Source organism: Polyangium sp. 15x6 (assembly GCF_029960785.1).
Lineage (GTDB): Bacteria > Myxococcota_A > Polyangia > Polyangiales > Polyangiaceae > Polyangium.
This window is the reverse complement of sequence record NZ_JASBQE010000011.1, coordinates 1-57,671: the sequence shown is the minus strand read 5'-3', so window position 1 is coordinate 57,671 and position 57,671 is coordinate 1. Positions and strand designations below refer to the sequence as shown.

The 57,671-nt window shown below is 69.3% G+C and carries 44 protein-coding genes (1 of these 44 running past the window's edge); 31 read left to right on the top strand and 13 right to left on the bottom strand.

Annotated features, from left to right (window positions below):
* The 3 genes in view from QHF83_RS10950 to QHF83_RS10940 are tightly spaced (at most 52 nt apart) and all read left to right on the top strand, a layout consistent with a single transcriptional unit that may run on beyond the window.
* Window positions 1–1,075, top strand: the 3' portion of a protein-coding gene (locus QHF83_RS10950; RefSeq protein ID WP_282417727.1) for an ATP-binding protein. It extends 38 nt beyond the left edge of the window; the window shows 1,075 of its 1,113 coding nt (coding positions 39–1,113); the start codon falls outside the window, past its left edge; its stop codon occupies window positions 1,073–1,075.
* Entirely contained in the window at window positions 1,072–1,719 is a 648-nt protein-coding gene (locus QHF83_RS10945; RefSeq protein ID WP_282417726.1) for a hypothetical protein, read from the top strand. Before QHF83_RS10950 ends, QHF83_RS10945 begins: the two co-directional genes overlap by 4 nt.
* Before the next feature lie 52 nt (window positions 1,720–1,771).
* Complete coding sequence (locus QHF83_RS10940; protein WP_282417725.1) at window positions 1,772–4,252, top strand: CehA/McbA family metallohydrolase; 2,481 nt, start codon at window positions 1,772–1,774, stop codon at window positions 4,250–4,252.
* A 6-nt stretch (window positions 4,253–4,258) separates the two neighbouring features.
* Here the strand turns inward: QHF83_RS10940 and QHF83_RS10935 are convergent, their stop codons facing one another.
* On the bottom strand, window positions 4,259–5,545 hold the full coding sequence (locus QHF83_RS10935; protein WP_282417724.1) for a hypothetical protein: 1,287 nt from the start codon (window positions 5,543–5,545) through the stop codon (window positions 4,259–4,261).
* Window positions 5,546–5,589: 44 nt separating this feature from the next.
* Complete coding sequence (locus QHF83_RS10930) at window positions 5,590–6,027, bottom strand: hypothetical protein (protein WP_282417723.1); 438 nt, start codon at window positions 6,025–6,027, stop codon at window positions 5,590–5,592.
* Between the two features lie 158 nt (window positions 6,028–6,185).
* Between QHF83_RS10930 and QHF83_RS10925 the strand changes: the two genes are divergently transcribed.
* The 3 genes from QHF83_RS10925 (at window position 6,186) to QHF83_RS10915 (ending at window position 7,350) form a co-directional block, all read left to right on the top strand.
* Window positions 6,186–6,326, top strand: a complete 141-nt coding sequence (locus tag QHF83_RS10925) for a hypothetical protein (protein ID WP_282417722.1) — start codon at window positions 6,186–6,188, stop codon at window positions 6,324–6,326.
* A 9-nt stretch (window positions 6,327–6,335) separates the two neighbouring features.
* A complete protein-coding gene (locus tag QHF83_RS10920; protein WP_282417721.1) occupies window positions 6,336–6,869 on the top strand; it encodes a hypothetical protein in 534 nt (177 codons plus the stop codon).
* A gap of 70 nt (window positions 6,870–6,939) precedes the next feature.
* Window positions 6,940–7,350 carry a CBS domain-containing protein gene (locus QHF83_RS10915; protein ID WP_272459380.1) on the top strand — a complete coding sequence of 137 codons (411 nt, stop codon included), beginning with the start codon at window positions 6,940–6,942 and terminating at the stop codon, window positions 7,348–7,350.
* Window positions 7,351–7,357: 7 nt separating this feature from the next.
* On the opposite strand, the gene QHF83_RS10910 is transcribed toward QHF83_RS10915, so the two are convergent.
* Together QHF83_RS10910 and QHF83_RS10905 are read right to left on the bottom strand one after the other, a co-directional pair.
* Window positions 7,358–8,512, bottom strand: coding sequence for a hypothetical protein (locus QHF83_RS10910; protein ID WP_282417720.1), 1,155 nt, complete (start codon window positions 8,510–8,512; stop codon window positions 7,358–7,360).
* A 66-nt stretch (window positions 8,513–8,578) separates the two neighbouring features.
* Window positions 8,579–9,436, bottom strand: a complete 858-nt coding sequence (locus QHF83_RS10905; protein WP_282417719.1) for a hypothetical protein — start codon at window positions 9,434–9,436, stop codon at window positions 8,579–8,581.
* A gap of 110 nt (window positions 9,437–9,546) precedes the next feature.
* Between QHF83_RS10905 and QHF83_RS10900 the strand changes: the two genes are divergently transcribed.
* Window positions 9,547–11,151 carry a L,D-transpeptidase gene (locus tag QHF83_RS10900; protein WP_282417718.1) on the top strand — a complete coding sequence of 535 codons (1,605 nt, stop codon included), beginning with the start codon at window positions 9,547–9,549 and terminating at the stop codon, window positions 11,149–11,151.
* Between the two features lie 122 nt (window positions 11,152–11,273).
* Window positions 11,274–14,516 (top strand): beta-propeller domain-containing protein, encoded by a 3,243-nt coding sequence (locus QHF83_RS10895; RefSeq protein ID WP_282417717.1) that lies wholly within the window; start codon window positions 11,274–11,276, stop codon window positions 14,514–14,516.
* An 87-nt stretch (window positions 14,517–14,603) separates the two neighbouring features.
* On the opposite strand, the gene QHF83_RS10890 is transcribed toward QHF83_RS10895, so the two are convergent.
* Window positions 14,604–17,894, bottom strand: coding sequence for a DUF2135 domain-containing protein (locus QHF83_RS10890; protein WP_282417716.1), 3,291 nt, complete (start codon window positions 17,892–17,894; stop codon window positions 14,604–14,606).
* Between the two features lie 109 nt (window positions 17,895–18,003).
* On the opposite strand from QHF83_RS10890, the gene QHF83_RS10885 reads away from it, so the two are divergent.
* From QHF83_RS10885 to QHF83_RS10855, 7 genes are all read left to right on the top strand, one after another.
* Window positions 18,004–18,828, top strand: coding sequence for a TIGR02452 family protein (locus QHF83_RS10885; RefSeq protein ID WP_282417715.1), 825 nt, complete (start codon window positions 18,004–18,006; stop codon window positions 18,826–18,828).
* A gap of 50 nt (window positions 18,829–18,878) precedes the next feature.
* On the top strand, window positions 18,879–21,188 hold the full coding sequence (locus tag QHF83_RS10880; RefSeq protein WP_282417714.1) for a MopE-related protein: 2,310 nt from the start codon (window positions 18,879–18,881) through the stop codon (window positions 21,186–21,188).
* A 42-nt stretch (window positions 21,189–21,230) separates the two neighbouring features.
* Window positions 21,231–22,628 (top strand): 3' terminal RNA ribose 2'-O-methyltransferase Hen1, encoded by a 1,398-nt coding sequence (locus tag QHF83_RS10875; RefSeq protein ID WP_282417713.1) that lies wholly within the window; start codon window positions 21,231–21,233, stop codon window positions 22,626–22,628.
* Entirely contained in the window at window positions 22,625–25,231 is a 2,607-nt protein-coding gene (locus QHF83_RS10870; RefSeq protein ID WP_282417712.1) for a polynucleotide kinase-phosphatase, read from the top strand. The genes QHF83_RS10875 and QHF83_RS10870 overlap by 4 nt, the downstream gene beginning before the upstream one ends.
* Window positions 25,232–25,307: 76 nt before the next feature.
* The gene (locus QHF83_RS10865; RefSeq protein ID WP_282417711.1) at window positions 25,308–26,741 is read left to right on the top strand and encodes a peptidoglycan-binding domain-containing protein; all 1,434 of its coding nucleotides are present in this window, start codon (window positions 25,308–25,310) and stop codon (window positions 26,739–26,741) included.
* 334 nt (window positions 26,742–27,075) lie between these two features.
* A complete protein-coding gene (locus tag QHF83_RS10860; protein WP_282417710.1) occupies window positions 27,076–28,623 on the top strand; it encodes a sigma 54-interacting transcriptional regulator in 1,548 nt (515 codons plus the stop codon).
* Between the two features lie 33 nt (window positions 28,624–28,656).
* Window positions 28,657–29,724, top strand: a complete 1,068-nt coding sequence (locus QHF83_RS10855; RefSeq protein ID WP_282417709.1) for a LuxR C-terminal-related transcriptional regulator — start codon at window positions 28,657–28,659, stop codon at window positions 29,722–29,724.
* Here the strand turns inward: QHF83_RS10855 and QHF83_RS10850 are convergent.
* Window positions 29,696–30,376 carry an iron-containing redox enzyme family protein gene (locus QHF83_RS10850; RefSeq protein ID WP_282417708.1) on the bottom strand — a complete coding sequence of 227 codons (681 nt, stop codon included), beginning with the start codon at window positions 30,374–30,376 and terminating at the stop codon, window positions 29,696–29,698. The genes QHF83_RS10855 and QHF83_RS10850 overlap by 29 nt on opposite strands.
* A 31-nt stretch (window positions 30,377–30,407) precedes the next feature.
* Entirely contained in the window at window positions 30,408–31,211 is an 804-nt protein-coding gene (locus QHF83_RS10845) for a GNAT family N-acetyltransferase (protein WP_282417707.1), read from the bottom strand.
* 794 nt (window positions 31,212–32,005) lie between these two features.
* Between QHF83_RS10845 and QHF83_RS10840 the strand changes: the two genes are divergently transcribed.
* Window positions 32,006–33,541 carry a cytochrome c peroxidase gene (locus tag QHF83_RS10840; protein ID WP_282417706.1) on the top strand — a complete coding sequence of 512 codons (1,536 nt, stop codon included), beginning with the start codon at window positions 32,006–32,008 and terminating at the stop codon, window positions 33,539–33,541.
* A 33-nt stretch (window positions 33,542–33,574) separates the two neighbouring features.
* On the opposite strand, the gene QHF83_RS10835 is transcribed toward QHF83_RS10840, so the two are convergent.
* Both QHF83_RS10835 and QHF83_RS10830 read right to left on the bottom strand, forming a co-directional pair.
* Entirely contained in the window at window positions 33,575–33,958 is a 384-nt protein-coding gene (locus tag QHF83_RS10835) for a DUF6438 domain-containing protein (RefSeq protein WP_282417705.1), read from the bottom strand.
* 164 nt (window positions 33,959–34,122) lie between these two features.
* Complete coding sequence (locus tag QHF83_RS10830) at window positions 34,123–34,914, bottom strand: hypothetical protein (protein WP_282417704.1); 792 nt, start codon at window positions 34,912–34,914, stop codon at window positions 34,123–34,125.
* A 1,309-nt stretch (window positions 34,915–36,223) separates the two neighbouring features.
* Here QHF83_RS10830 and QHF83_RS10825 point away from each other — a divergent pair.
* Window positions 36,224–36,607, top strand: a complete 384-nt coding sequence (locus QHF83_RS10825; RefSeq protein WP_282417703.1) for a hypothetical protein — start codon at window positions 36,224–36,226, stop codon at window positions 36,605–36,607.
* A gap of 14 nt (window positions 36,608–36,621) precedes the next feature.
* On the opposite strand, the gene QHF83_RS10820 is transcribed toward QHF83_RS10825, so the two are convergent.
* The gene (locus QHF83_RS10820; RefSeq protein WP_282417702.1) at window positions 36,622–37,566 is read right to left on the bottom strand and encodes an alpha/beta fold hydrolase; all 945 of its coding nucleotides are present in this window, start codon (window positions 37,564–37,566) and stop codon (window positions 36,622–36,624) included.
* Here QHF83_RS10820 and QHF83_RS10815 point away from each other — a divergent pair.
* From QHF83_RS10815 to QHF83_RS10800, 4 genes are read left to right on the top strand one after another with little or no spacing between them, the layout of a single operon-like run.
* Window positions 37,565–41,086, top strand: coding sequence for a CHAT domain-containing tetratricopeptide repeat protein (locus QHF83_RS10815; protein WP_282417701.1), 3,522 nt, complete (start codon window positions 37,565–37,567; stop codon window positions 41,084–41,086). The genes QHF83_RS10820 and QHF83_RS10815 overlap by 2 nt on opposite strands.
* Window positions 41,087–41,099: 13 nt before the next feature.
* The gene (locus QHF83_RS10810; protein ID WP_282417700.1) at window positions 41,100–42,029 is read left to right on the top strand and encodes an ABC transporter ATP-binding protein; all 930 of its coding nucleotides are present in this window, start codon (window positions 41,100–41,102) and stop codon (window positions 42,027–42,029) included.
* Window positions 42,026–42,859, top strand: a complete 834-nt coding sequence (locus QHF83_RS10805) for a hypothetical protein (protein ID WP_282417699.1) — start codon at window positions 42,026–42,028, stop codon at window positions 42,857–42,859. The genes QHF83_RS10810 and QHF83_RS10805 overlap by 4 nt, the downstream gene beginning before the upstream one ends.
* Entirely contained in the window at window positions 42,859–43,938 is a 1,080-nt protein-coding gene (locus QHF83_RS10800) for a hypothetical protein (protein WP_282417698.1), read from the top strand. The genes QHF83_RS10805 and QHF83_RS10800 overlap by 1 nt, the downstream gene beginning before the upstream one ends.
* Here the strand turns inward: QHF83_RS10800 and QHF83_RS10795 are convergent.
* Window positions 43,918–45,558 carry a HEAT repeat domain-containing protein gene (locus QHF83_RS10795; RefSeq protein WP_282417697.1) on the bottom strand — a complete coding sequence of 547 codons (1,641 nt, stop codon included), beginning with the start codon at window positions 45,556–45,558 and terminating at the stop codon, window positions 43,918–43,920. The genes QHF83_RS10800 and QHF83_RS10795 overlap by 21 nt on opposite strands.
* 171 nt (window positions 45,559–45,729) lie before the next feature.
* Here QHF83_RS10795 and QHF83_RS10790 point away from each other — a divergent pair, with 171 nt between their 5' ends.
* Window positions 45,730–47,268, top strand: a complete 1,539-nt coding sequence (locus tag QHF83_RS10790; RefSeq protein WP_282417696.1) for an ATP-binding protein — start codon at window positions 45,730–45,732, stop codon at window positions 47,266–47,268.
* A gap of 21 nt (window positions 47,269–47,289) precedes the next feature.
* On the opposite strand, the gene QHF83_RS10785 is transcribed toward QHF83_RS10790, so the two are convergent.
* The gene (locus tag QHF83_RS10785) at window positions 47,290–48,081 is read right to left on the bottom strand and encodes an alpha/beta hydrolase (protein WP_282417695.1); all 792 of its coding nucleotides are present in this window, start codon (window positions 48,079–48,081) and stop codon (window positions 47,290–47,292) included.
* A 301-nt stretch (window positions 48,082–48,382) separates the two neighbouring features.
* Between QHF83_RS10785 and QHF83_RS10780 the strand changes: the two genes are divergently transcribed.
* From QHF83_RS10780 to QHF83_RS10740, 9 genes are all read left to right on the top strand, one after another.
* Complete coding sequence (locus QHF83_RS10780; protein WP_282417694.1) at window positions 48,383–48,817, top strand: helix-turn-helix transcriptional regulator; 435 nt, start codon at window positions 48,383–48,385, stop codon at window positions 48,815–48,817.
* Window positions 48,818–49,071: 254 nt separating this feature from the next.
* Window positions 49,072–49,899, top strand: coding sequence for a CDP-diacylglycerol--serine O-phosphatidyltransferase (gene pssA, locus QHF83_RS10775; RefSeq protein WP_282417693.1), 828 nt, complete (start codon window positions 49,072–49,074; stop codon window positions 49,897–49,899).
* Window positions 49,900–49,965: 66 nt separating this feature from the next.
* Window positions 49,966–50,361: a hypothetical protein gene (locus tag QHF83_RS10770; RefSeq protein WP_282417692.1), complete on the top strand. Its 396-nt coding sequence runs from the start codon at window positions 49,966–49,968 to the stop codon at window positions 50,359–50,361.
* A gap of 66 nt (window positions 50,362–50,427) precedes the next feature.
* A complete protein-coding gene (gene ccsA, locus QHF83_RS10765) occupies window positions 50,428–51,300 on the top strand; it encodes a cytochrome c biogenesis protein CcsA (RefSeq protein ID WP_282417691.1) in 873 nt (290 codons plus the stop codon).
* 7 nt (window positions 51,301–51,307) lie between these two features.
* Window positions 51,308–52,759, top strand: coding sequence for a glutamyl-tRNA reductase (gene hemA / locus QHF83_RS10760; protein WP_282417690.1), 1,452 nt, complete (start codon window positions 51,308–51,310; stop codon window positions 52,757–52,759).
* Window positions 52,756–53,655, top strand: coding sequence for a hydroxymethylbilane synthase (hemC, locus tag QHF83_RS10755; RefSeq protein ID WP_282417689.1), 900 nt, complete (start codon window positions 52,756–52,758; stop codon window positions 53,653–53,655). Before hemA ends, hemC begins: the two co-directional genes overlap by 4 nt.
* A 24-nt stretch (window positions 53,656–53,679) precedes the next feature.
* Window positions 53,680–55,305: a 1,4-alpha-glucan branching protein domain-containing protein gene (locus tag QHF83_RS10750; protein ID WP_282417688.1), complete on the top strand. Its 1,626-nt coding sequence runs from the start codon at window positions 53,680–53,682 to the stop codon at window positions 55,303–55,305.
* Window positions 55,306–55,362: 57 nt separating this feature from the next.
* The gene (locus tag QHF83_RS10745; protein WP_282417687.1) at window positions 55,363–55,851 is read left to right on the top strand and encodes a hypothetical protein; all 489 of its coding nucleotides are present in this window, start codon (window positions 55,363–55,365) and stop codon (window positions 55,849–55,851) included.
* Between the two features lie 46 nt (window positions 55,852–55,897).
* Complete coding sequence (locus tag QHF83_RS10740; RefSeq protein ID WP_282417686.1) at window positions 55,898–56,938, top strand: hypothetical protein; 1,041 nt, start codon at window positions 55,898–55,900, stop codon at window positions 56,936–56,938.
* A 19-nt stretch (window positions 56,939–56,957) separates the two neighbouring features.
* Here the strand turns inward: QHF83_RS10740 and QHF83_RS10735 are convergent.
* Window positions 56,958–57,671 (bottom strand): hypothetical protein (locus QHF83_RS10735; protein ID WP_282417685.1); only part of this gene is annotated, 714 nt, incomplete at its 5' end.

The window sequence follows — 57,671 nt, the reverse complement described above, 5'->3', positions numbered from 1 at the left end:
CAAGGATGTGACCGTCGGGCTCACACCTCTTCACGCATTTATCGGGCCGAATGACAGCGGGAAGAGCACCATTTTGAGAGGAATCCGGACGGTCGTGCAGTTTGCGGGTGGGAAGTTCGAGCGACGAGAAGACAAGTGGTTGCCATTCGACCCGATGTTGCCATCCGAATTCGTGAAGGCCGAGGCGATGGGTAAAGCGGCGCGGGCGACCCTCGCGTGCGACGTAGAGGGTGGACACTATAGAGTCAGATCTATGGATCCAGAGTCTGGCACACCTCATGTGAACGAGCGGGGTAGTCAGTTGTTTTTTGAGCTGGATCGTGGACTCGGTCAGGAGCGATCGTGGGATGCCTCCAGCGTTTATTGGGATAACGTTTTCGAAGACCAACGCAAGATTCTCGACCAACTGAGGACCGCGCGGCTGATTCACTTTGGGGCGAGCGCACTCCGCGAGCCGAGCGGATTGATACCGTTTGGCACGAGTGCCGGTTTTCTCGACGAGAGAGGGTACGGTTTGCCTGGTGTCTACCAGGCGATCATTGGGCGGGGCGACGACGCATGGGCAAACATTCGTGCGTCGGTTGAGAAGCTTTTTCCTACGATCAAGCGCATTGGCGTGCTGCCCATATCACCGACGAGGCTGGAGCTTGAGGTCGAGCTGAAATCCGGAATGAAGCTGCGAGCCAACCAGATCAGCGAAGGTCTCCTCTACTACCTTGCGTTCGCGGCCATTCCCTACCTTGAGCCCGTTTCCGTAATTCTCGTCGAGGAGCCCGAGAACGGCCTCCATCCCGCACGCATCGCGGAGATCGTCCGCATCCTTAGGGCGATCGTCGATGAATCCGGCGTTCAGGTCCTCATGGCGACGCACAGCCCCCTCGTGATTAATGAGCTGAACCCCGACGAGGTCTCCGTCGTCACGCGCCCATCGCTAGAAGAAGGCACCAAGGTCACCCCGATCAAAGACACGCCCAACTTCGAGAAGCGTTCGAGCGTCTACGCGCTCGGCGAACTCTGGCTCGCGTACGCTGATGGGAACGTGGAGGCCCCGCTCTTCGAGGCAGCCGCTCGATGAAGCTGCTCATCGCCGGCGAGGGCAAGGACGAACTCGGCCGATGGGCCATCGAAGAGCCCCATCGGTCTCGCCAAAACGACATAGGAGACGGCTTGATCGAAGCCTTTCTCCGTCGTATTCGACCGGATGGATGGTCGGTTGTGGACGCGAGGTTCTGGAAGAGAATCCCCAAGTACGTCGCCAGGCGGGGAAGTCAGGACAATCGTCCAACGCTCAGCGACACGCGGGGCAAGCACCTCGGCGCCGAGGGCCACACCGTCCTCGGTCTCGCGCTCCTCGCCGAGGAAAAAGGGTATGACGCGCTCGTGTTCGTCCGGGATCGTGATCGAGATGAAGGGCGAGCCGACGACATCGAGACAGCGCTGACGCTGGCTCGTGAGCGTTTCGCCCCAAGGATCGCCGGCGGTGTCGCGATCGAGGAGGTCGAATCTTGGGTGCTCTCTCTCCTGAATCACAAGGACGCGGAGAGGCACGGGAGCGCCAAGGAGGTCCTCGAGGAAAGGCACCATATCACCACGCTGGATGGGAAGCGCGCCGTCGTCGCTTCCTCCGATCTCGCCCGGGTACGCGAGGACGCCCGATCGTTGCGGCTCTGGCTCGACCGAGTTCGCGAGGCGCTCGACGTGCGCGACGAGCCAGGATGATCGGCTGGGGGCTCGCACGGTAGAGCCCCGTCGGTTATCCTCGCGCCCCTCGATGCGCCTCTCCTCCCCGTTCGTCCTCGCGCTCGCCGCCGTCGCCGTCTCCTGCGCCGCCTCACCCAGCCCCACGGGCGCGCCTGCCTCCGATCCCCCCGAGGAACCGCCTGCGCCTGTCGTCCCGCGCGAGGTCCCGGTCGATCCTCCGAGCGGCGCCCTCGGCACCGCCGCGCCCGTCGAGTCGCGCGAAAAAGTCCCGCTCACAGGCTTGCGCGTCGATGCTCGCCCGGGGGATTTCGTCCTCTCGCACGCGGGCCGCGTCGCCGTCGTCTCCGCGCGTGGCCACCTCGTCGATTATGGCTCCGAGGGCGGCGCGGATGGAATGGTCTCCCTGCAATCCGTCGTCCAGATGGGCCTCGGCGTCGCGGCCACCGACGTCGTCCGGGTGGAGCTCGTCGGCGAAAAGAAAAACATCATCCGCGTCGATCGCGCCGTGCGTGGCCAGCCCCTCACGCACGTGAGCTTTTATTTCTTCGGCCCCGGCGATGCGCTCTGGATCGAGAGCCTCGCCGTCACCTCGCCCGAGATCGAGCCCGTCGATCCCGGCCCCCTCGGCGCGGCCAAGCGCCTCCCCGCGCTCGCCGTCACCCTCGGCGAGAACATCCACTGGGGCAACGTGCCCACGTGGATCGAGGGCGCGGGGCCCATCACCCGGGCTTTTCAGCTCCGGACCGAATTCGTCGCCCGCCAGAGCCTCGGCACCTCATACGCGCTCTGCTCCGAGGAAGGCCCGCTCTTCGCCCGCTTCGGCTCGCCCGAATATGGGTTTTTCGAGGCCGCCCTCACCGGCGAGCGCGTCGTCCCCGTCGTCCACGCCGGCGCCTCCGAGCGACGCCGCGTCGCCGTCACCCTGAGCGACCGCTCCTCCGGCGACGCCGCGCTCGCCTTGCCCTGCCGCGCCCCCGCCAATCGCCGCCGCGTCACTCTCCCCACGCTCCCCGTCCGCGGCGCCCGCGTCGAGCTCGCCCGCTGCGACGGCGCCGGCCGTCGCCGCATCTACGTCGAGCTCGCCGCCGACGAGCGCATGTTTGGCAAGACAGACCGCACGATCGACTTGCCCGAGGGCTGCTTCGACGCCCGCCTCGTCGCGCCGGGCCACGCCCCGGGCCCCTGGATCCGCGTCGAATCTCTCGCCGCCGAGATCGCCCGTGCCAAACCCTCCGCCGGGCGCCTGCGTGTCGCCGTCACCGACGGCGGAAAACCCCTTCCCGCGCGGCTCCTCGTGCGTGGCAAGGACGGCACGTCCGATCCCGACTGGGGTGACGAACCCCTCCTCGGCGCGGCCCTCAACGTCGTTTACCTCGACCGCGGCGAGCGCGAGCTCTTCCTCCCGCCCGGCAAATACCACGTCGCCCTCACGCGCGGCTTTTCGTACACGGCCCACGAGGAGGACATCGAGGTGGCCGCGGGCCGCGAGGTCACCGTCCGCGCGAAGCTCGAACGTGTCGTCGACACGAAAGGGTTCGTCTCGGCCGACCTGCACCTCCACGCCGAACCTTCCCCCGACGCCCCCGCGCCGCTCGCCGAGCGCGTGCGTAGCCTCGTCTCCGTGGGCGTCGACGTCGCGGTCGCCACCGACCACAACGCCGTCACCGATTACGGCCCCACGATCCGCGAAATGGGCCTCGCCTCCGATCTCGTGAGCATCGTCGGCGACGAGGTCACCTCGCCTGCCTGGGGCCATTTCAACGTCTTCCCGCTCCTCCCCGCGTCCGCGGCGCTCCCCTGGATCGGGGTCCTGCCGGCCGAGATCTTCGCCGCCGCGCGCGCGCAGAAGCCTTACGGCACGAGCACGATCCTCCAGGTGAACCACCCGCGCTGGGGCGGCATCGGTTATTTCGAGCTCCTCCGCCTCGACACGGACGACCTCAAAGGTTGGCTCGACCGCTCCCCGATCGCCGACATGGGCTTCGATCTGCTCGAGGTCTACAACGGCGACCATTCCCGTTACATCGCCGGGGTCGAGCCGGTCATGCGCGACTGGTATGCGCTGCTCGACGCCGGCTTCCGCGTCGTCGGCACGGGCAACTCCGACTCGCACAAGCTCGTCTACCACGAGGCGGGTTTGCCCCGGAACATGGTGTTCGTCGGGAGCGACGTGAAGGGCGTGGTCTCCGAGGCGGCCTTCGTGGACGCGCTGCGCAAGGGAAATGTGAGCGTCTCGGGAGGGCCGTTCGTCCGGATCGAGGTCGCCGGCAAAACCATGGGCGAGACGATCCCGCCGGGCGAGGCCGAGGTCGTCGTCCGCGTCGACGCGCCGCCCTGGATCGACGTCGATCGCATCGAGCTCGTCAAGCGCGGAAAAACCCTGCGGACCTTCCCGGTCACCGGCCGCAAGGGCCCCGTCGAGCAGCGCAGCCGCGAGACGTTCGAGAAGGGCGACTGGATCCTCGCGATCGCCCGCGGCACGAAGACGATGGACGCCTACGTGCCCGGCGTCCCGCCGCTCTCCTTCACGAACCCGGTGTTCGTGCGCTGAGAAGCGTCACGGACCGAGCATGAGGTAGCGGACGGGGTTATCGAAAGACGCGTTGTACTCGTAAAGCGCGGCGTGGATGCGCCCGGACCCGTCGCGGGCGAACGTGGCGCCGAACGGGGAGAACCCCGACGCCACGACGGCGCTCGAGACCCCGCCTTCCGCGTTCGGCCAGGCGACGACGAACTCGCCGAGGGACGGCATGGCGCCGCTCGATCGAGCATAAAAGAGCCGCACGGAGCCCGCCTCGTCGGTCACGATCCCGAGCGGGTAGAGCTGCCTCTCCGAGGGCGTCGGCTCGATGGGCGTGACGGACCATGCATTCTTGCCTTCGCGGGTCACGTACACGAGCTCGTGCCCTCCGGCCTGGTGCAGGCGCAACGCGAGGATGTGGGGTTTGCCCTGGGGGTTTGGCCCGTCTTGCGCCGTCACCGCGAGCGCGGCGAGCCTCGCGTCCACGTCGATGCCCGTCGAGCCATACAGCAAGGCGACCTCGGGCGCGCTTGGCGGTGCATGCCAGGTGAGCTCCCATGGTCCGTTCACGTTGGTCCACGCTGCGATGTGGGGCGCGCCCTCTGGCGAGGCGGCGACAGGGCCGGCGGTCGAGGTCGACCCGAGCGTCTCGATGGACCAGGCCGAGTCGTACCGCGCAAAGAGGAGCGTGTTCCCGTCGCGAAGCGCGGCGAAAAGCTCGCCGGTTTTGCTGATCGTGAAGCCCCGCGCCGACATGTTCGTTTCCCCGGGGATGCTGGCGATGTGTTCCCACCCCCCGGCGGTGAACGACCACAACGAGGACGTCGACGTCTTGATCGGCCCGTCGTTCACGAGCGCGAGCGGCACCCCCGCGCTCGTCGACACCAGCCCGACGAAATGCGCGTCGAACGGCGCGAGGTTGACCGTCCAATTGCCCTGCGCATTGCGCACGGCGAGATAACCATCTCTGAAGTTCGCATTCGCAAAGAGGATTTGGGGCTGGCAGAGGGGATCGAGCGCGAGGCCGGGAGCGTCGATCCGGAAGGCGGCTGGGGTGGGGACAAACTCCTTCGCGAGGATCTTGCAAGGCGCGTTCGCGGGGCCGCAGAGCGGCACGGGAGGCACATCGGGCGGGCATGACACGGGCGCTCCACCGCCGGAGCCGCCGCTGCCGCCGGAGCCGCCAGCGGCCCCCGCGCCGCCGGAGCCCCCGGAGCCGCCGCTGCCTCCCGTGCCCGTCCCGGCGGTCGTGTTCGTCTCGACGGAGGTGTCGCACCCCGCGAGCCATGATGCGAGAACCAAGAAGGAAAGAACGTACCTCATGGGCGCATCCTACCAACGCCCAGCAATGTCGCGCGCGGGCGACTTCAGCGCGGCGCGGAGCTCGTGCACGCGAGCGCGGCCTTGGCTTGCCGCGCGTAACGCTCTTCCACGGCGCGCTTCAGGATGGGTTCGTCGACGAACGGCAGCTCGCCGTCCTTGCGCCACCCTTCGAGCGCGCGCGTCGTCGCCGCCTGGCAGGGCGTCTCCTGCCGGATCGCCCGGCAGATCAGCGCCTCCAGGCTCCGCGCGTCGCGCACCGTGCAGGTCTTCGCGTCCTCGCAGTCCTTCGCCGCCTCCTCACCGCAGGGCCGGCAGTTGAAGGCGTCGAGGTGTTCCTTGGAGGTCAAAGGACACGCCGAGAGGTCCTCGCAAGCCTCCGTGGTGCACGCGGGCAGCTCGGCCACGGCGGGCGTCTTCGGTGCCTCGCTCGTGGTGCTCGCTCCGCCGCCCCCGCACGAGGCCGCGAGCCCCGCGAGAGCCAAAAAAATGACACCCCACGCACCCCTTTGCCCGAACGCTCGTTTGCCGCCGCGCCGCATCGCCGCGAGGCTATCGCAGGGCCGGGCTCGAAGGGAAGGGGAAGGCTCGGCTCGTGCTTGTCGTCTTGTCGTCCGGCCGCGATCGTTTTATGCGGAGTCGCGTGGACCTGGAACGACAGGGCTCGACCTCGACGGACGTGGCGCGAGCAGTTTTGTCTGTGGCTTCTCCGGCGATGTCGGGGCACCTCGCGGGCGAGGTGCGCCTCGTCGCGGGCGAAATGGAGGGGCGCGTGCTCTGGTGAGCCCGGCGCGTGCCGATGCACCACCTCGTCCAGACCTTCCACGACCGGTTCGGCATCCTCCCGCCGGAGGGCATGCTCCCCACGGATCCGCTGCGACCTTTCGACGCGTCGGCCATGCTCGTCGGCTCCGAGGTCGCGCACGCGCACGGCGTCGCCCTCGCCCAGGCCGAGATCGGCCCGTTTCTCCGGACCGCCCCCGAGGGATACCTGCTCGTTGGTTTCTGGGGCCACGGCGTGCAGAGCCACGCATTTTATTACGTCCGCGTCGACGCCCAGAGCCGCGTCTATTTCCGCCTCCCGCACGGCGGCGTGTACATGGACAACGAGCGCGCGGCGCAGCGCATTCGGCTCTTTTTGACCCGGTATTTCGCGATCGAGCCGGTCCTCCGCACCCGGACGACCTCGTTCGTCGCGGTCGACGCCATGGGCGAAGCGCGATATCGGCTCGTTGGCAAGGACGGAACGACCGTCGAGCTCGATCGCAGCTTGCTCGTGGACGCTTCGTTCGAGGAGCGATTCGCGCCCGTCCTGCCGACCCTCTGACGTCGAGACATCACGCGGCAGGTTGCTCGGCGCTTGCGGAGCGCGTCGCGTCGCGGTACCGCGTTACCGCATGGGAACGCGCCGCATCGTCCGCACGTACATGACCCGGAGCCCGCTCACCGTCCCGCGCACGACCACGATGGCGCGCGCGATGAAGCTGCTCGACGAGCACGGCTTCCGGCACCTGCCCATCGTCGACGAGGCTGGCAAGCTCATCGGCCTGCTCTCGGAGCGCGAGCTCAAGATCGTGGAGAACATGCGCGTCGTCGACGCGGGCATGGCCTGCGTCGAGGACTTCATCCTGGGCCCGCCCTACAGCGTCTCGCCCGAGTGTCCGCTCGCCGAGGTCACGCGCACCATGGCCGAGAAGAAATACGGCTCGGCCGTGGTCGTCGAGGGCGACACCGTCGTCGGTCTCTTCACGACCGTGGACGCGCTCCGGGCCCTGACCACGATGCTCGACGAGGTCGAGGGCGGCTGAATCCCGCTCATCGCACCACGCCGGGCAAGGTGCCCGGGCCATACCGCGCGACGACTCCCTTGCGCCGCACCCCCGCGGCCTTCGGCGCATAAAAATCGCCCCCCACGGCCCAGAACGAGCCTTCGCCGTCCGACCATGCCGCGTGCAGATCGTCGTAGGGCTCGAGGACGAACTCGTCGATCCACGCCCCGTTCACGAGCCGCTGCTTTTGCCCGCCGTCGCCGACGAGCAGCGCGGAGCCCGAGGGGCCGCACGCGACGCCGTTGACGAGGTTCGTCAGGGAAACGTTCACTTCGGAAAAACCATCTCCGTCCGAGCGGAGCACCGCGGAGCCGCCGACGGCATATACTTCCTTCGCGCCGCAGCCGGACACGGTGAACAGCTTGGCCGACGTGGGGGCGGGCTCGACGAGGGACCACACCGCGCCTTTCTTGCGCCAGATCGTGCCTTTCTCGCCCACGGCATACAGGTCGTCGGGCGCGCTGCCCCAGATCTTGTAAAGCGTGCGGCCGAGGGGCGCGCCGGGCAGCGGCTCGGGCTTCCACGTCGCGCCGTCCCAGTGAAGGACGATGTCGTTTGGCGCGCCAATCCCCCCGCCGGGCGTGCCGCCCACGGCGAAGGCCTCGGTCTTCGAGAAGGCCATCACGCCCCAGAGCGTCGCCTCCACGCCGGACGCGTGCTCGGTGAACAACGCGCCGTCCCAGTGCGTGATGCGCCCTTTTTCCCCGACGAACCACACGTCGTCGGGGGCGGTGCCGTGCACCCACCAGTACGTCTCGGTGCCGCCCGGCGCGAGCCGCTTCCACGTGGCGCCGTCGAAGCGCACCACGAGCGTCTCGAATCCCTCGTTTCCGAGCGGCCCGCCGACGGCGAATACATGCGACGAGCTCGCGCCCCAGATCGAGAGCACCGCGCCGTCGAGGTCCTGCGCATCGAGCACGGTTTGCCAGGCCGAGGGCCCCGCCTCTCCGCCGCTGCCGCCCGCGCCGCCGCCCCCGGCGCTGCCGCCCGCGCCGCCGCTCCCCGCATCGCCGCCTGCGCCGCCGCTTTGCTGCGATCCGCTCGATGCCGCGCCGCCGCTGCCCGAGGATTCGGACGGGCCGCAGGCGGATAGGACGAACAGCGTCGCGAGGGTCAGGGGCAAGGCGAAGGCGCGAGGCATGGGGAGCCATCGTGCCTCATGGACGTCACGAGCGTAAAGAGCCGCGCCCGCCTGTGGAACACCCTCTCAGGGCTCTGCGAGGACCTCGTCGATCGTCTTCGCATCGAGCAAGCGCAGGATCCACGCGTCGAGCATGGTGCACGTGGCTCCGGCGATCCGGGCCTCGGCGTCCGCCGAGATCTCGCCGAAGCGCGCCCGGAGCAGGGGGCGGAGCGCCTCGCGGCGGCCTTCTTCACGGCCTTCGTCGCGTGCGCCATCCTTCAGCTTTTCGAGCTCCGCGTTCCCTTTTCGTTCGAGCGCGCGCACCACCTCGCGCTCCGCGTTCTGCACGTCGAGCAGCGCGCGCACCGCAATGGGACGCACGAAGCACGGATCCTCGAGCATGCCGTCCAGGAGGAGCGGCAAGAACGCGCGTTTCTCCGTCGACCACTCGCAGACCTCGCGGCGCTTGACGAAGATCGCGAACACCCGGCGAACGCCGCGCTCCGCGAGCTCCTCGGCCTTCTCGACCACGTCGCGCACGCTCTGCTCGTTCACGATCTCGAACGAGATCTCCTCCAGGAACCGACGCCCGGTGGCCGGGTCCTGTCCTTCTCGCCGGATCGACAGGTCGGTCGCGAAGTTCGACCCCTCGGAGACGCGGGTGAGCAGCTCCGTCGAGGGCCGGTAGCCCGGACGGACGTGCGGGAGGATCAAAAAATCCAGGCTCGTCTGCAGGTCCGCGTGGGGCTCGAGCGCCGGCTGCGCGACGACCTTGCGGCCGCGGATCATCTCGTCCCGCGTCGTCTCGGGCACGACGATGTGCTCGTCGACCGGCGGAAAACGTCCCGGGCGAGAGCCTGACGGCGGGAACGACAGCACCGCGCCGCCGCCGCCGCGAGGCGGGGCGAGGAGGACCATCGACCGATCAGGCTTGGGATCCATGTTCCACATCCTAGCAGACGGAAACCCCCTCCGGGAGCCCAAAAATGCCCTCTTCCCGCTCCGCGGGCAAACCTCACGCGTTCCGCGAGGATCGGCTATAGTCCCCCGCCGTGGACGCGCGCCGAACGCCCCCGAACGTGGTGCCGCGAGCGCGCTTGGCCGCGCTCGTGCTGGCGCTCGTCGTGTTCGTCGCGTGCGGCGCGCCCGACGAGCCGCCGGGCCGCACCGTCGAGGGGCCGGATCCGGCCGTGCCCGCGGCGCCTTTCGCCTCGGGCGGCGCGCTCCCGCTCCCACCCGAGCCCTCGGCCGTGAGCGAGCCCGAGCCCGAAGGCCCCGCGCCGGCGGACCTCGAGCCAGGCCAGGGCCACGAGCTCGCCAGCATCGCGATGCGCAACTTCGTGTACATCGCGCCCGATTATCAGTCCACGCGGCTCGGCTACCTGCGCGCCGGCGCCATCGTCCCGCGCGCCGCCGAGCCCGCGGGCTTCAAGCGGTGCAAGGGCGGTTTTTATCGGATCCACCCGCGCGGCTACGTTTGCGTGGGCACGGGCGCGACGCTCGACACGAAGCACCCCGTCGCCCTCGCGGCCGTCCGCGGCCCGCGCCGGGGCGAACCTTTTCCCTACCATTACGTCGTTTCGCGCAGCCCCCCGCCGCACCTCTACGTCCACCTCCCCACGCCCGAGGAGCAACGCACCGTCGAGGGCCGCCCCCTCGGCGCTCGCGGCATGAACGACTGGATCGTGCAGGAGATTGGCAGGACGATCGGCGACGCCGACCCGATCTCCCCCTTCCTCGAATCCGGCCGCGATTTGCCGAAGCCCGCGGGCGCCGAGGAGAAGGTCCGCTTCCACGCGCACCGCGGCCGTGCCAAGGCGCGCTCGGCGTTCGGGTTGATGGCCTCTTTCGACTGGACGGGCCGAAGATTCGGCCTCACGACCGAGCTCGATCTCGTGCCGATCGATCGCACGCGGCCCGCGCACCTTTCCGAGCTGCGCGGGGTCGTCTTCAAGGCGCCGGGCATGCCGGCGTTCGTCATGCACCAGGGCCTGCGCGCGCTGCGGCCCGACGAAGAGGGCAAGCTTCGGCCCGCGGAGTACGTCCCTTTCCGGAGCGGCTGGGTGCTCACGGGGCGCGCGTCGAGCGGCGGCACGCACCGCGTCGAGGGAAAACCGGGCGAGGCGCCGGCGGCCTACCTCGAGACCACCGAGGGTGTATGGCTCGCGGCGAGCAGCTTGCGGATCGGCCGGCTCGGGCAGGATCTCTGGGGGCACGCCAAGCGCGGCAAGCGCTGGATCGACATCTCGATCGAGCTCCAGATGCTCGTCGCCTACGAGGGCACGAACCCCGTGTTCGCCACGCTCGTCTCCACGGGCCGCGGCGGGCTCTCGGACCCGGAGACCACGGGCGCCACGGTCCAGGGGACGTTTTTCGTCCAATCGAAGCACGTCACGGCGACGATGGACGGCGATCCGGCGAGCGAGGCCGCGTTCGAGCTCCACGACGTGCCTTACGTCCAGTACTTCCACCAGAATTACGCCATTCACGGCGCGTACTGGCACGACGAATTCGGCAAGGCGCGCAGCAATGGCTGCGTGAACGTCTCGCCCGCGGACGCGGCCTGGCTCTTCGAATTCACCGATCCGCCCGTCCCGGCCGCGTGGCACGGCGCCATGACCCCCGCCGGCGGCACGCTCGTGTACGTCCACCCCTGAACGAGCTCTCTCCCAGAGAGCACGATTTGTACCAGAGCTTTCCTCTTGCTACCACTTCCGGGCTTGGGTTAGATCTACGAGATTTCGTGTCTCGTTCGATGCTCACGGAAAGGATGAAGGTCATGCGGGCTCTCCGGGCCGGATTCTCCATGTCGCGTGCCGGGCTTTGCGGTTCCCTCCTCGTGGTGCTCTTGGCCGGCTGCACGGCCACGCCGACCGGCGGACCGCTCGGGGGGGGCAGCGGGATCGACCTCGATCCGGTGCCCCCGGAGGTCGACGATCTGCCCAACGTCGGTCAGCTCCCGCCCCTGCCGACGGGCCCCGAGGCGCGCCCCACGCCGCCGCCGCTGCCCCAGCAGGGCGCTACCTCGTTCCTCTCCGCCGACGAACCCTGGCTCCAGTGGGGCTATGCAGGGGAAGAAGAGGAAGAGGAAGAAGAGGAGGAGGAAGAGGAAGAGCGCGAGCTCGAGGAGGGCGATATCTATCGTGTCCTCAGCGACGGCGTGCTCCTCAACCTGAACCTCTATCGCGGGCTCCAGGTCATCGACATCGGCGACCTCTCGAACACCGAGATCATCGGCCGTTTGCCCATTCAGGGCACGCCCGTCGAGATGTACGTCGACGGCGATCGCGCCGTCGTCCTGCTGAACGATTGGTCCGGCTACGAGGGGCACCCCGAGAAGTTCATCGTGAGAGACCGCACGGGCGGGACGATCCTGCTCGTCGATATCGCCGATCGGCAGCACCCGAAGCTCCTCTCGCAGCGGTACATCCCGGGCTACATCCAGACGAGCCGGTACGCGAACGGCCAGAACAAGGACTCGCTGTACGTCGCCGCCAGCGAATGGGAGTACAAGAAGGTCGGCGACAGCTGGGATTACGTGCTCACGAGCACCGTGAAGAGCTTCGACGTGGCGCCCACGAAGCTCATCTCGAAATCGGAGATCACGCTCGGCGGCGACGTGACGGACGTGCACGCCGAGGGCGACGTCCTGCTCGTGGCCCGCGGCAACTCCGCCTGGTCGAACGAGAGCAGCAACGTCGCGGTCGTGGACATCTCGAGCATCGACGGCGCGATGACCCTGCGCGACGAGGTCACCGTCCCGGGCTACGTGCGCTCGCAGTTCCACATGGATATGCGCGGCGACGTCCTGCGCGTCTTCTCCGGCCCGCGGTGGGGCGTCGGCAAGCAGAGCCACCTCACCACGTTCGACACGTCGAACCTCGACACGCTCGTCCCCATCGACCACGTCGCCTTCGGCACGGACCAGGCCATGTTCGGCGCGATCTTCCTCGATGATCGGGCGTTTGCCGTGACGTACCTGCAGACGGATCCGTTCCACGCCTTCTCGGTCGGCGCGGACGGGAGCGTCGAGGAGAAGAGCGAGTTCATCGTCTCCGGTTGGAACGATTTCTTCCGGCCCGCCTTCTCGGCGACGCGCCTCATCGGCATTGGCGTGAACGACGAGGGTGGCTCGCGCAGGCTCGCGGTGAGCCTCTACGACATCACGAACCTCGAAAACCCGAACCCGCTCGTGACGCGGGCGGAGGTCGACGGGCAGAATGGCGGATGGAACTGGTCCGAGGCGAACTGGGATCACCGCGCGTTCACCGTGTCGGACAATGCGGTGAACGTGCAGGCTCCGACCGGCGAGACGGAGACGGGCCTCGTGCTCCTGCCGTTCTACGGATATCAATACGGGGCCGACGGGTCGTGGACGGCGAAATCGGCGGTCCAGATCTTCACGTTCTCGGACCACACGGTGACGCGGCGCGGGGTCATGTTGCATTCGGATCCGGTGCGCCGCGCCTTCCGCCTGCCGAATCAGAACGGCGCGAACCTCTCGGAGCGGGAGCTGCGCGTCTACGACCAGACGAACCCGGACAACCCCGTCCTGCGCGACCAGATCGACCTCGCGCCGGAGTACAGCGGGGTGTATCCGATCGGCAATTCCCACCTCGCCCGGGTGAAGGAGCCGAACTGGTATTACTGGTGGACGGAGCCGAACAGCCCGAAGGTCGTGGAGATCGTCCCCAAGGTCCAGGGCCAGGACGTCGAGCTCACCGAGCCCGTCGCGAGCTTCGAGGTGCCCCAGCAGGCGTCGCTCTTCCAGGTCGGCGACAAATTCGTCTCGGTGACGTCCAATGCCGATAACTGGCCGACCTACACGACCACGGTGCAGGTCTTCGACGTCTCCGACCCCGCGAATCCCGCGGAGGTCGGCTCGCTCGTCACGAACGAGCTGCCCTGGTCGTCGGTCCGCGTGGTCGGTGATTCGCTCGTCTTCTCCCGCACGGAGAGCGTGTCGCAAGAGCAGATCTACGTGAACCAGTGCTGGGAGTACGTCTTCGCGAACGTCGATTGCTTCGGCCAGGAAGGCTGCAATTACGTCGCGGGCCAGCGTGATTGTTACGAGGTCGATGGCAAGCCCGGATATTGTGTCGGCGGGTTTGCCTCCTGCACGGACCACGAGGACGCCGAGCCGTCGTGCGTGCCGCTCTCGGAGGACGAGACGCCGGAGCAGCTCTCCGGCTACTGCTACGGCGGCGAGCGGTCCCTCGTGACCTCACGATATTGGTTCAGGGGGCTCGACCTCTCGGATCCCACGGCGCCGACGCTCGGCAGCGTCATCCAGACGCCCGTCGGGGAGGACGCGGTTCGCGTGCTCGAGGGCGGCGATGGGCTCTACGTCACCGTCAAGAAGCCCGTCGAGGTGCCGCTGGATCCGCGGCCGTATGCGCAATACTTCGTTCGCCGCGTCGATTTCGCGAACCCCGCGTCGCCCGTGGTCGGCCCGGCGATCAACGTTCCGGGTGAGCTCGTCGCCAAGAAGGGCTCGGTCCTCTTCACGCAGGACGAGGTGTGGGGCCAGCAGTTCGTGGATTCGGCGTTCGCGAAGCTCGATCTCTCGGGCAACCTCGCGTCCCTGCAGAACTACCAGCACCTGCCGTTCCGCCGGGTGCAGTCCTTCGGCGTGGACGAGGGGGGCCTGCCCGTCGCCGTGCACAATCTGCAATGGCAGACGTACGGGGGCTATTACGGGAGCGACCATCCCTCGTTCTCGGTCTTCGCGCCTCGCCCGGACGGTGAGGATTTCGTCGCGCTCTCGACCACGAGCGTCCCGGCCTATCTCTGGCTCCAGCATGTCGACCGCAAGCGCGCGTTCCTCTCGACGTACGGCGGCGTACTGATGGTAAACCTCGACGCGCCGGAGACGCCGCTCGTCCAGGCCTTCTTCAAGACCTGGTACTACTATGGCGCGAGCGGCCCGCGGATCATCGACGACGAGGTCTACCTCCCCGCGGGGCCGAGCGGCATTCAGCAGCTCGGGATCGACGAGTCGAACCTGCTGCAATCTCCCTGATTCAGGGCACCTCGAGGGCGCCGATGTCCACCGGCGCCCTCATGCACTTCCCCGCATCCTCACGCACGAAAGGGGCTTGGCGAAAGGTCAGGGCCCCGCCATTTCCAGCGTCGGCTTGGGCTTCTGGCCCGGCTTCGCCTTCCGCACGATCTCCAGGAGGTCGTGCTTCTGCTTGCCGTATTCGAGCGTGATGACCTTCTCGGTCGCCTTCTGCGCGCTCGTGCCGAAGTCCTCGAACACGATCACCTGCACCTTCGTGCGCGTCGAGGTGCGGTTCCGGTCCGACGCGAAGTAATGGGCCTGCATTTTGTACTTGCCGTCCGTCGCGTTTTTCAGGACGTACATCTCCGGGCCATAACCCTGCGTGACGTCCATCGTGAGCTGACCGCCGATCTGCGTCTGGCGGTTGCCGAAGTAGCAGACGTCGCCGTTTGGCTCGGTCACGTGCAGGTCGATGTCGGTCGCGTCCGTGTTCCAGGTGATCATCACGACGAGATCGGCGCTCTGGAGCTGGGTCTCGCGGGCCACCTGGGGCAGGCGGCTCTTGACGTACTCCGGTACACTCGTCTTGATGTCGCCGCGCGCCGCGCGCTGGAGCAGATCGAAGTATTCGAGCGCGAGGATCTTGCGGAACTCGCCGAACCGCGCTTCCCACCGCCCCGCGAGCCCGACCTCGAAATACGCCATCGCGAGGTCCGCGCGGCCGAGCCGCGCGAGGGTCTGCGCCATGGCGCGGTAGGTCTGCGGCTCGTAGGGGCGCGCGACGGCGACGCGGCGGAAGAGGTGGAATGCGTCCGCGGGCAGGCCGAAGCTCATCGCGGTGACGCCCACGTCGCGCGCGAGCACGGCGTCGCCCGGGTTCTCCTCGACGAGCGAGCTCAGTGCTTTGAGGGCGTCCGCGGGCCCGAGCGAGGCGCGCCGGCGCTCGGCTTCGTTCGTCATGCGATCGTAATCGAGCTTGTGCGCGGCGAGGTCGGCGAGCACGGGGGCGGGGAGCGATTTCTTGTCGCGCGATTTCACGGCGAGCGGGGCCGCGTCGACGCGGAAGCTCTCCTCGGGCATTTGATTGAGCGCCTGGCGGAACGAAGGCGGCACGGTGAGGGCCACGCCGGGCGTCGTGGGCAGACCGTCGATCCAGCGCAGGAACGTGGCCTTGGGGTTGCCGAGCGCGGACGCCGAGAGGGCCAGCGTGTCCTCGACGACGCGCGAGGCCGCCGCCGATTTGATGGCGCGGGCGAAGTCCTCGGGCACGATGCCGAAGCGCTGGTAATCGGCCTCGGACTCCAGCATGAGCAGCGACGAGGTCTTGCCGGGGACGCGGAAGTGGATCGAGTACGCCTTCGCCATGGTCTCGGTGGCCGGGGCGAGCTCTTCGATCTGCGCGACCGCGATCTGACCATATCCGCGAATCGCGAGCGGGGAGGGGATTGCCTGGCCGAGCGGGGCTTTCACGACCTGCGTGCCGCTGCCGGATTCGAGCGTGAGCTCGACGGCGGCGTCCTTGTCGGGCGTGCCGCGGCCGGCGACGCGGAGGGTTTGGCCGGGGAATACGAAGCGAGGACGGCCGGCGAAGAGGACGTCGCTGCCGCCGGAGACGCGCGCCGAGACCAGGCGGAAGGGGCGGCTCTTGTGCGCCGTCGAGGCCTTCTGGACCTCGGCGTCGCCGGTGACCGAGAAGAGCGCGCCGCCGGTCTCGCGGGTGAGCAGCGTGAGCGCGTCCACGTCCGTGCCCGCGAGGCCCGTCTGGTATGCGTAAATCGAGCGGACCGGGGTCTTCTGCAGGCGCTTCGTGATCATCTGCGCGTCGGGCTCGCCCCAGGTCGCGGCGCCGTCGCTGAGGAGGAAGACGTCGAACTGCGCGGCGCCGGGGGCCGTCGCGGCCCGGCCGAGCGCGGCGCCGAGATCGGTCGCGCCTTCGAGCGCGAGGCCTTCGGCGAACGTCCGGAGCTCGCGGCGCGAGGCGGCGTCGTTCGTGACGAAGCGCGGCTTCCAGAAGCTCTGCTCGATGTTGAAGAAGAGGACGTTGTACTGCTTGATCGTGTCCTCGTTGTTCGCGAGGATCGCGTCGAGGAGCTTGAGCCAGACGTTGAAGCGATCGGGGTTCGACGAGAGCGAGGTGTCGACGAGGAACAGCACGTTCTCCTCGCCCTTCGCCGCCGACGACGCGGGGAACTGCGGCGCGATGTCGGCCGCGAAATAAGGCCCCGTCGCGGCGTCCGTCGCGACGACGTGCGCTGCGCCCGGCTTCTTGATGCGGACCGTGACGGTTTTTCCGGACGGATCGTCGAAGCGATAGAAACGTTTGTCCGGGCCGGAGAAGGCCGGCACGGCCGGCGTGACGTCCACGGACGCGCCCTGCGGCGCCGCGACGGCGAAATCGATCGCCTTGCTGCCGACGTTCTCCGGCAGATCGAAGCTGTATTCGAGATCCTCGCCGATCCGCGTGAGCGGCACGTCGTAGCCGAGGACGATGCGGTGGGATTTGCCCCCGACGAGCGGGAAGACGCGGGTGTTGAAGACGTTCGGCCCGGCCCATTCGAGCAGCGCCGGATCCACGTTGCGGCGCACGGTCTGCGTGTAGGCGAGCGCGGCCTTCTCCTTCGGCACCATGCGCGCCTCCTTCACGCCCTGCCACGCGGATTGCCGCGCGCTCCGGATCTCGGCCGGCTCGCCGCCCATGCCGCGCGCTCGTTCCGCCGGGAAAAACGCCGGCACGGCGTCGCCCGCGATGGCCATCGCGTCCTGCCCGAACGCGAAATAATACGGCGACGCGCCCACGGGCAGGCGCAGCTTGAGCGTGCCTTCGTACGTCTCCGGGCGGTTGTTCTTCACCACGATGTCGAGCACGACACGGGCCATGAAGCCGTCGATCGCGACCTTGGCCTGCACGCTGCGCACGGGCAGCGCGTCACGATCGCCGATCTCCACGCGCACCGAGTGTGCCCCGCTCTGCGCGCGTTTCCACGTCGTCGCCTCGTCGGATCCCGCGACGGACTTGGGCTTCGCCGCGGCGGCCCCTTTCTCGTCCGCCTTCGCCTCGGCCGCTGCGCGCGGCGCTCCCCCTCCCGGGGAGACGGGCGCTCGCGGCGGCGCGGAGGTGGGCGCGGGCATCGGCGCCGCGTCGCCGGCCGCCATCGGGGCCGGCGCCGCCGGTGGCGGAGGCGGCTCCGCGGGTTTGGCGTCGTCGACGTCGTATCGAGGCGCCGGCGCGGACTCCGATCCCATCGATTCGACGGCCGCGGGAGCGGCCTCGCCGTCGGTCGCGGGCGCCTCCGCCATCGAGGCAGGGGCCGAGCTGCCGCCGCAGCCGCCCGCGCTCGTGGAGAGCGTCGTGAACAGCGCGAGGAGGACCAGGAAGGCACGCGCACGTGAGGTCATGGCCCGAGCATAACGGAGGCGAGCGCCGGGACTTACACGAAGATCGACCGATCGCGCCGCGCGTGGCATATCCTGGCGGCATGACTTGGTTTTGCGTTTCGGAGGGGACATGAAGCTCGCGAGCATCGCGAAGGAAACCCTCGACATCGTGTCCCGCGGCGAATACGAGAGCGCCGGGGGACAGCGCGTCGAGATCGGCCGTCTCGTCGAGGCGGCCGCGGCGGGGACCGTGCTGTACGAGCCGGGCGATCTCGCGAACGCCGAGCCGCGCGAGCGGCGATCCGGATCGATCCGTGTCGAGGTGACGGACGAGACGACCGCGGCCGCGGGTCGGAGGCTCTGCCGCGAGGGCGAGGCGCGTGTCGCCGCGCTGAATTTCGCCTCTGCGAAGAACCCGGGCGGCGGATTTCTCGGCGGCGCGAAGGCCCAGGAGGAAGACCTCGCGCGGTGCTCGGCGCTTTACACCTGCCTCGTCCGGCAGCCGAAGTATTACGAGGCAAACCGGGCGACGGCGTCGATGATCTACACCGATCACCTGATCTACTCGCCCGACGTGCCGTTTTTCCGGGACGATCGGCTCGCGCTCCTCGACGAGCCGTTCACGCTCTCGATCGTGACCGCGCCGGCGCCGAACGCGGGCGAGGCGCTCCGCCGCGACAAGAAGGCGGGCCCCGCGATCCGCGAGGCCCTCGAGCGGCGCGCGGCGTACGTGCTCGCGGCCATGGCCCTTCACGGCCACCGCACGCTCGTGCTCGGCGCGTGGGGCTGCGGCGTGTTCCGCAACGACCCACGCGAGGTCGCGGACGTGCTCGCGCGCTGGCTTTCGCATCCGCGCTTCGCGGGCGCCTTCGATCGTGTGGTCTTCGGGATCTACGATCGCAGCGCGGCACGCGCGACGCTGCGCGCGTTCGAGGAGCGGATGGCGAACCCGTGATCGGCCTCTTGTGCCGCGGCGCGCTTCCCGGCACGATCGGACGGACGCCCATGGCTTCGACCTTTCGCCCTCGTCGGACCGCTCGGTCCGCGCTCCTCGCCGCGGCGCTCGGGCTCGCCTCGTTCATGGCGCTCGGGTCCGCCGGCGCGCAGACGTTCCCCGCGGATGCTGCGTGGAAACCGCTCGTCCGGGGTGGCGTGCGGGTTGCGGATCCACCGGGGGATGCGGGGTCTGGGCGCGACGTCGTCAGCGACCCCGCGCAGGGCGGCGCCGCGGCCTACTTCGCGGGAGACGCCAATTTCCTCTACGTCCGGCTGCGGATCGACGACGCGGTGCTCCAGGCGTCGCCCGCGGATTTCAAGGCGTTCGGCTGGGTTTGTCTCATCGATACCGATGGCGACTTCGGGGCCCACGAGCTCTCCATCGGGGTCACCGGGAGCTCGGACGTCGTCGAGCTCCGGCGAAACACGAGTCCGCAGAACGCTGGATCGCCCGCGGACATCTCGGAGCTCCTCGTGAAGAGTTACCCGGCGTCGACGCACGCGCGTTCCGTCGCGGCCTCCTCGATGGTGAGCGGAGACGCCGACTTCTTCATCGACTGGGCCGTCGCGCGCGTGGATCTGGGCATCGCCAACCAGACGCCGTTCCGGCTCGCGTGCGGCTCGTCGAACGACGCGCAGAGCCTCACGGGCGACCTGATCTCGGACAAGGGCGCCCTCACGCTCGCCGGGCTCGTGGCCGATCCGATCGCCCTTTATGGCGCGACTTGCCTGTACGACTGCCTCGACTCCGGAGTGCCCTGCGACGTCGGCGTCGGGGCCTGCGTTGCCACGGGCTCGATTGTGTGCGACGGGCTCACGAGGTTCTGCGACGGGTTCCCCGACGAACCCGGCATCGAGACGTGCAACGCGATCGACGACGATTGCGACGGTGGGACGGACGAGGATTTCGGGCTCGGCGTGGCTTGCAACGTGGGAATCGGCGCGTGCGCGGCGTCGGGCGTCATCGTGTGCACCGGCGACGAGCTCTCGAGCGAGTGCAGCGCCACGCCAGGCGCTCCCGTGGTGGAGACGTGCAACGGGATCGACGATGATTGCAACGGCGCCGTGGACGAGGATTTCGGGCTGGGCATGGATTGCGACGTGGGAATCGGCGCGTGTGCGGCCTCGGGCGTCGTCGTGTGCGCCGATGACGAGCTCTCGAGCGAGTGCAGCGTCACGCCCGGCGCGCCCGCGGCGGAGACGTGCAATGGCATCGACGATGATTGCGACGGCGCTGCGGACGAAGATTTCGGGCTCGGCATGAATTGCGATGTGGGCGTCGGCGCGTGCCTCGCGTCGGGCGTGATCGTCTGCGACGTGCTCTTCAACGCGACGTGCAGCGCCATGCCGGGTTTGCCCTCGACCGAGACGTGCAACGGCGTGGACGACGACTGCAACGGCGTGACGGACGAGGGCTGCGCGGATACGGACGGCGATGGGCTGACCGACGCGGAGGAGGGATTGCTCGGCACGGATCCGAATGACGCCGACACGGACGACGACGGCGTGCCCGACGGCGCCGAGCCGTCGATGGCCGAGGACTCGGACGGCGACGGGCTCATCAACGCGCTCGATCCGGACAGCGACGACGACGGCCTCTTCGACGGCACCGAGATGGGCTACGGCTGCGACGATCCCGCGACGAACCCCGCGCCTTCGACCTGCGTGCCCGACGGCGATCTCGGCGCCACGACGACGGATCCGACGAAGGCCGACACCGACGGCGGCGGCAAACCGGACGGGCTCGAAGATGCGGATCACGACGGCGTCGTCGATGCGGGCGAGACGAACCCGAACGATCCGGCGGACGATGCGTTCACCTGTTTCACGGACGAAGATTGCGGCAATCCCGTGAGCGGCTCCGTCTGCGAGGCGGGCATGTGCGTGCCCGGCTGCCGCGGCGTCGGGGGCAATGGTTGTCCTCATGGCGAGGTGTGCTCGTCCGCGGATGCCTCGCGCGGTGTTTGCGAGCCCGGACCGAACGAGTGCGCGAAGGACGCCGATTGCGGCGCACCGGGCAGCGGGCGCGTCTGCGACATCCCGGCGCGTGTCTGCCAGGCGGGCTGCCGCGGCGCGGCGGGCAACGGTTGTCCCGCGGGATCGTTCTGCACCTCCGAGACCTCGCAGCTCGGCGTCTGCGAGCCCGTGCCCACCGTGGGTTTCGAGGGCAACGGCGTGTTCTGCGAAGCGGCGGGCGCGGGCCGGGGACGCAGGACGAGCGGCGGCGTGCCGTTTGCGCTGGTGCTCGGGCTCTCCGCGTTCGTCGTGAGGCGCCTCTCCCGCGAAAAACGGAGCGCATGCGGCAAGATCCAGGGGTGACCCCGGCGCCGGGCTTTGATAGCCTCGGCCGACGGTCTTCGCATGCTCTTCACCCTCCGCGCCACGGGTCCGCACGCGTCGGGGCTCGGGTTCTTGCTACACAAGCACCCCGACAAACTCCAGACGTTCCCCCTCGCGTTCGGCCGCGCGCACGTCTTCTATCCCGAAGCCGCGGCCGAGGCCGTGACGGCCGCGCTGCTCGTCGACCTCGATCCGGTCGCCCTCGTGCGGGGTCGGCCCGGATCGTCCGAGGGCGGGCTCGTGGATCAGTACGTGAACGACAGGCCGTACGCCGCGTCGTCGTTCCTCAGCGTCGCCATCGCGCAGGTGCTCGGCTCGGCGCTCGCGGGGCGCTGCAAGGATCGGCCGGAGCTCGCGCAGGCGTCGATCCCGCTCGAAGCGACGCTCTCGGCGGTGCCGTGCCGCGGCGGCGCGACGCTGCTCCGCGCGCTGTTCGAGCCGCTCGGATACGAGGTCACCGCGACCCGTTTGCCGCTCGACGAGCGTTTCCCCGCGTGGGGCGAGGGCGCGCACCACGACGTCCGCCTGCGCAAGGCGTGCCCGCTCTCGGAGCTGCTCTCGCACGTGTACGTGCTCGTGCCCGTGCTCGACGACGACAAGCATTACTGGGTCGGCGACGACGAGGTGGAGAAGCTCGTCTACCACGGCGAGGGGTGGCTCGCGACGCACCCGGAAAAGGAGCTCATCGCGCGGCGGTACCTGAAGCATCGGGGCCGCCTCGCGCGCGCGGCGCTCGATCGGCTCGTCTCGGGCGAGGCCAAGGATCCCGACGCGGAGGCCGAGGCGCACGCCGAGGAGGAGGCCGCGATCGAGGCGCCCGTACGCCTCGACGAGGCCCGGATCGAGGCCGTGGCCCGGGCGCTCTCGGACGAAGGCGCGACGTCGGTGGTCGATCTCGGCTGCGGAGAAGGCAAGCTCCTCGCGAAGCTCGTGCGAAACCGGGCGATCACGCGGCTCGTGGGGCTCGACGTCTCGCAACGCGTGCTCGACGTGGCCTCGGAGCGGTTGAAGCTCGATCGGCACGGCGGCCGGAAATCCGAGCGGATCGAGCTCCTGCACGGATCGCTCCTCTACCGCGACGCGCGCCTCTCGGGCTTCGACGCGGCCGCGCTCGTGGAGGTCATCGAGCACCTCGAGCTTCCACGCCTCGGCGCGCTCGAGCGCTCGGTCTTCGAGCACGCTCGCCCCCGCGTCGTCGTCGTGACCACGCCGAACGTCGAATACAACGTCGTCTTCCCCTCGCTCCCCGCGGGCCACATGCGCCACAAAGATCACCGATTCGAATGGACGCGCGCCGAATTCGAGGCGTGGGCGCGCGGCGTCGCGGAGCGAAATGGCTATGCCGTCCGGTTCGCCCCGATCGGACCGGTCGATGAAACCCTGGGATCTCCCACGCAAATGGCGGTGTTCTCCCGATGAGCACGGAAGCCCCGGCGGAGGCGGCCCCCGCGAACGGCCGCACGATCTCCCTGCCGACGCCGAGCCTCGTCCTGCTCCTCGGCGCGTCGGGATCGGGGAAGAGCACCTTCGCGCGGAAGCATTTCGCGCCGACCGAGGTCGTCTCGTCCGACATGTTCCGCGCGATGGTCTCGGACGACGAGAACGATCAAAGCGCGTCGGCTTCGGCGTTCGAGGTGCTGCACCTCGTCGTGGACAAACGCCTGGAGGCGGGCAAGCTCGTGGTCGTCGACGCGACGAACGTGCGGCCCGAGTTCCGCAAGCCGCTCGTGGCGATCGCGCGCAAGCACCACGTCTTCGCGACGGGGATCGTGCTCGACGTGGGCGAGCGAGTCTGCAACGAGCGGAACGAGTCGCGCACGGATCGCAACGTGGCGGTCCACGTGGTGCGGCGGCAGTCGCAGGATCTACGGGCGTCGCTGCGCGGGATCGAGCGCGAGGGCATCCGCGTGGTGCACGTGCTGCGGAAGGCCGAGGAGATCGAGAACGTCACGATCGAGCGCACGCGCCTCTGGACCGATCGTCGCGACGAGCACGGTCCGTTCGACATCATCGGCGACGTGCACGGCTGCTGCGACGAGCTCGAAGCATTGCTGGAAGATCTCGGGTACACGGTCGAATGGGACCCCGCGGCGGGCCCGCACGGCGTGCGCGTGACGCCGCCGCCGGGCAGGCGCCTCGTTTTCCTCGGGGATCTCGTCGATCGGGGCCCGCGGATCGTGGACGTCCTGCGCCTCGTCATGACGGCCGTGCAGAGCGGCGCCGCGCTCTGCGTGCCGGGCAACCACGAGGTGAAGCTGCTCAAGGTGCTCCGCGGACGGCAGGTCACGATCATGCACGGGCTCGCCGAGACGCTCGCCGAGCTCGCGCGTACGACGGAGGCGTTTCAGGCGGAGCTGGCGCGTTTCATCGACGACCTCGTCAGCCATTACGTGCTCGATGATGGGCGGCTTTGCGTCGCCCACGCGGGCATGAAGGCGTCGATGCAAGGGCGCTCCTCGGGCGGGGTGCGTGAATTCGGGCTGTACGGCGACACGACGGGCGAGACGGACGAGTATGGTTTGCCCGTGCGGCTCAACTGGGCGACCGAATATCGGGGCCGCGCGACGGTCGTGTATGGCCACACGCCGGTCCCGACGGCGGATTGGCTGAACAATACGATCTGCATCGATACGGGTTGCGTTTTCGGCGGCGCGCTGACGGCGCTGCGTTATCCCGAGCGCGAGCTCGTCAGCGTGCCGGCGGCGCGTCAATATTGCGAGCCGAAGAAGCCGCTGATCCCCGTGGCGGCCGAGGACGGGCGCTCGGCGCAGCAGGCGCACGACGACACGCTCGATCTCGACGACGTGACCGGCAAGCGGCCCGTGAGCACGCGCCTCGCGCGGTGGGTCACGGTGCGCGAGGAGAACGCGGCCGCGGCGCTGGAGGCGATGAGCCGGTTCGCGGTCGATCCGCGCTGGCTCGTCTATCTGCCGCCCACGATGTCCCCGACCGAGACGAGCGCGCTTCCGGGCACGCTGGAGCACCCGGCAGAGGCGTTCGCGTATTTCCGACGGAACGAGGTCCCGCGCGTCGTCTGCGAAGAAAAACACATGGGCTCGCGGGCCGTCCTCGTCGTTTGTCGCGACGAGGCGACGGCGACGAAGCGGTTTGGCACGACGGACGGTCGGGCGGGCATCGTGTACACGCGCACGGGCCGGCCGTTCTTCGACGATCGGGCGCTCGAAGAGGCGCTCCTCGCGCGGGTGCGGCGCGCGGCCGAGGCGAGCGGGCTCTTCGACGAGCTCGGCGGCTTTTTCGTGCTCGACGCCGAGATCATGCCGTGGTCGGCGAAGGCGCAGGCGCTCGTCCGGGTGCAATACGCGCCCGTGGGCAGCGCCAGCCGATCCTCGCTTGGGGCCGCGATCGAGGCGCTCGGGCAAGCGAAAGCACGCGGGATCGAAGCGGACGAGCTCTTCACGCGAATGCAGGACCGGGCGCGGGCCGCCTCGCGTTACGTCGAGGCCTATCGACGGTATTGCTGGCCCGTCGCGCGTATCGAGGATTATCGCGTGGCGCCGTTCCACCTGCTCGCGGCCGAGGGGCGCGTGTTCGTCGATCGGGACCATTCTTTTCACCTGGGAATCGCGGCGCGGCTCGCCGAGGCGGATGGAGAGGTGCTCGTCTCGACGCGGCACGTGGAGGTCACGCTCGGGGACGAGGAGAGCGAGCGAAAGGGCGCGGCGTGGTGGGAGGAGCTCACCGCGGGCGGCGGCGAGGGCATGGTCGTCAAGCCCATGACGTTCCTCGCGCGGGGCAAACGCGGCCTCGTGCAGCCGGCCGTGAAATGCCGTGGCCGCGAGTATCTGCGCATCATTTACGGGCCCGAATACGATCTGCCGGAGAACCTCGCGCGGCTCCGCAATCGTGGGCTCGGCGCGAAGCGGTCGCTCGCGCTGCGAGAGCTCGCGCTCGGCGTCGAGGCGCTCGAGCGTTTCGTCCGGGGCGAGCCCTTACGACGGGTGCACGAATGCGTGTTCGCGATCCTCGCGCTGGAAAGCGAGCCGGTCGACCCGAGACTTTGATGCCATTGCCGGGCGGGATGCTCCACGTTTGCTATTCTCTTCGCGCGGCCACACTCGCGCCGGATGGAGGATTGGAATGAACGAGAACGAGTCGAACGCAGGGGACGGGACTCTCGTGTCGCCCGAGCTCGCGGAGGACGCGATGCTCGTGGCCGTGGCCGCGGGGCAAGCGACGCTCGAGCGCGGGGTGAAGAGCGGGACCGTGGTCCTCTTGCAGAAGGCGCTCGTCGAGCTCGGCGCGTCCCTCACCCCGGATGGCTCGTTCGGACCGAAAACCCACACGGCCATCGTGGCCGAGCAAGCCGCGGCGGGGCTGCCCCAGACGGGCGTGCTCGACGCGGCGACGCTCGCGGCCATCGATCGGCGCCTCGCCACGCGGCGGAAGGGCCGGCTGCACGACGCCATGGCGGCGGCGGTCGGGGGCGCGCCCGCGAGGCCCGCGGCCTCGGCGCCGGCGGTGGCGGGCGGGCCTTCGCGGCAGGATCAGGGGTATTTCGACGACGCGGCCGAGCTCCGGGGCCCGGGCGCGGGGCCCGTGGCGGACCCGGATGCCCCGCCGCCGGCCCAGGCTCAGGCCGGCACGAAGGCGAAGGGGCCGCTGCCTTCGGACCGTGTCGGTTCGCTCGACGCCGTTCGGCGCGCGATCGGCGACGACGCGCCCGCGAACGCGGCCCTCGAGCGGCTCCTCGCTGCGGGGCGCCTGCACGAGGGGGCGCTCTTACCGAACCTCGCGACGTTCGCGCAGACGCCGCGCAACCCCGCGCTCTTGCTGGAGGCGGGGATCGAGCCGGAGCTCTTGCTGGGGCAGGTGATCCGGCATGTCGACAACCCGCTCCGGGTGCAGCAGGGGCTGGGGCACGGGACGTGTGGGGCCGGCGTGATGGAGTACGTGCTCTTGCGGCGGGATCCGGCCGAGCTCGTGCGGCTCGTCGACGGCATCACCCGTGAGGCGCGCGCGGTCACGCTCCGGTCCGGCAAGAAGCTCGAGATGCCTCGCAGCGCCATCGCGCGGGACGCCTCGGGGCGGGTGGACCTCGACCGGCTCTTCCAGTCGGCGATCATGAACCACGCCTCGGCGATGAGCTGGCTCTTCGATTACGACAACCCCGAGGACAACGACACGTTCTGGGCGGCTGTGCGGGGCAACAGCCAGATGGCCGTGTATGGCTTCACCAGCCTGTATCAAGCGATCCTCGGCGGGACCTATTCGAGCGTGAGCACGCTCTCCCGGCCGAAGGACGAGGTCGCGGCCCTCGTGGCGACGTCGGCGGCGCGCGGCGTGCCGGTGCCCGTGATCCTGGAGTTCCGGACGTACCACTGGCTCTCGGTCGAGTGGCTCGAAGCGGGCAAGGATGGCAAGCCCGCCTCCATCGTCCTCCGAAATCCGTGGGGCAAGGACGAGGGCGGCGACAAACCGCCCCGCGTGGCGATGCCCGAAGGCGGGGGTCGTGTCCGGATGAAGTTTGCCGATTTTGTCGAAAACGTATTCGGCGCCACGGTCCGCGGCTGAGCGGCGCTCTTCTCGTCGCTTCTCGTCGCTTCTCGTCGCCTCTCGTCGCCCCCTCCCGGCGACTTCGCCCTCTCATCAAGGGATACGGCTCATCGGCGTCGCGACTTCGTACCACTTTGGTAGTAGCCGTCTGGTGATCCGTATTGCCGCCGCCCCGGGCCCGGCCGGTGCGTCGCTTCTCGTCCCCGCCAAACAGGATTACGGCTCGTACGTCCTTCGGCTTCGTACCACTTTTGTCGTAGTGGTTCGGTAATCCAAGTTGCCGTGCAACGAAGACGGACGCCGGATCGCCCTATTCTTGTACACTTTGACGGCCCGGATACAAAATGGCCCCATGAAGGACTTGAATACCTGGACCATGGAAGCCGATCGGGGGCTCGAGCTCCGGACGCACAAGATTCGCGTCGAGGTGAGCCGAGGGCCCATGGCAGGCGTCGTCACCGAGGTGCTCGGGCCGGAGGTGCGGGTCGGGAGCGGGAAGGATTGTGATCTCGTTCTCGAGGATCCGACCGTCAGCCGGCACCACCTGCTTCTCCGGATCGAAGGTGACCTCCTGCGCGTGCTCGACACGAGCAGCCGCAATGGCACGACCGTCGACGGCGTGCGGATCCGCGACGCCTACGCCCGGCCCGACTCGACGATCGGGCTCGGCGCCTCGGCGCTGCGGCTGCAGATGATGCGCGACGTGGTGGCGCTGCCGCTCTCGTCCCGCACCCGCTTCGGCCGCCTCGTCGGCGCGAGCGTGCCGATGCGGGGGCTCTTCGCGCTGCTCGAAAAGATCGCGCGGAGCAACGCGATGACCGTGCTCGTCGAGGGGGAGACCGGGACGGGCAAGGAGCTCGCGGCCGCGGCGATTCACGCCGAGAGCGCGCGGGCGAGTGGCCCGTTCATGGTCTTCGATTGCTCGTCGGTGAGCGCGGGCGTGCTGGAGAGCGAGCTCTTCGGGCACAAGCGCGGCTGCTTCACGGGCGCGACCGAGAACCGCGTGGGGAGGTTCGAGGCGGCGCACGGCGGGACGCTCTTCCTCGACGAGATCGGCGAGCTGCCGCTCGAGCTCCAGCCGAAGCTGCTCCGGGCTCTGGAGACGCGCACGATCACCCGGATCGGAGAGAACGAGCCGCGCCGGGCCGACGTGCGGATCGTGGCCGCGACGAACCGATCGCTGGCGGTCGAGGTCGAGCGAGGCAGGTTCCGCGAGGATCTCTATTACCGGCTGGCCGTCGTGCCCGTGCGGCTGCCGCCGCTGCGGGAGCGGCTCGACGACATCCCGCTGCTCGTGCGGCATTTCGAGAAGGAATGGCAAGGGCGGACGGACGCGCCGCCGCTCCTGCCGAACGAGGTGCTCGAGCGGATGAAGGCGCACCCGCGGCCGTGGCCGGGCAACGTGCGGGAGCTCCGGAACAAGGTGGAGATGATGCTCTCGCTCGGGCTCGACGAGCCGCCCTGGGCCGCCGAGGAGACGGAGGAGCCGCCCTCGGCGGTGCTTCCGGTCGTGAACCTCGAGGTGCCTCTGCACGTGGGGCTCGCGCACCTGGAGAGTGCTTACAAGCGGGCCTATGTGGAGCGCGCGTTGCGGGAGACGGGGTACAACGTGTCCCAGGCGGCCAAGATCGCCGGCGTGGGACGGGCGTTCGTCCAGCGGGTGATGCGAAGGCACGGGCTCCGAACGAGCGACGAGGGAGGCGGATCCGAGGGCGGGGCCGCACCTGCGCCGGTGGCGGGCCCCGCCCCGGCGCAAGGCGAGGCGCCCGCGTCGGGGCAGGGCCTTTATGAATGGTATCGAAAACATCCGCTCGCGTCGCCGGATGCGCGCCAGTGGCCCGAAGGGTTGGTCCCCCGGAACGGTACGGGATCGAAGCGCAGGGGTGCAGGCGGGCGTTGAACCGCGGTCAGTTCGGGTTCATCATGAACGCCCATGAGGGGGCCCTCGGATCTCACGGAGCATGAGCACGGCCTCATGCTGGACCTCGTCGCCGAGCTCGGAGGATCGCTCGATCTGCACGAGGTGCTCGGCCGCGGCTACGGCCTGCTCTCGCAGCTCGTGTCCGCGGATCACGGGGCGCTCTGCGTGAGCCGGCCCGAGGGGCACGCCGTCTACGACTGGGCCGTCGTCGAGATGCCCGAGAGGTTTTTCCAGGGATACGCGGAGATGGTCCCGCACGACTTCGTCCGGATCGCCGTCGCCGAGCGTCCGAACGAGGTCTTGCGCGACACCGAGATGCTCCCGCGCGCGGCGATGGAGCGGAGCTACCTCTACAACCACTGCCGCGACATCGGGATGCGTCTCGAACACGTGATGGCCGTCATGCTCCGCGACGATCCTTCGTGGCACGGGGGGCTCATCCTCTACCGGGACAAGCGGATCCCATTCTCGGATCACGAGCGCATGATCCTGCAGAAGCTCTCCCGGCATTTCACGAACGCGGTGAAGAACTGCCGGCTCTTCGGGGCGATGGCGAAGCGCGCGTCGCTGCTCGACGCGGTGCTCGCCGGGATGGGGCACGAGGCGATCGTGTTCAGCGCGTCGGGCGCGGAGATCGCGCGGACGGCGAGCGCGGAGAAGATGCTCTGCGCCTGGTTCAAGCCGACCGAGCTCGGCCCGGACGGGCTGCCCGAGCTTCTCGCCGCGCGCCTCGCGTCCTTCGTGAAGAACCCCCACATGCTCCCCGAGGCTTACTGGCGGACCGGCGCGCTCGCCGAGCTGAAGGTCTCGATCCAGAAGCTCCCGGGGCTCGACGGCGCGTCCTTCGTGATGCTGCTCGAAGAGGTCCCGAAGCTCGTGCCCATCCCCCTTCCGTGGCTGAAGTCCCTTTCGACCGCGGAGATCAAGGTGGCGGAGCGCGTATGCTGGGACAACGCGCTCATCGCCACCGAGCTCGGCATCACGGAGCTCACGGTGAAGAAGCATTTCTCGCACGTCTTCGACAAGCTCGGCATCCCGAACCGCGCCGCGCTCATTCACACAGCGTGGCGGCAGCGTTGAAGGTCGTCTCTCTCCCCGCGAACATCCCCGGATAAAGCGCCGCGGTCACCGCGGCCGAGAGCGTGACGGCGCGGCGATCCTCGGCGGACTCGATGCGCTCGAAGAGGCCTCGCAGCACCTCGGTGTGCTCTTCGTCGGCGTCGGCGTGCCCGGAGAGGAAGCGGACGGCGCGCTCGATGCCGGGGATCCGTCGCCGCGCGACGAGATGCGCCGCGGTGGTGCCGGCGCGGGCCTGGGAGAGGGCCTCGAGGACGTAGGCCGTGCCGAGGAAGGCGAGGGGCGAGCCGGCCTCGACCTGAAACCGGTTCCAGGCGATGTAGGCATCGACGGCCGGGCAAGGCGAGGGCGGCGCGGCCGGGGTCTCGGGGCGGCCGATCGCGGCGAGGTCCTCGAGAACCCAGAGGTCGTGCCCTTGCTCCTCGTCGGCTTTTTGCAGGAAGAGCCGCGCGAGGTCGGGGGCCTTGCCCGCGCGCGAGAGCCGCTCGCCGGCGCGGCGGAGCAAGGGGCGGGTTTGCTGGACATAAAGATACGTTTGTCGAAGAAAGGCCGCGTATTCGTCGGTGTCGAGGTCGCCGGCGAGCAGGCGGCGGGCCGCGGGGTGTGTGTCGAGGACCGAAAGAAGGTCCGCGACGGTGGTATCGAGAGTTTTCACGAGGGAGTTCATGAGGACGGGCTCCTTTTGTTCAGGCGGCAATCGAGCCCGGATGGGGGAAGACGGGGGGCTTCGCGCGCTGCACGGTGCGCTGCTCGGCGACCGACGCGAGGAGCGGCAGGGCGCACATGCGAAAGCGGGTATCGTAGACCGGAGGGCCCACGAAGCGGGCGCGCATGCGGCGGGCGTACATGTCGAGCGTGCGCGGGAGCCGGGATCGCGCGGGGGAGCGCGTGGCCTCGGAGCGCGCGTGGTCGTCGAAGAACGGGCGCTTCGGCGAGGCGGGGGCGGGCGAAGGGAGGCGCGGGGCGAGGGAAAGGTCGTTTCGGACGAACCCGCGCTCGCGGGCGACCTGCTGAATGAGGCGGGCGTCCTCGATGCCGTCGGTCTCGGTATTCGCGGTCGCAATCCAGTGGCCGACGCCGAGGACGCGGCTCAGGTGGACGGCGGCGGCGTGGAGCTCGGCGACGGCCATGGAGTGTCTATGGGTGGCGAGGACGCAATATCGCGAGGTCTCGGCGAGGCGGAGGCCGGCGGCGGCGAGGGGCGCGAGGTCGAACTGCGATTCGACGGAGAGGCCGAAGGAGGTGCCGTTCGTGGCGGCGACCTCGGGGTTCGGCAGGAGGAGGCGGAGGGTGCCAACGGCGATGTCGCCGTCGTAGGCGATGAGGTGGAGGGTCGTGGCGAGGGTATCGAAACAATCGAGCTCGCGGGGGACGGCGTGCTCTTTCGTATCGAGGTAGCCGAGCTCGCGGGCGAACACCTCGAAACGGACGCGGACGGCGTGGTCGAGGTGTCTCTGGGTTTCGGCGATGATGCAGCGGATGTCCGACATGAGTTCCTCCAGCGGCGCGAGCAGGAAATCGGCTCGGTTGCCGGAGAAGCTCGGATTGCAGGCGACGTGCCCGCGGGGGAGGGGTCGATTTTCGGGGCGAACGCGGGGGAAAACCGGGGCGAGGTGGATCCGGATGGATGCAGGTTCGCGGCGAAATGTGGGCGAGGTGGATCCGGGAGCATGCAGCAGGTGAAGGCCCGAGCCCTCGGGTTCGTTTGCCCGAGGCGTGCATGCCGTGCTGCGCGGATCGCGCAACGAATTGCGCGATCGTCGGAGGGGTCGGCCACGACGGATGCCCGATGCTCGGCGCGCGCGTGGCTCGCAGCTGCGAGCGTCCGTCCGTGGGACATCCTGGCCGGGGCTCGACGCCGGGACGTTCGAGCCGTCGTCCGGGCCTGGGAGCGTCGCACCAGGTGCCCGTGCGCGGCGCGGCCCTCGGCGCGGTTCGTGGTAGTTCATCCGCGAATTGATCCATCTAAACAAACGAATCCCACACGCTCGTTCGATTCGTGGATTCGATTTTGCGTAATGCCTGATCGGCCCCTCGATTCAGCTCCGCCCGTGCGGACAGCATTGCAGCAAGAACGCGCGTGATCGCGCTCGTGGCACCGGCCTTGCTCTGCGGGCCGCGCCGTGCTTCTTCTGCGCGCAGGGGCCATTGACGATAGAGTGAAGGGGGTGCGTCGTGGGCAGGCCCCCCACGCCATTTTCCAGATCGAAGCAAAGGAGTGATCGCGCGGAGAGCGAGACGAGTCGACGGAGACCGACCCTCGAATCCAAGGAGAAAATGCATCGTGATTGTCCTTAACGTGGTGACGAAACGCGTGACGCTTTTCGCGTCCGCAGCGGTGCTGTTGTCGAGCGGGACGGCCCTTGCCCAGGACGTCGCCGCCCTCGAGGAGCTTGGCAAGCGTGTTTTCTTCGACAACATCTCCAGTCCGAAGCGCCAGGGGTGTCATACCTGTCACGATGCCGCGAATGGCTGGACGGGCGCCGTCGCCGGCGTCAACAAGAACGGCGTCGTCGTCCCCGGCGCCAATCCCAAAGCGGCTGGGCGGCGCAAGCCCCCGAGCAACGCGTACGCGAGCTTCAGCCCGGCGTTCGGCGAAACGCCCAAGACCGTCACCGTCACCCTGATTCCCCCCGCCGCCGCGTGCGCTCTCGGCATCACGCGTCTTTGCACCGGAGGCACCTTCTGGGACGGACGCGCCGAGGGCACGGCAACGCCTTTCGTGGCGCTTCCGACCTTCACGGGCGCGGGGGCCACCACGCATGTCGGCACGGAAATCTTCAAAGGGAATGCGGCCCGCGCGGCGGCGTACGGCCTCTACATCGGACCGCTCGCGGATCAGGCGCTCGGGCCTTTTCCGAATGACGCCGAACAGAACGTCCCCGACGGCGACGATCACGGTTTGCCCGGCGCCGAAGCTGTCTGCCTGCACGTCGAGTCGGCGAAATACGCGGAGCTCTTCGCGCTGGCCTGGGGCGAGCCGATCGACTGCGCCGATCCGGCCATCAGCTTCAAGCGCATCGCCCTCGCGCTCTCGGCCTGGCAGCATTCCTCCGAGGTCAACTCGTTCAGCTCTCGGCGCGATCAGGGAAACAAGGTACTGGATTCCCAGGGCAACCAGGTCCTCGCGCTCCCGTTCTCCAACCTGACGCCGGAGGAGAATCTGGGACACGACCTGTTTTACGGGCGCAATGACTCGGGGCTGAACCCCGGCCTGAAGAATGCGAACTGCGGGCGGTGCCACAACAGCCACAATTCGACGGCCTTCGGGCCCGTCCTGGGCTCCAGGGGCGACGAGCCGAACCAGGTCTACACCGACTTCGCTTATCACAACATCGGAGTGCCGGCGAACTTCGACATCGAGAACTTCGATCCGGACAATGGCGACGCCGGGATCCTCGAGCACGCGGATCAGAGCGCCTCGTTCGACCCGGAGAACCCGGCGGCGACGCCCCTCGCCGGACATTTCAAGACCACGACGCTGCGCAACGTCGACAAGCGCCGCGGCAACGGGTTCACCAAGGCCTACATGCACAATGGCTATTTCAAGAGCCTCGAGCAGGTGGTCCACTTCTACAACACGTCGCTCCTGCTCCGGGACGATGTGAACTGCCCGCCGGGGACGACGGCGGACGAGGCGATGGAGAGGGGTTGCTGGCCGGCCGCGGAGTTCGATACGCCGAATCAGGCCGGCTTGCTGGGCCTGCTCGGGAACCTGGGCCTCACCGCGGCGGAAGAGGCGGCGCTCGTGGCGTACATGAAGACGCTCACCGATACGGTGACCCCGACGCAGCCGAAGCCCTACAAGAAGAAGAAGTGAGATTCACGGCTTCGGGCGCGCCCGCGTACCGTTTCAGCGCGATTCCAACCATAGCTGGTTTCTCTCGGCATCCGAGCCCACCCACTCCTCGAGACCGAGCGCTTTTTCGAAGAGATCGTACGTGCTCGTGCCTTCGGGTGTCGTGCTCGCGAGCCAGCGCGTGACGCCCTTCTTCTCGCAGCGGAGGTGCGGCCGCACCTCTCCGATGGCATCGTCGAGCGGGCTTGGCCCATCGGCGACCCGATCGAGCGCTCTCCAGAGCTTCGCGAGCCGATCCGGGTCGAGCACACGTACGTGTCGACCGGGCGCCTTCACGAAGATCATGCCGTCATGAACGGCGGTGCCGTCGCCACATAACGTGGCTCGGTACTGGGGACAATTGCCATGGCACGCGCCCGTCCAGTAGACGATGCGCACGCCGCCCGAACCAAGTGTGCCATCGCAGCGGACTTCCGGGCCTTGGGGCACGAACGTGCGAAACCCTGGCGCACACGAGGCAAGAGCGAGCAACACGCCGAAGCATGACCAGTACCGCGAACGTCGCGGCAGCGATGGCGGGCGTATCGCGACCCTACGAATCCTCACTCGGAAAGCTCGGACAGCAGCGCCGCCTCTTGCGCCGCGAGGTCGGCCTTGAGCTTCTGGAGCGCTTCGAGCTTCGCCTTCTTCTCTTGCTGGGCGGCCTGCGCCCGCTGGGCTGCGATCTTCGCTTCCTGTGCGGCGAGCGCCTCGCGCTGCATCTTCAGCGCGTCGAGCTCCGCCAAGGCCGCCCCGATCTTCTTGTCGAGCTGGCTCAGGGTCAGCTCCTCGGCCGAGTCCTGGAGGAAGAACGACTCCGCCCAGCCGGCGCCGAGCTTGTGCGCGTGCTGAATCTCGCCCAGCTTGCCGTAGAGCGACTTCCGCAATTTGTTGTGGTCCTGGTTCAGCTTCACGCGCGTGCCGATGGTCCGGAAGTTGACCAGGTTTTGCGTCGCGGTCTTCTTTTCCTTCGCCGCTTCCTCGCCTGCCTTTGCACGTGTGGCCACCACGGGCGCGTGGTCTCTCAGCACGGCTTTATCGGCTTCCGCCAGCGCTTCGGGCCAGGTTTGCATGATGTCGAGCTGCCCGCCGAGCGTGGGTCGCTTCAATTCGCTGGGGCGTAGGTCCTTGAAGAGGCGTTGCGCGAGAAGCGAACGCTTGTCCACGTTGGCCGAGACGAAATCGACCGAATCATCGAGATCGTAATCCGCGAACTGGACCACTGCGGTGGCGGAGGCCTCGGCTTCGAGGAGGTTGCGCTCCTCGGCGATGGTGGCCTCGATGCGCGGCTCGAATGCATCCACGTCGGGGACGAGCGCCTGCGTGAGGGGATTGCGCCGGATACGGGCCGCCATGAAGCGGAAATGGACCGCGGCAGTCGCGGTGGTCGCTGTTTCAGGGAGGGTCTTGACTCCAACCATGGCGGCGGATGGTAGAGGGCTCCCGCGCCGGCCGTCAACGACGTGATGCGTCCGGGGACACTGCCGCCTCTCACGGGAAGGGGCTCGAACGCGCCGGAGACGGCTTGCGGGGGCGTTCGAGGGGGCTGAAGTGGCGTTGCAACGCGTCGCGGGGGCGGTTCGGGCGCCCGAAGTGGGGTCGCAACGTCGACGGGGGGGACGGGGGCGCGGGGAACGGGGGCGTGAGCGGTTGCATCGTCGCTCGTGGCGCCGGAGGTGCGTGGTGCGCGCTTTTCGCCGTGCGGCGATCGGCGCTCGAACCTGCGTGCCAACGCGAGCCGGAGCGGTTCATGCGAAAGGAGCGAGGGAGCGACGCGTCGACGTTCGGGTTTCGGCCCGCGACGGGGCCTGCGGAACGATCCCGGTGCTGCATCGCGGGTGGAGGCGGGGGCGGAGCTTCGTGGCGAATGTGGTTCGAACGTTCGAGATGGGTCGTCGAGGCGTCGCGGGGCCACTTGCGGCATGTGGGCACGGTGAATGCCCGGAAAACACCGGGGAAGAGGTTGACGGTGTGGTGATGCCTACCGTAGCCTACCCGACTGCGTCACGGCTCGCGCACCGTGACGGGGGAGGGGGAGCGCGTGGCTTGGGGGGATGGCCGTATCGAGAGCAGCATGCTCGTTTGGCGTGGACGACCTGTGCAGCGTCCTGCCCGGGACGGGTAGGCTCGGGGTCGGGGTCTACAACCAGACGTCCGTCGCCTTCGGGTACGCGTGGAAGGATGGCGACGTCCGGATAGGGCCGTCGTTCTCGGCTTACCGCCATATCGCCGAGCCCTCAAGGCGCTCGCCGCCGACGAGCCTGTTGTTATCTGGATGTCTCCCTCGTGGGACGATCGAGTTGCGCTCTGGGCGCTCTGCTCTTATCGGCTCCAGCGCCGGCCCACGCAGCCCGACCTATCGCTCGTCGTCGTGGGAGAACACAAGGAGCGGGATCCGCCCATCAGCTTTGGTATTGGTTATGTGAGCTTGAAGCCGGCGATGGCGCCTCTCGCGTGGGAGACGATGCGTTCTCTTTCGCTCCGCGAGGTCCGCGAAAAGGCGCGCTTTTGGAAGAAGCTCACGGCGCCTTCGCCGATCCTTTCCGGAAAAACCTCGGGAAGACACCATCACGCAAGGAGCTCCTCGAGCTGGGCGCCTACCAAGCGGGCTTTTTCCCCCGGTTCAGCGAGCGAGGGCTTTCCCTTTCGACCCTGGATACACTCATGCTCGATCTCGTCGACGACACGCCCAGAACTCCCGCAGCAATCTTCATGCGAGAAGGGGCGAAGGGCGATGCGTTTCGCCAATGGTTCGACCTCACCGGAGACGTCATCCTGTTCGATCGCATCGCCGCATGGGCGAAATTCGACGGTCCCGGGGCGCTGATTACCGAGCCCTACCGCACCCCGAACGGCCTATGGACCTCGCGCTACGAGATCACCGACGTCGGCCGCTCCCTCCTGCGCGACGGCCTCACCTCGATCGACCAAGCCCCGCCGCTCCCCATCTGGGGCGTCACGGCCTACGACCCGAAAAATCCCTGGGTCGTCGTGGAAGAAGCCGGAGGGCGACCGCACCTCCGGCGGCTCGGTGAACAGACCCGCTGAAACGGCATCCCCTCTCAAGGCTTCGGATGCGCGAGCAGCCACTCCACGACCTTCGGGGCGAAGTTCGGCCCGAGCCCCGGCACGTGCGTCCCGCCGGCGATCGTCCAGAGCTCGGCCGCGCCGCCCGCCTTGCAGCCCGTCGTGTATTTCGAGACGCTGGTCTCCGCGCCTTCGATCGTCGCCTCGAGGTCGAGCGCTTCGCCTGCGGACGGCGTGAGCGCGCAGCCGTTCTTCTGCGCCCATGATTCGGTCGTCGCCACGGCGCCCGGATAACTCACGCCCAGGATGGAGTCGCCGTCGTAGAGCACGGTGTCGTCCGCCGTTCCGTGGATCTGCAGCATCGCGACGGGTTTCTCCGCCGGGCATTTCGCCGGATCGCTCCACGTCGCGCCCGCGAGGCTCGCGATGCCGGCGACGAGATCCGAGCGGTCGCAGGCCATCCGGTGCGACATGTAGCCGCCGTTCGAGTGGCCCAGGAAATACACGCGCTTCGGGTCGACCTTGTAATGCTGTCCGATCTCGGTGACGAGGCCCGAGAGGTAGGCGACGTCGTCGACGCCCACGCCCCCGAAATCGCAGCAGGCGTCCGTCGCATTCCAGAAGCGCTTCGACTCCGCGTCGAACGTGCCATCCGGGTGCGCATACAAAAAACCGTGTTTGTCGGCCTGGGGCTTCAACTGGAACAAGAGCTCCTGGACGGCGCCGGAGGCGCTGTAGCCGTGGAGCAGGATCACGAGCGGGGAGGGTTTGGCAGGGTCGAGGCCGGGGGGGACGTGGACGGTGACGGGGCGATCACCGCCGACGACGAGCTCGCCCGGCTCTTCGCCGCCGGTGCCCCCCGCGCCGCCGGTGCCTCCGGCGCCGGCGTTGCCGCCCGACCCGGCGGGATTCGAGGCGCAGGCCAGGGCAAAAACGAACGGTATGGATGCGAGGACAAGGGAGGGGTAGAAGCGCGTCATGGCGCGAGCTTACCGCACGTTCCGTCGGATCTCCTCGGTGTTCCTCCTCGCGGGGGTGACGCTCGCCGCGGCGCCGGCCCTCGGCGCGCCGCCGAAGGCCGCCCCGAAAGCCGCGCTCACGAGCGCGGAGCAGGCGGCGCTGAAGGAGTCGCAAGAGCTCGCCGTCGAGGCGCAGCGGCTGCTCGAAAAGAAGCAATACGATCCGGCGCTCGCGCCGGCGCTGAAGGCCCTCGCGATCCGGGAGAAGATCGATCCCGAGAGCGTCTGGACGAAGATGAGCCTGCGTCAGGTGGCGGACATTCACGAGGGGAAGAAGCAGTACGCCCGCGCCGTGCCCTACCGCGAGAAGCTGCTCGCGGTCGTCGAGAAGAAGCCAGACAACGAGGCGGATCTTCGCTATCGCATCCACGAGCTCGCGAGGGCGCTGCAAGCCGGGGGCGAGCACGCGCGCGCCATCAAGCTGCTCGAACGCGAGATCGCGATCAGCGTGAAGTCGAGGCGCGGCGTCGAGGGCGAGGACACGATCGGGCCGTTCGCGGCGATCGCGGAGTCCTTCAAGGCGCTCGGGCGGTACGACGAGGCCGAGGCCATGCTGCGCCGCGCGATCAAGATCTGCGAGGATGTCTCGCGGGATCGAAAACCGTACCCGTATCTGCTCGTGAACCTCGGCCGGTTGTACCACGACACCGGCCGTTACACGCGGGCCGAGCCGATCCGCGCGCAGGCGGTCGAGCGCGTCGCGGACGTGAGCGGGTTTCGGTTCAACGCCACGACGGAGATGGGCGAGCTCGCGGCGACGCGTGTCGCCCTGCAGGACTATGCGGGCGCCGAGGTGGTGCTCGACGAGCTCGTCGCCATCGCCCGGGAACGAGAGGGTGAAGACAGCCTCTATTACGCGAGCCAGCTCGCGCTGCGCGCGGCGCTCGACGTGGAGACGGGGGCGTACGACCGGGCCGAGTCGAGGCTCCTCCGCGCGCAGGCGATCGTCGAGGCGAATGCCCAAAAGGGGAAGGACGCGCCGGAGCTGCGCGTCGCCTTGCAGTGGATCTTCGGGCAGATCGCGACGCAAAAGGGGGATTTTTCTCGCGCCGAGCAGCTGCTTTCGCGCACGCTCGCCCATTACGAGAAGACGAACGGGCCGAAGGACAAGTCCGTGGCCGAGGTGTCGGCGAACCTCGCCGATCTCTACCGGCGCGCGCAGAAGCTCGACAAAGCCGAGGTCCACGCGGCGCGGGCGCTCGCGATCCGCGACGAGCTGCTTCCGGCGATGCACCCGGATCGCGCCGAGTCACGGGCGATCTTCGGGCGTATCCGCGAGATGCGCGGAGACGCGGCGGGCGCGAAGAAGCTCCACGAGGAGGCGCTCGCGGCGCGCGAAAAGACGTTCGGCAAGGAGCATCCGTTCGTCGCGTCGTCGCTGCTCGATCTCGCGGATCTCGCGCGGCGGCAGGGGGGGCTCGGGGCGCAGGGCGCCAAAGGCGACCCGAAGCCCCGAACGTCGGACAACGCGGGTGAGGCCGAGGGGTTTTACAAGCGGGCGGTCGGGATCTTCGAGACGACGTTCGGAGGCGAGCACGAGAAGGTGGCGGCCGGGCTCGAAGGGCTCGCCGCGCTGTACGTGGAGACGGGCAAGCTCGATCTGGCGCTTCGCGCGGCGACGCGGGCGGCGGAGATCCGCGAGCGGCAAGCGGCGCTCGTGATCGCGGGGGGATCCGAGGCGCAAAAGCGCGCGTTCGTGGCGACGATGCGCACCGGGACCGATTTCCTCACGAGCCTGCACGCGCGGACGATGCCCGCGGACGCGGACGCGAGGAAGCTCGCGCTGACCACGATCTTGCAGCGCAAAGGGCGCGTGCTCGACGTGATGGCGAGCTCGCTCGCGGCCCTGCGGCGCAAGCTCGGGGCCGAGGAGGCGAAGCTCGCGGACGAGCTCGCGGCGGCGCGGGGCGAGGTCGCGCGGCTCGCGATGCGAGGGCCCGCGGGCCAGCCGCTCGAGGAGTTCAAGGCGGAGCTCGCGCGGCGCGAGGAGAAGGCGCGGGCGATCGAGGAGAAGATGGGCGGGCGGAGCGACGTGTTCCGCGCGGAGGAGACGCCCGTCACGATCGAGCGCGTGCAAGCGCAGGTGCCGGCGGAGACGGCGCTCGTGGAGATCTCGCTGTACGTGCCACGGCGCTCGGCCGACGTGGACATGCCGAGCCGCGACGGGCCGCCGCGCTTCGCGGCGTACGTGCTCGATGCGTCGGGCAAGGTGAGCTTCGTCGATCTCGGCGAGAGCGGGCCGATCGAGGCGGCGACGAAGGCGCTGCGCGAGACGCTCTCGGCGTCGCTCGACCAGGATCCGAAGCCGCCGGCGCGGGCGCTCGACGAGCTCGTGATGCGCAAGATCCGGCCGCTGCTCGGCGGAAAAACGAAGCTCATGATCGCGGCCGACGGCGCGCTCTCGCTCGTGCCGTTCGCGGCGCTCGTCGACGAGGAGGGGCAGTACCTGGTCAAGCGGTACGAGATCTCGTACCTGACGAGCGGGCGGGATCTCTTGCGGCTGTCGCGCACGGCGCCGCCGGGGCAGGGCGCGCTCGTCGTGGCGAATCCCGCGTTCGGGCAGCGCGAGCAGGGGGAGAGCGCGCTCGCGCTGCTGGACGGCAAACCCGACGCGAAGACGCGGGGCCTCGACAAGGCCTATTTCGAGCCGCTGCCGGCGACGGCGGTCGAGGCGCGCGCGCTCGCCCCGATCCTGCCGGGCGCCGCGATGCACGTGGACCTCGAGGCGACGGAGTCGACGCTGAAGAAGGCGCACGCGCCGCGGATCGTGCACGTGGCGACGCACGGGTTTTTCCTGCCCGCGAAGGGCGCGGCGGCGCGCGCGGCGGCACAAGGTGAGCGTGGGCTCGAGCTCGAACCGTCGCCGGACTGGCTGCCGGATGATCCGCTGCTGCGCTCGGGGCTCGCGCTCGCGGGGGCGAACGCGAAGAAGGGCGGCGGCGGCGAGGACGGGATCCTCACGGCGCTCGAAGCGAGCTCGCTCGATCTTTGGGGCACCAAGCTCGTCGTGCTCTCCGCGTGCGAGACGGGCCTCGGCGACGTGCAGCGCGGCGAGGGCGTGTACGGCCTTCGGCGCGCGCTCTTCGTGGCCGGCGCCGAGTCGCTCGTCGCGAGCTTGTGGAAGGTCGCGGACGAGGAGACGCAGCGGCTCATGGTGGCCTATTACCAGCGCGTCACGAAGGGCGGCGGCCGGAGCGCCGCGCTCCGGGATGTCGAGCTCGCCATGCTCGCCGACGAGCCCACGTCACACCCGTATTTCTGGGCGAGCTTCGGCGTGTTCGGGGATCCGTCGCCGATGGGCGCAGCCGTCGAGGTCGTGGGCGATCGGCGAACGCCCCACGAAGAGCCGCGGATCCTGCCCGTGAAGCCTGGCCCGCGTGGGTGTTCGTGCACGTTCCCCGGATCGACGGGGGAGGGGCCGCTCGGGCTCGTGGGGCTCTTCGGGGTCCTCGCGCTCGTCGCGCGGCGCCGGCATCGGTGATAGGGTCTCGGCCATGCTGGCCATCGAGGCCCGGGGGCTCCGTAAAACGTACGGCGGGGGTTTTTCACGGGGCGCGGGGAAGGAGGCGCTCGCGGGGCTCGATCTCGCGATCTCCGAGGGCGCGGCGTTTGGTCTGATCGGGCTCAATGGCGCGGGAAAAACCACGTTCATCAAGGCGCTGCTCGGCGTCGTGCGGCCGAGCGCGGGCGTCGTGCGGGTCCTCGGCAAGGACCCGGAGGATCCGTCGGCGCGCGCGAAGATCGGCTATCTGCCCGAGCGTCTCTTTTTGCCGCACGCGTTCACGCCCGTGCAATTCCTGGCGAGCGTGGCGCGATTGAAAGGGATCTCCGAAGCCGACGACGAGGTGCGGCGGCAGATCGGGCGGGTGGGGCTCTCCGGGGAGGAGGGGCGGCGGATCGGGGGTTTTTCCAAGGGAATGCGGCAGCGGCTCGGGCTCGCGGCGGCGCTGCTCGGCGGGCCGATGTTGCTCGTGCTCGACGAGCCGACGGACGGCGTCGATCCGCTCGGCCGGGCCGAGATCCGGCGGATCCTCGCGGAGGAGCGGGCGCGGGGCGCGACGCTGTTCCTGAATTCGCACCTGCTTTCGGAGACGGAGCGCGTCTGCGATCGGATCGGCATTCTCTCGGGCGGGCGGCTCCTCCGGGAAGGGCCGATCGAGGCGCTCTGCGGGAGCGAGACGCGGTATCGCGTGCGGTTTGCCCCGCCGCTCGACGCAGCGGCGCTCGAGGCGCTCGGCTTTCGGCCGGGGGAGGGCGACGGGGTGTTCGTGGTGGATGCGCCGGATCCTACGGCATTGAACGATCTGCTCGATCGAGCGCGGCGCACCGGGGCGCGGCTCGTGGGGCTCACGCACGACGTGCGGGATCTCGAGGACGTGCTGGCGGAGGCGCTCGGCCAGGGAGGGGAGCGGGGACACGCGTGAAATCGTTTGTCGTGGCCAGAGACCTCCTGCGCGAGGCGGCGTCGCGGCGCTGGTTCCTCGCGCTCGGCCTGGGGATCACCCTGGGGCTCGTGGTGATAGGACTTTCCTTGCGGATGGACGTCGTCGACGGGGCGCTCGCGGCGACGCGGTTCTTCGGTAAATCGGTGAACACGCAGATCCGCGCGGCCGACCTGGCCCTGCGGCCGGTGTTCGTGGCTTCGTCGTATCTGATCTTTTACGGGGGCCTGCTCTTCGGCGTGGTTGCGTGCGCCGATTTCGGCCCGAGCCTGCTCGCGCCGGGGCGGATCGAGCACCTGCTTTCGTTACCCGTGCGGCGATTCGAGCTCATCGTGGGAACGTTCCTCGGCGTGCTCGCGCTCGCGCTGCTCGGGGCGCTTTATGGAGCGGGCGGGCTCGTCTTGATCTTCGGGGTGAAGACGGGCGTGTATTCGGGGCGGCTCATCGTCTCGGCGCTGCTCGCCAGCGTGACGTTTTCCGCCATTTATGGCGCGATGTTGACGGTCGCGATCGCGGCTCGCAGCGCGGCGCTCTCGGCGGCGTCGGGGGGCGCATTGGTCCTGCTCGGGATCGTGGCCGGGGAGCGGGAGCGGATCTCGGAGTTTTTCGATCCGGGGATTTCGCGCACGATCTTCCGGGGAATCACCCTGTTCTTGCCGCGGGTCTCGTCGCTCGCGCGTTCGGCCGGGGAGATCGCGGGCGCCCAGCCGGTCGATTCCGCCGCGCTGACGAGCTTGCTCCTCGGGCTCGTGGTCTTCGGCCTCGCGGCGCTCTCGCTCGGCATTCACCTCTTCGAACGGAAGGATTTCTGATGAGACGGGTGGCCTGGCTCGTCGCGTTCGCCGCGCTCCTGGCGCTCTCGGCGTTCTTGATGTCGCGGGGGGACAAACCCAAGAAGCCCGAGCGGGTGCTCAAAGCCGAGTTCCCGCGGTTCCCGAAGCCCTGGGAAGAGGAGCGCAACCGGAAACGGAGGACGTTGCCGCCCGCGGCGCCGCGGCCCGGGGAGGAGGAGGGCGTCCTGCGAAAGCGAGATCCGCTGCTCGTGGCGCTGCCGATGGAGAAGGGCAAGAGCGCGGTGGTGTTCGAGGTCGCGGCGCTGAAGGAGTCGCCGATCGGGCAGATCTGGCTCGATTGCATGCTGGAGAGGCAGGCTGAGAATCAGCGCGGCGGACGCGGCGCGGACAAGTTCAAGGAGCAGTTCGGGATCGATCTCTTCAAGGACATCGATCGGATCGCGATGTCGTCGAGCAAGGTGGCGGTCCTGTCGGTCGCGGAGGGCACGGCGAAGTTCGACAGGAGCGGCTGGCCGAAGCGCTCGTTCGGCGAGAAGGGCTCGATCTGGCAGGAGCCGGAGGGCGGCGGGGTGTTCGCGACGTGGGGGGACGAGATCGTCCTCGCGGGGGCAGACCTGAAGGAGATCGAGGCGGCGATCGAGCGGCTCGAATCGAAGAGCCCGCCGCGGGAGCAGACGATCCCGGAATGGTCGGTGTACGGCGACATTTTCGGGGTGATCTCGCCCGAGGAGCTCGCGGACATGTTGCCCGAGGGGCAAGGCGAGATCGCGGCGATGCTCCGGGCCTCGATCGACCGCGTGGATCTGCACGTGGACACGTCGGAGGACGTGGCCATCGTGGCGGACGTGAATGGTTCGAACGCGGAGGACGTGAGGGATCTGGCGAAATCGATGGGCGCGGCCTTGAGCCTGGCCCGCGCCGGCGCCGAGGACGAGGGCGACGAGCGGCTGCGGGAGCTGCTCGATTACGCGACGGTCAAGCCGCGGGACGGGCGATTCACGCTGGACGTGGCGCTGCCGCTCGACGTGCTCAAGGAAATGGGGCCGTGCCGCAAGCGGGATGCGGCGCCGCCGCCGTCACCACCACCATCCCGGTGAGCGAAGAGGCGACCAGGAGGTGCATCGTCCGCCGTCGCGGAGGGTGATCTCCTGGCGGCGCGCCGAGGTCGTGAGGGGCGCGCCTTCCATTTCGTCGAGGATGACGGAGAGCGCGGCTTCGACGACGTCGAGCGAGGCGTTGCTCGGGGCGAGCAGGAGGCCGCGGAGCAGGGCGGTCGTGGCCTCGGGGCCGAAGACGGAGCCGAGGGCGAAGGCTGCTTGCTCGACGGTCGGCGTGGGGCCGTCGGGTTCCTCGGCGGCGTGATCCTCGAGGAGCGCGCGCTCGAAAAGAGCGAAATGGTCCCGGGCCTCGTCGAGCATGCCGAGGAGCCGGATCGCCAAGGCGCGGAGGGTGGCGTTGGCGGAGGCGCGAGCGGCCTCGACGAGGGTTTGCATATGCGAGGCGTGGCCACGACACGCGAGGGCGCCGGTCACGCGGAGACGAACGAATGGGTCGGGATCCTCGGCGAGGGATTCGAGCGCGGCGCGGAAGGTGGGGCCGTTTTCGGCGACGGCGTCGAGCACGTCGAGGGCGAGGAAGCGGGCCTCGGGGTCCGGAAAATGGAGCGCGGCGAGGAGCGCGGCTCTGTCGCGCGTGTCGGGGTTTTTGGCGATCTCGCGGAGGAGCGCGCGGGCGAGCTCGAGGTTTTCCGGATCGGCGCCGCGCCGTTCGAGATACTGGACGGCGACGCGCCGCCTGCGTCGATGGAGGACGAGGCCGAGATCGGCGCGTAGGGCCTCGTGGAGGCGCGCGCGGGCGAGCAGGTTGGCTGCCATCGCGGGGCCGTTTTCGTCCTCTTCCAGGAAAGCGAGGGCGCCACGATAGCCGTAAGAGGTCCGCGGTTTGTCGATGGGGCAGAAGCGCGCGAAGTTATGGTCGAGGACGGCCTTTCGCGCGGCGCGGCGGAGCTCCGCGATGCTCGAACGTCGCAAAAGGTCCCGGCGTGGCAGGACGAGGGCGGCGGCCGCCGCGGCGCGTGTTTCGTCGTCGAGACGATGGGCGAGATCCGGGAAGAGGCGAATGTCCTCGAAAAGCTCGGGGTCCTGGGGGCGATCGCGAAAGTAGGCCGCGAGCACGTCGAGCACGTCCGGGTGGTCCTCGGCCAGGTAGACCGCGAGCGAGGCGTCCTCGTCGTCGGGGGACGTCCGGGCGACGTCCTCGATCCAGCGCGCGACGAGCCATGCTTCGATCTCCTCGCAGCGATGGTCCGCGAGACGGCCCATGGTCGCGAGCCACGCGCGGCGCGCCGCAGGGGTCGCCCGATCGAAGCGCGCGAGCAGAGCCGCGAGGCGCGCGCCGCTCCGAGCGAAAGGGAAGAGCTCGGCGAGCGGCGCCGCGGGGTTGTCCACGAGGACTTCATCGAGCAGGCGCGCGAACGTCTCGTCGGGTAAACCGATCGAGGCCCGCGCGAGGGCGCGTAGCGCGTAGCCGCGATGCCAGAAGGAGCGCGCGGGATCCGCCGCGATCCGCGTCAGCGCAGCCGCGAGCGACGGCGGCGCGAGGAGCGCGAGGAGGCGCGCGGCACGAAGGCCCACGCAGCCCGGGAGTTCGAGGGCGGAGAGGAGTCGTTCGCCGACCTCGTCACGAGAGGTCCAGCACAGGGAGGAAACGTCGAACACGAGAGGCGCGTGTGGTCACCGGAGCGCCATGCCGGGAGCACCTGGGCCTCGGGCCGGGCTCGATGTTCAGGCGTATCACGGTGCCGGGCGACACGCGAACCCTTCAAGCGCGAGCCATGCCCGTCTTGGGGTTCGCTTGACGCCCCATCCCCACCCTGGGATCCTCCGGTGATGTCCCGCCGCTTCAACACGGCTGGCCCGAACGATCCGGCGCGCCACCACACGGTCCCCGCGCTATCCCGTGTCCCCGGCGTCCGGGAAATCATCGAGCAGGGCAGTTACTTCATCCTCCACGCCCCCAGGCAGACCGGCAAGACGACCGCGCTGCTCGACATCGCCTCCGTGCTGAACCGTGAAGGCAAGTACGTCGCCGCGGTGCTCTCGCTCGAGCCCGGCGCCGCGCTGACGAGCATCGACGCGGCCGAGCTCGCGATGCTCGACTCGTGGCGCTACGACCTCGCCGCCTACCTGCCCGCCGACGTCTCGGTCCCGCGCTGGCCCGACGCGCCCCAGGGAAACCGAATCGGCGCCGCGCTCTCGGCGTTCTCGCAGGAAGCGCCGCGGCCGCTCGTCATCCTCCTCGACGGCCTCGACTCCCTGGCCCGGGAGGTGCGCGCCTCGCTCGTCCGGCAGATCCGCGCCGGCAAGCCGCGCCGCCCGCGCGCCTTCCCCTGGTCGATCGGCTTCGCCTCGGTCCGCGAGCCCCGCGAGCTCGACGCCGGTCAGGCGCCGTCGAGCACCCGCGGGCCCGCGAGCTCGACCGGTCTCGATGCCGAAGTCCTCCCACTCCAGGGTTTTACGCGGAGCGAGGTGGAGACGTTGCTTCAAGGGCTCGAGGAGCGGACGGGGCTCGAGCTCTTGCCCGGCGCGGTCGATCGCGTCCACGAGCTCACCCAGGGACATCCGTTCCTCGTGAACGCGCTCGCGCAGCGGATCATCGAGGGCTCCGACGGCCGCAAGGGCCCGCTGACGGCGGTGGACATCGAGCGGGCGAAGGATCTCCTGCTCGACCGGCGCGGCGGCCTGCTCGACGAGATCGGCGATCGCATGCGCGACGGAAAACTCCGGGCGGCGCTCGAGCAGATCCTCGCCGAGGCGCCGCGCGAGCCGCCGGCCGAGGACATGCGAAGCGGCGTCGATCTCGGGCTCGTGAAGCGTTCGCCCGATGGAACGGTCGCCCTGGCGAACCCGATCTTCCACGCGCTCGTCGCGCGCCTTTTGCCGGGCGCGGTGCGATCGGTGTTCCCGGTCGGGCAGCCGGCGTGGGTCGGGCCCGACGGGCGGCTCGACGCGGACCGGCTGCTCGAAGCGTTCCTGGAGTTCTGGCGGCGTCACGGCGACGCGCTCTTCTCCAGCGCGCCCTACGGTGAGCTCTCGCCGCTCGTGCTGACGGCGTTCTTGAACCGCGTCGTGAAGAGCGGCGGCCTCATCGAGCGGGTCTACGCGATCGGCCGCGGCCGCATGGACGTGTGCATCCGTCAGGGCGGAGCCGCGGTCGCGCTCGTGGTGAAGGTGCGTCGAGACCGCGACCCGGATCCGATCCCCGAAGGGCTCGCGCAGGTCGACGAGGCGCTCGAGCGGCTCGGGATCGAGAACGGCTGGCTCGTCGTGTTCGACCGGCGCAAGGGCGTCTCGCCCGTGTCGCAGCGGCTCGGCTCCGTGAAGGAGAAGACGCCGGCCGGGCGCGAGGTCGTGCTCGTCCGGGCGTGATCCGTCGCCGAGGTTTTCGCGTCAGGATTTGAAGCGCAGGAAGTCGCCGAGGATCGCGGCGAACTCGTGCGGGCGTTCGACGAAGGGCGACGGGCCCGCGTCGGGCATCTCCGCGACGACGACGCGCGCCTCGGCGAGGCGCTCGAGCGATCGCTGGGAAACGGCGCCGCGGCTGCCCGTGACGAAGAGCGCGGGCACGGACAAACGGGCGAGCCGCCACGCGAGCGATCCGTCCTCGGCGAGCGCCACGAGCTCGCGTCCCCACGCGTGGAGCAGGCGCGCGTCACAGGGGACGCGACCCGGCTCCTCGGCCGTCGTCGTGGCCCGCGAGGCGAGCCTCACCGCGTCGCGCAGCGCGCTGATCCCGGGTCCGCCGAGGTCGGTGAGGGTCAGCTCCGCGGCGGGGCGGAGGCTCGCGCAGTCGTCGACGGTCTTCGGGCCGTCGATGTCCACGACGGCGCGGACGAGGCCCGGATGCCGCTCGGCGACGAGCGTGCCGAGCGTCCCGCCGAGTCCGTGTCCGACGAGCACGACGCGCTCGCCGAAGCGACCCGCGAGCCACCGGGCGAAGTGATCGGCGAACGCCATGAGCGGCGCCGGCCGCGGGGCCGGGACGCTCCGACCGTGCCCGGGCAGATCGGGCACGACGTGCCGGTGCGCGGAGAGCCGCGCGTGCAGCGCGACCGACTCGAACACGAGCCCGTGTCCAGCGAGCCCGTGCAAGTACACGAGCGGAGTGCCCCGCGCGGACGGGTGATAGTCCCGGACGAACATCCCTGCATCCACCCCGTGCGCCACATCGACCGAAAGCATCCGTCCCCCTCCTCGCGCCGCGAACCGGCCCCGAGCTCTCCCCAGGAAGAGCCCGAACCGGTCCGCCCGAACCACCGACTTCGCCTGGTGCCCGATCCCTGCCTGGCCGGAAGGCTCACGGTCCTCCGGCTCGTACGCGCTTTCCCAATGGATGCGCGAGGTGGCTCTCCGGGCGCGCGCCGGCCGCCGAAAACGGCGGGAAACCGAGGGCGGATGGGGACGTGCGGGGCGGCTTTCGGGGCCTCGCACGAAGTTTGTCTAGGAAAACCAGTCCGTGCACGACTTTGGGTACCGTGCCCACATGCCGCGACGACGCGAGCCCGATCCGTTTGCTCTCCAAGTTGGTATCCGCATCAGGCAGCTTCGCGAGGAGCAGGGCCTCACGATGGAGAAGCTCGCCTTCGAGAGCGAACTCGGCTCGAAGGGACACCTGTCGAACCTGGAGCGAGGGCTCGCGAGGCCCACGATCCACACGCTGAGGGTCCTCGCGGAGCGGCTGGAGGTCGACGTGCTCGATCTCCTCACGTTCCCCGAGCAGGGCGATCGCCAGAAGCTCGTGGACCTCACGCGTTACCTCCGGCGCGGGACGATCCGCAAGCTCTTGAAGGACATCCTCAAGGACATGGCGCCGCTCGAGTCCACGAAGGAGCCCGCGGCCGCGGCGCCTCCGCCGAAGAAGGCCGCCAAGCGGAAGAGCGCGCCCACGAAGGCGCGGAAGAAAAAGCGCTCGTCGTGAGTCCGCGATTCGTTGCTGTTCAAACGGATCGGTTCTCCCGCGGACGATCCTGCGGCCACGCTCTCCGTCAAGCGATCGACGTTCGTGTCGTCCGGGTGCGAAGCGTCGTATCCACTTCCATCCTCGAGCGACCGCGCGGTGCGTAACGCGCTTCCGAGGAGCGGACGATCTGCGTCCGATCCTTGGGCTTTGCTTGCGTTATCGCGCGCTGCGTCGTTACGCTCGTCGTCCTCATGCGCTGGAGGAGAGGGACGATGGGGAAGGGCATCCGGCTGCGGAAATTCGAGCTCAAGAAGACGCTCTTCTTGCTGCCGAACATGATCACGCTGACGAGCATCTTCTGCGGCTTCGACAGCATCCGGACTTCGGCGACGGCGCAAGGCGAGGCGGACTTCTACCGCGCCGCGTTGCTCATCGTCTTCGCGATGTTCTTCGACACGCTCGACGGCCGCGTCGCGCGCGCGACGAAGACGCAGAGCGCGTTCGGGCTCCAGATCGACTCGCTCGCCGACGTGGTGTCGTTCGGCGTGGCGCCGTCGCTCCTGCTCTACCAGTGGACGCTCCACCGGCTCGGCACGCTCGGGCTCGTGGCGTCGTTCCTGTTCACGGCGTGCGGGGCGATCCGGCTCGCGCGGTTCAACGTGCTCTCGACCGGCGACGACGGCAAACCCTCGAAGCCCTCGAAGTACATCGTGGGTCTGCCCATCCCGGGCGCCGCGGGCATCCTCGTCTCGCTCGTCGTGGCGAGTCACACGGCCGGCGGGATCCTCGGGCGCGCCGAGTACACCGTGCTGATGCTCGGCGTGACGATCGGTTTGTCGATGCTGATGGTGTCGACGATCCGGTTCCGCTCGTTCAAGGACGTGAAGCTGAACGCGCGGACGGCCCTGCTCGTCGCGTTCATGGTGGGTTCGTCCGTGGCCGTGTCCCTGAAGATGCAGCCGGCGTTCGTCCTGGTGTGGCTGCTCGGCTGCTACGTGACGATGGGGATCCTGGAGTCGTTGTGGCACCTGCCCCGGCGCCTCCGCGCGAGCTTGCTCGCCGGCGATTCGAACCAGCCTCCGCCCGCGGCCTCGACCTGAACCCGGAGCGTTCGGAACGGCTTTGACTTTGCGGCAGGGCCGAACCATGTAGACTGCGCGCCGTCCATGAAGAATCGCGTATTTTTCCCGCAGGTCGCGCTCGACGAGTGGCTGGGTGAGGACAGGGTCGACCTCAAGAACGACGAGCTGACGATCAAGAGCGAGGGGCGAAAATACCGCATCATCGAGGCCATCCGCATCCTGAGCGAGGTCAGCGGCTCGCCCGACAGCCACGAGCTGCTCGGCAAGGTGAAGTCGAAGGCCTTCCTCGCCGAGCTCGGCGCGGAGATCCTGGAGACCTCGATGATCCTCGGAGACAACGCCTACGACGTCGTGCCGGGATTCGTGGGCGCGCCGGTCGGGACCTTCGCGGACCACCAGCGCGGCGGGCCCCCGTCGCAGACCCGGAACCTGACGACCGACGAGGATCTGCTCGCGGCCTTCCTCGCCACGAAGCTTTGAGCATTCGATAGGCAAGGGCGCGCATCCGCCTGCCGCCGCACCGAAGACGCGCTACCTTCTCCCGCCATGACGCGCGCTCTCTCCACGGGGACATTCTTCGTGGCCGTTCTGCTCTACGGAGTAGCGAGCGCCCTCTTTTTCCTCGACATCGCCCGCAAGGAGACGCGAATCACCGCGTCGATCGGCTCCGTGCCGCCGCCCCGGCGCTCGTCGTGGGCCGCGATGAGCCTCGGCGTGGCCGCGGCGTTTCACCTCGCGTACGTGACGTTCGCGAGCCTCGTCGCGCGCGTGTGCCCCGTCAATTCGGTGCATTTCTCGCTCTCCGTGGCCTCCATCCTGGCGATCGCCGTGTACCTGCCGGCGCGGCGCCGCGTCCGGATCGACGCGATCGGAGTCTTGCTCGCGCCGCTCGGGCTCGTGTTCGTGCTCGGCACGTTTTTCCTCGGTCAGCCGGGGCCCGCGCACACGATAAGCCCCGCGTTCCTCGCGCTGCACGTGCTCGCGAACCTCGCGGGGACGGCGCTGTTCCTGCTCGCGGGCGGCGCGGCGATGCTCTACCTCGTCCAGGAGAAGCGCCTGAAGAAGAAGCGCACGGATCGCCTGCGGATCGGCAACCTTCCTCCGCTCGAGGTCCTCGATCAAGCCGTGCACCGCTTCCTCGTCGCGGGCTTTCCGCTGCTCACGCTCGGCGTGCTCACGGGGACGATCTGGGCGAAGAGCCTGGAGAACGGCACCGTGGAGGAGATCCTCCGGGCCGTGCTGGGGTACGCGACGTGGCTCGTGATCGCGGCCGTGCTGATCCTGCGCGCCGCAGCAGGGTGGCGCGGGCGGCGGGCGGCGTACGGGACGATCGCGGGGTTCTGCTGCGTGGCCGCGGTGCTCGTGGTCTACCTCGTGCGGCCCGTGGTCGAGCTCGGCTCGCCGAGGATCGGAGGCTAGGGCGAGCGTGATCGTCGTCGTTGGTCTCTCCCACAAGACAGCGCCGATCGCGGTGCGCGAGCGGCTCGCGGTGCAGCGTGACGCGCTCCCCGCGCTCTACGAGAAGCTCCTCGCGGATCGGGCGATCGGCGAGGCCGTGGTGCTCTCCACGTGCAACCGCGTCGAGGTGTACGCCGCGCCGTCACGCGGAGGTTCGCTCGAAGCGGCGAGCCGCGCGACGATCTCCGCGCTCGCGGCGATCGGCGGCGACGCGGTCGCGATGCACCTCGGGCGCAAGGAGGGCGGCGACGCGGTGCGGCACCTCTTCCGCGTGGCCTCGTCGCTCGACTCGCTCGTCGTGGGCGAGCCGCAGATCCTCGGGCAACTGAAGGACGCGATCGAGTTCGCGCGGGAGAACAAGGCGCTCGGACAAACGCTCGGCAAGGCGATGCTGCGAGCGGTTCGCGTGGGCAAACGCGCGCGGAGCGAGACGGCGATCGGCGAAGGCCAGGTGTCGGTGTCGAGCGTGGCCGTGGATCTCGCGCAGGAGATCTTCGGGGATCTCGCGGGACGCAAGGCCGCGCTCGTGGGCGCGGGCGAGATGGCCGAGGCCGCGGCGAAGCTGCTCGCGAAGGCGGGCGCGAAGATCATCGTGCTCAACAGGAGCCCGGCGCGAGCGAAGGTGCTCGCGTACGACGTGTCCGGCGAGCCGCGCGGGATGGCGGATCTCGAGCGGACGCTCGGCGAGGTCGACATCGCGATCGCCTCGACGTCGAGCCCGACGCCCGTGATCACCGTGGATCTCGTCAAGCGCGTGCGGAAGGTGCGGCGCGGCAAGAGCCTGTTCTTGATCGACATCGCCGTCCCGCGCGACGTGGAGCCCGCCGTGAACGACCTCGACGGCGTCTACCTCTACGACGTCGACGACCTCTCGCAGATCGTTGCGCAGTCGCTCGAAGGCCGGGCCGCGGAGGCGGCGCGCGCCGAGGCGATCGTCGAGGAGGAGGCGCGCGCGCTCGAGCACTGGACGCTTGAACGAGAGCTCACGCCGACGATCGTGGGGCTCTTCAACCGGACGCGCGCGGTGCTGCTCGCCGAGCTCGAGCGGAGTTTTGCAGGGCGTCTCAAGCATCTCGGAGCCGCGGAGAAAGAGGCGCTGCTCGTCATGGTCGACGCCGCGACGAACAAGCTGCTCCACGCGCCGGTGACGCGCCTCAAGGAGCTCGCGGGCGACGCGCGCGCCGAGGGGTACGTCGAGGCCTTGCACGACCTCTTCGACCTATCGGCGGTCCCTCTTTCGGCGATTGCCCTGGAGGGCGGCGATGGCAGCGCGATCGACGGAGCGATCACGCTGAAGCCCGCGGGCACGAACGGCAAGGCGCGCGCGCCCGCGCAGGCTTCGCCCGCAGGGGCGCCTTCCGCGGCGCCGCTCGCAGTACCCTCCCCGCGCGAGGTCGCGGGCGCAAAGGATCTCGGATGACTCGCCTGATACTCGCCACCCGGCGCTCCGCCCTCGCTCTCGCCCAGTCCCGCGCCTTCGCGCGCGCCCTCGTCGAGGTCTCACCCGGCCTGACGGTCGGCGAGCTCGAGATCGTCACGTCGGGCGACAAGATCACCGATCGACCGCTTCAGGAGGTCGGCGGCAAGGGGCTCTTCGTGAAGGAGCTCGAAGAGGCGCTGCTCGATGGGCGCGCGCACTTCGCGGTGCACTCGTACAAGGACGTGCCCGCCGTGATCCCCGACGGGCTCGTGATCTCGTGTGTCCCTCGGCGCGAGGATCCGCGCGACGTCTTCATCACGCGGACGGGCGCGACGCTCGCGGATTTGCCTCGGGGTTCGCGTGTGGGCACGTCGAGCCTCAGGCGTGCTGCGGCGATCGGGCTCGCGCGGCCGGACCTCGTGATCGTGCCGCTGCGCGGGAACGTGGACACGCGGCTGCGCAAGCTCGACGAGGGGCACGTGGATGCGATCGTGCTCGCGCTCGCGGGGCTGCGGCGTCTCGGTCTGGAACGACGCGCGACCGAGGTTCTCGATCCGGCCGTGATGCTTCCCGCGATCGGGCAAGGCGCGCTCGGGATCGAGTGCCGCGAGGCCGACGCGGAGACCCGGAGCGCGCTCGCGCCGCTCGATGATCCCGAGACGAGCGTGCGCGTCGCAGCCGAGCGTGGCGTGATGGTCGCGCTCGGGGCCGACTGCCGTACGCCCGTGGCGGCGCACGCGGTGCGCACGGACGAGGGGCTCTGGATCCGGGCCATGATCGCCGAGGCGGATGGGAGTCGTCCGCGGATGGGCGAGCGGCACGTCGCGTGGCCGAGCGTGGCGGCGGATGCGACGCGTGTCGGTCTTGATCTCGGACAAGAGCTCCTTCGCGCCTGAGGGCGCTCGCTTATCCTGCGGCCGATGCTCGGATACGTCGCGATCGTCCTGCACGCGCACCTGCCCTGGGTGCGGCACCCGGAGCACGCACGCCCGCTCGAAGAGCGATGGCTGCACGAGGCACTCTGGGAGTCGTACCTGCCGCTGCTCGACATGCTCGCGCGGCTCGAAGCGGACGGGATCGCGGCGCGGATCACGGTGTCGGTGTCGCCGACGCTCGCGGCGATGCTCGCCGATCCGCTGCTTCGAAAGCGCTTCGTCCTGCACATGGACCGGCTCGACAAGCTCGCGGCGCAGGAAGAGCGGCGTACGAGCGGCGACGCTGCACTGCGCCCGATCGTGGCGTTTTACCGGGCGCGGATCGAGGCCACGCGTGCGACGTGGGAGCGCATCCGTGGCGACGTGCTCGGCGCTCTTGCAGGACACGAGGATCGCGGCTCGATCGAGCTTTTGACGACGAGCGTGACGCACGCGTATCTGCCGGCGCTCACGCGTTCGTCCGCGCGCGCGCAGGTAAAACTCGGCCTCCGCGCGTTCGAGGCCCTCGTGGGGCGAAGGCCGCGTGGGCTGTGGCTGCCCGAGTGTGGGTACGATCCCTCGCTCTTGCCGGAGCTCTCGGCGGCGGGCGTGGGGTACACGGTGCTCGACGCGCACGGTCTCGAGCTCGCCTTGCCGCGTCCTCCGCGAGGGGTGCTCGCGCCGATCCTGTCTCCCGCAGGCGTCGCGTTTTTCGGCCGCGATCCGCAGGCCTCACGCGAAGTGTGGTCACGCGAGGCCGGATATCCGGGCCACCCGGACTATCGTGATTTCTACCGCGACATCGGCTTCGATCTGCCGGAGGTCGCGCTCGCGGGGGAGATCGGCCCGGATGGTACGCGCCTCATGACGGGCCTCAAGTACCACCGCATCACGGGCCCCAGGTCGCACAAGGAGCTCTGGGATCCCGCCGCGGCCGAGGCTCGCGCGCGCGCGGACGCCGCGCATTTCGTGGCCGAGAGGGCGGCTACGCTGCGGGCCGTGCAAGGCCGAGGACCGCGGCCCGTCGTGGTCGCGCCGTACGACGCCGAGCTCTTCGGCCACTGGTGGTTCGAAGGTCCGATCTTCCTCGAACACGCGCTGCGCGCCCTGCATCACGCCGAGCTCGCAGGTGAGATCGCGCCCGTGACGCTCGGCGCTTACCTCGCGGCCGAGCCTGCGCTCACGGTGGCCGAGCCCTCGGCCTCGTCATGGGGCGAAGGGGGCTTCGGTGAGGCATGGCTCGGGCGCGCGCTCGATCCCGACCGTACGGAGGGCATGTCGCCGGCGCACCTCGTGCGGCACGTGCGCCACGCGGAGCAGACCGTGCAGGGGCTCGTGCGGGCGCGGCGCGGCGCGGACGGGCTCGCAGGACGCGCGCTCGATCAGGCGATCCGTGAGCTCGTGCTGCTCGAAGCGAGCGACTGGGGCTTCATGATCCGGCGCGGCGAGATGGCCGCGTACGCGGCGGCACGCGTCCGCGCGCACGCGAGCCGCGTGGATCGGCTTTGCCGACTCGCGGGGCGGGGCTGGATCGGCGAGAGCGAGGCGCGGTGGATCGAGGCGACGACCGAGCGGACGCCGTTCCTCGCCGAGCTCGAAGGTGAGCGCTTGCGCGACGCGTTCGACGCGTGAAGCGCTCATCTTGGGCCTTGTCGAGCCGCCCCTGGATCACGGATGCTCCTCTTCGCGATGCGCGATCGTTCGAGTTGGCCCCGTCTCGCCTGCCTCTTGCCGTCGTGCTTCGCGGTCGCGTCGATCGCCTGCGGCAGTGATCTTTTCCACGCGACGGACTGGGCCACGCTCTGCGACACGAATCCGACCGCGAAGGGCTGCGCCGGACAGGGCGGCGGCGCTGCGGGATCGGGCGGCTCCGGGGGCATGGGCGGCGCCGGGGGCATGGGCGGCCCAGGCGCAGGCGGGTCGTGCATCCCGTGCGCGAACCTCGCCGGCGCGAGCGTGGCGAAGCCGCCCGCCGATGTCGAGGTATGTCCGAGCTCGGCCGACGTCTACGCCTTGCTCGACGTGTGCCGATGCGGCGAGGCGAGCGTGTGTCACGCGAGCTGCTCGCTCACCCCTGCGTGCGGCAACACCGCGATGGACGTGGCGGCGTGTGATGCGTGCGTCGAGACCTCGTGTGCCCCTTACGTCCTCTCCTGCCTCGCGCAGAAGACGCCCTGAGCGGCACGAGTTGACAGGGATCGCCACGCGCGGAGACGATCGCTTCATGCTTCGCTTCGATCACCTGCTCGGGCTCGGTCTCGCTGGCTTCGTCTTCGCGGCTGCGTGCGGAGGTGGAGGCGAGGGCAACGCCGCGTCGTCGTCGGGCGGCGGGTCGGAGCCCGCGTGCACGACCGACGCGCAGTGCCCCGCGAGTGATCCTTGCAAGACCGCTGCGTGCGTCGCTGGAGCCTGCGTCGAGACCCAGGCGCCCGCGGGCAAACTCGTCTTCGACGGCCTCGTCCCCGGCGATTGCAAACGCAAGCAGTGCACGGCCGAAGGCACGATCGAGGAGATCGTCGACGACACGGACAAACCGGACGACGGCAACCCCTGCACGCTCGACACGTGCACCGGGGGCGTGCCGAGCAACCCGCCGGATCCGATCATGGAGGGCGCGCCGTGCGGCACGAACAGCCAGATCACGTGCTCCGGTGGTCTGTGCGTCGGTTGCAGCGATGCTTCGCAATGCCCGCAGGGCGGCGTCTGCCACGTGGCCGTTTGCAACGCCATGGGCATGATGAACGCGTGTGGCCTCGAGATCGACGTCGGCAAGCTGGTCTTGAACGGCGATTCCGGCGACTGCGTGCAGGCCGTTTGCGACATGAACGGCCTCATCGTCCCGGCGCCTGCGCCGCTCGATGTGCCCCCGCCCGACGACAACGACTGCGACGTCGAGTCGTGCGGCGAGGACGGCACCGTTGCCCACATGCCGCAGCCCGACGGCACCACGTGTGGCGGATCCACGACGTGCAAGCCGAGCTCGTGCTCCGCGGGCGCGTGCGTGCAGATGCCCTTGCCGGGCACGGACGTCGTCACGGAGACGCAGGTGCCCGGCGATTGCCGCACCACCGTGTGCGACGGCATGGGCGGCATGCTGGATCAGCCCGACGACATGGACGTGCCGTCCGATCCGACCCCGAACGATTGCACGAGCCCTGTGTGCTCGAGTGGCACGCCGTCGACGTCCCCCAAACCGCAGGGCACCACATGCATGACCGCGGGCTCCACGGTTGGCATGTGTGATGGGAGCGGCAACTGCATGTGACGTCGCGGGCGCGACGTGATCAGAACGTGACGCGAAGCCCCGCGGACGTGGGGCCCACGAGCAGGCGCAGGCTCGTTTGCGGCGCGGCCGGCGTGGTCGTGGAGGGCGTGGTCTCGTCGCTCTTCACGGGCACACGCTTGCTGCCGATCACCCACAGCGGCACGCCCACGCCGAGCGCCACGACGCCGGTGATCAGGATGGCGTAGCCCACGGCTTGTTGCGTCTCGTCGGCGCGCGTCTCGCAGATCGTGGGGCCGAAATCCGAGTCGCAATAGATCGGGATCTGGTTGGCCGCGGTGCTCGCGATCGCCGAGCCGGCGAGCACGCCGACGATGCCCGCGGTCGTGGCCAGGATGCCGCCGATCATCATCGGGGTGCTCTTGCGCTCGTAGCGCGGCTGCGGCGGCTGCGGCTCGCCGTAGTACGGGCCGTAGTACGGATATCCGTAGGGGTACCCTTGCGGCGGCGGCCCGTATCCAGGCGGAGGCTGTCCGTACTCGCCACCTTGCGGCGGAATGTATCCGGGCGGAGGCGGGCCATACCCTTGCGGATAGCCATAGCCATATCCCGCGGGCGGGGGCGTAGCCGCGCCCGTACCACTCGGCGGAGGCGCGCCGGGAACGGCGCCGGCGGGCGCGCTCGGCGCGGGCGGAGGTGCGGCGAGCGGAGGCGCGGCGGGCTGCTGCGCGGGGGCCTGTGCGCTGCTCGGCGGAGCCGGTGTCGGCGGCACCTG

Excerpts from the sequence above, each read along its gene's own strand:
- QHF83_RS10945 (WP_282417726.1), top strand. The coding sequence starts at position 1,072 with ATGAAGCTGCTCATCGCCGGCGAGGGCAAGGACGAACTCGGCCGATGG.
- QHF83_RS10940 (WP_282417725.1), top strand. The coding sequence starts at position 1,772 with ATGCGCCTCTCCTCCCCGTTCGTCCTCGCGCTCGCCGCCGTCGCCGTC.
- QHF83_RS10935 (WP_282417724.1), bottom strand. The coding sequence starts at position 5,545 with ATGAGGTACGTTCTTTCCTTCTTGGTTCTCGCATCATGGCTCGCGGGG.
- QHF83_RS10915 (WP_272459380.1), top strand. The coding sequence starts at position 6,940 with ATGGGAACGCGCCGCATCGTCCGCACGTACATGACCCGGAGCCCGCTC.
- QHF83_RS10910 (WP_282417720.1), bottom strand. The coding sequence starts at position 8,512 with ATGCCTCGCGCCTTCGCCTTGCCCCTGACCCTCGCGACGCTGTTCGTC.
- QHF83_RS10905 (WP_282417719.1), bottom strand. The coding sequence starts at position 9,436 with ATGGATCCCAAGCCTGATCGGTCGATGGTCCTCCTCGCCCCGCCTCGC.
- QHF83_RS10895 (WP_282417717.1), top strand. The coding sequence starts at position 11,274 with ATGCGGGCTCTCCGGGCCGGATTCTCCATGTCGCGTGCCGGGCTTTGC.
- QHF83_RS10890 (WP_282417716.1), bottom strand. The coding sequence starts at position 17,894 with ATGACCTCACGTGCGCGTGCCTTCCTGGTCCTCCTCGCGCTGTTCACG.
- QHF83_RS10885 (WP_282417715.1), top strand. The coding sequence starts at position 18,004 with ATGAAGCTCGCGAGCATCGCGAAGGAAACCCTCGACATCGTGTCCCGC.
- QHF83_RS10880 (WP_282417714.1), top strand. The coding sequence starts at position 18,879 with ATGGCTTCGACCTTTCGCCCTCGTCGGACCGCTCGGTCCGCGCTCCTC.
- QHF83_RS10875 (WP_282417713.1), top strand. The coding sequence starts at position 21,231 with ATGCTCTTCACCCTCCGCGCCACGGGTCCGCACGCGTCGGGGCTCGGG.
- QHF83_RS10870 (WP_282417712.1), top strand. The coding sequence starts at position 22,625 with ATGAGCACGGAAGCCCCGGCGGAGGCGGCCCCCGCGAACGGCCGCACG.
- QHF83_RS10865 (WP_282417711.1), top strand. The coding sequence starts at position 25,308 with ATGAACGAGAACGAGTCGAACGCAGGGGACGGGACTCTCGTGTCGCCC.
- QHF83_RS10860 (WP_282417710.1), top strand. The coding sequence starts at position 27,076 with ATGAAGGACTTGAATACCTGGACCATGGAAGCCGATCGGGGGCTCGAG.
- QHF83_RS10855 (WP_282417709.1), top strand. The coding sequence starts at position 28,657 with ATGAGGGGGCCCTCGGATCTCACGGAGCATGAGCACGGCCTCATGCTG.
- QHF83_RS10845 (WP_282417707.1), bottom strand. The coding sequence starts at position 31,211 with ATGTCGGACATCCGCTGCATCATCGCCGAAACCCAGAGACACCTCGAC.
- QHF83_RS10830 (WP_282417704.1), bottom strand. The coding sequence starts at position 34,914 with ATGGCGGCCCGTATCCGGCGCAATCCCCTCACGCAGGCGCTCGTCCCC.
- QHF83_RS10825 (WP_282417703.1), top strand. The coding sequence starts at position 36,224 with ATGCTCGATCTCGTCGACGACACGCCCAGAACTCCCGCAGCAATCTTC.
- QHF83_RS10815 (WP_282417701.1), top strand. The coding sequence starts at position 37,565 with ATGGCGCGAGCTTACCGCACGTTCCGTCGGATCTCCTCGGTGTTCCTC.
- QHF83_RS10820 (WP_282417702.1), bottom strand. The coding sequence starts at position 37,566 with ATGACGCGCTTCTACCCCTCCCTTGTCCTCGCATCCATACCGTTCGTT.
- QHF83_RS10810 (WP_282417700.1), top strand. The coding sequence starts at position 41,100 with ATGCTGGCCATCGAGGCCCGGGGGCTCCGTAAAACGTACGGCGGGGGT.
- QHF83_RS10800 (WP_282417698.1), top strand. The coding sequence starts at position 42,859 with ATGAGACGGGTGGCCTGGCTCGTCGCGTTCGCCGCGCTCCTGGCGCTC.
- QHF83_RS10790 (WP_282417696.1), top strand. The coding sequence starts at position 45,730 with ATGTCCCGCCGCTTCAACACGGCTGGCCCGAACGATCCGGCGCGCCAC.
- QHF83_RS10785 (WP_282417695.1), bottom strand. The coding sequence starts at position 48,081 with ATGCTTTCGGTCGATGTGGCGCACGGGGTGGATGCAGGGATGTTCGTC.
- QHF83_RS10780 (WP_282417694.1), top strand. The coding sequence starts at position 48,383 with ATGCCGCGACGACGCGAGCCCGATCCGTTTGCTCTCCAAGTTGGTATC.
- pssA (WP_282417693.1), top strand. The coding sequence starts at position 49,072 with ATGGGGAAGGGCATCCGGCTGCGGAAATTCGAGCTCAAGAAGACGCTC.
- QHF83_RS10770 (WP_282417692.1), top strand. The coding sequence starts at position 49,966 with ATGAAGAATCGCGTATTTTTCCCGCAGGTCGCGCTCGACGAGTGGCTG.
- ccsA (WP_282417691.1), top strand. The coding sequence starts at position 50,428 with ATGACGCGCGCTCTCTCCACGGGGACATTCTTCGTGGCCGTTCTGCTC.
- hemC (WP_282417689.1), top strand. The coding sequence starts at position 52,756 with ATGACTCGCCTGATACTCGCCACCCGGCGCTCCGCCCTCGCTCTCGCC.
- QHF83_RS10750 (WP_282417688.1), top strand. The coding sequence starts at position 53,680 with ATGCTCGGATACGTCGCGATCGTCCTGCACGCGCACCTGCCCTGGGTG.
- QHF83_RS10745 (WP_282417687.1), top strand. The coding sequence starts at position 55,363 with ATGCGCGATCGTTCGAGTTGGCCCCGTCTCGCCTGCCTCTTGCCGTCG.
- QHF83_RS10740 (WP_282417686.1), top strand. The coding sequence starts at position 55,898 with ATGCTTCGCTTCGATCACCTGCTCGGGCTCGGTCTCGCTGGCTTCGTC.